Source organism: Paenibacillus sp. FSL K6-3182, assembly GCF_037976325.1.
GTDB lineage: Bacteria > Bacillota > Bacilli > Paenibacillales > Paenibacillaceae > Pristimantibacillus.
Map to the genome: position 1 here is coordinate 6,556,101 of NZ_CP150265.1, position 57,671 is coordinate 6,613,771.

At 45.5% G+C, this 57,671-nt stretch carries 43 protein-coding genes and 1 pseudogene (2 of these 44 cut by a window edge); 5 read left to right on the forward strand and 39 right to left on the reverse strand.

The features are described 5' to 3' along the window. The 6 genes in view from MHH56_RS28780 to MHH56_RS28805 are tightly spaced (at most 59 nt apart) and all read right to left on the reverse strand, a layout consistent with a single transcriptional unit that may run on beyond the window. Positions 1-112, reverse strand: partial view of an HAD-IA family hydrolase gene (locus MHH56_RS28780; RefSeq protein WP_339205044.1) — the 5' end (the start) only. Its footprint begins 524 nt before the window's first position; 112 of the gene's 636 nt are visible here — the first part of the coding sequence; the start codon lies at positions 110-112; the stop codon falls past the left edge of the window. Positions 113-127: 15 nt separating this feature from the next. Next, positions 128-1,042, reverse strand: a complete 915-nt coding sequence (locus MHH56_RS28785) for a PhzF family phenazine biosynthesis protein (RefSeq protein WP_339205045.1) — start codon at positions 1,040-1,042, stop codon at positions 128-130. 59 nt (positions 1,043-1,101) lie between these two features. Continuing rightward, entirely contained in the window at positions 1,102-1,977 is an 876-nt protein-coding gene (locus tag MHH56_RS28790) for a DUF72 domain-containing protein (RefSeq protein ID WP_339205047.1), read from the reverse strand. A gap of 31 nt (positions 1,978-2,008) precedes the next feature. Continuing rightward, on the reverse strand, positions 2,009-2,524 hold the full coding sequence (locus tag MHH56_RS28795) for a hypothetical protein (protein ID WP_339205049.1): 516 nt from the start codon (positions 2,522-2,524) through the stop codon (positions 2,009-2,011). Positions 2,525-2,530: 6 nt separating this feature from the next. Further along, positions 2,531-3,766 carry a 2,3-bisphosphoglycerate-independent phosphoglycerate mutase gene (gene apgM, locus MHH56_RS28800; protein ID WP_339205050.1) on the reverse strand — a complete coding sequence of 412 codons (1,236 nt, stop codon included), beginning with the start codon at positions 3,764-3,766 and terminating at the stop codon, positions 2,531-2,533. Positions 3,767-3,787: 21 nt separating this feature from the next. Beyond that, complete coding sequence (locus MHH56_RS28805; protein ID WP_339205052.1) at positions 3,788-5,275, reverse strand: DASS family sodium-coupled anion symporter; 1,488 nt, start codon at positions 5,273-5,275, stop codon at positions 3,788-3,790. A gap of 141 nt (positions 5,276-5,416) precedes the next feature. Between MHH56_RS28805 and MHH56_RS28810 the strand changes: the two genes are divergently transcribed. Both MHH56_RS28810 and MHH56_RS28815 read left to right on the forward strand, forming a co-directional pair. Continuing rightward, entirely contained in the window at positions 5,417-6,307 is an 891-nt protein-coding gene (locus MHH56_RS28810) for a LysR family transcriptional regulator (RefSeq protein WP_339205053.1), read from the forward strand. Between the two features lie 136 nt (positions 6,308-6,443). Continuing rightward, on the forward strand, positions 6,444-7,799 hold the full coding sequence (locus MHH56_RS28815) for a dipeptidase (RefSeq protein ID WP_339205054.1): 1,356 nt from the start codon (positions 6,444-6,446) through the stop codon (positions 7,797-7,799). Between the two features lie 402 nt (positions 7,800-8,201). Here MHH56_RS28815 and MHH56_RS28820 read toward each other — a convergent pair whose 3' ends face one another. From MHH56_RS28820 to MHH56_RS28850, 7 genes are all read right to left on the reverse strand, one after another. After that, positions 8,202-8,654: a disulfide oxidoreductase gene (locus MHH56_RS28820; protein ID WP_339205055.1), complete on the reverse strand. Its 453-nt coding sequence runs from the start codon at positions 8,652-8,654 to the stop codon at positions 8,202-8,204. A 1,603-nt stretch (positions 8,655-10,257) separates the two neighbouring features. Next, on the reverse strand, positions 10,258-11,910 hold the full coding sequence (locus tag MHH56_RS28825) for an extracellular solute-binding protein (protein ID WP_339205056.1): 1,653 nt from the start codon (positions 11,908-11,910) through the stop codon (positions 10,258-10,260). Between the two features lie 72 nt (positions 11,911-11,982). Further along, positions 11,983-12,885: a carbohydrate ABC transporter permease gene (locus tag MHH56_RS28830; protein WP_076267345.1), complete on the reverse strand. Its 903-nt coding sequence runs from the start codon at positions 12,883-12,885 to the stop codon at positions 11,983-11,985. A gap of 43 nt (positions 12,886-12,928) precedes the next feature. Further along, positions 12,929-13,792, reverse strand: a complete 864-nt coding sequence (locus MHH56_RS28835) for an ABC transporter permease subunit (RefSeq protein WP_339209762.1) — start codon at positions 13,790-13,792, stop codon at positions 12,929-12,931. A gap of 126 nt (positions 13,793-13,918) precedes the next feature. Further along, positions 13,919-14,803 (reverse strand): carbohydrate ABC transporter permease, encoded by an 885-nt coding sequence (locus MHH56_RS28840; protein ID WP_339205057.1) that lies wholly within the window; start codon positions 14,801-14,803, stop codon positions 13,919-13,921. A gap of 55 nt (positions 14,804-14,858) precedes the next feature. Continuing rightward, on the reverse strand, positions 14,859-15,731 hold the full coding sequence (locus MHH56_RS28845) for a sugar ABC transporter permease (protein WP_339205058.1): 873 nt from the start codon (positions 15,729-15,731) through the stop codon (positions 14,859-14,861). Between the two features lie 94 nt (positions 15,732-15,825). Further along, entirely contained in the window at positions 15,826-17,184 is a 1,359-nt protein-coding gene (locus tag MHH56_RS28850) for an extracellular solute-binding protein (RefSeq protein WP_339205059.1), read from the reverse strand. Between the two features lie 191 nt (positions 17,185-17,375). On the opposite strand from MHH56_RS28850, the gene MHH56_RS28855 reads away from it, so the two are divergent. Both MHH56_RS28855 and MHH56_RS28860 read left to right on the forward strand, forming a co-directional pair. Continuing rightward, positions 17,376-19,199, forward strand: a complete 1,824-nt coding sequence (locus MHH56_RS28855) for a sensor histidine kinase (protein WP_339205060.1) — start codon at positions 17,376-17,378, stop codon at positions 19,197-19,199. Next, positions 19,189-20,817, forward strand: a complete 1,629-nt coding sequence (locus MHH56_RS28860) for a response regulator (protein WP_339205061.1) — start codon at positions 19,189-19,191, stop codon at positions 20,815-20,817. The genes MHH56_RS28855 and MHH56_RS28860 overlap by 11 nt, the downstream gene beginning before the upstream one ends. Before the next feature lie 148 nt (positions 20,818-20,965). Here MHH56_RS28860 and gucD read toward each other — a convergent pair whose 3' ends face one another. The 18 genes from gucD to MHH56_RS28950 form a co-directional block, all read right to left on the reverse strand. After that, positions 20,966-22,423 carry an alpha-ketoglutaric semialdehyde dehydrogenase GucD gene (gene gucD, locus MHH56_RS28865; protein ID WP_339205062.1) on the reverse strand — a complete coding sequence of 486 codons (1,458 nt, stop codon included), beginning with the start codon at positions 22,421-22,423 and terminating at the stop codon, positions 20,966-20,968. A 33-nt stretch (positions 22,424-22,456) separates the two neighbouring features. Continuing rightward, a complete protein-coding gene (locus MHH56_RS28870; protein WP_339205063.1) occupies positions 22,457-23,389 on the reverse strand; it encodes a hypothetical protein in 933 nt (310 codons plus the stop codon). 49 nt (positions 23,390-23,438) lie between these two features. After that, a complete protein-coding gene (locus MHH56_RS28875; protein ID WP_339205064.1) occupies positions 23,439-25,160 on the reverse strand; it encodes a dihydroxy-acid dehydratase in 1,722 nt (573 codons plus the stop codon). A gap of 2 nt (positions 25,161-25,162) precedes the next feature. Continuing rightward, on the reverse strand, positions 25,163-26,140 hold the full coding sequence (locus MHH56_RS28880) for an aldose 1-epimerase (protein ID WP_339205065.1): 978 nt from the start codon (positions 26,138-26,140) through the stop codon (positions 25,163-25,165). A 14-nt stretch (positions 26,141-26,154) separates the two neighbouring features. Next, a complete protein-coding gene (locus MHH56_RS28885; protein ID WP_339205066.1) occupies positions 26,155-27,501 on the reverse strand; it encodes a hypothetical protein in 1,347 nt (448 codons plus the stop codon). Positions 27,502-27,550: 49 nt separating this feature from the next. After that, on the reverse strand, positions 27,551-28,330 hold the full coding sequence (locus tag MHH56_RS28890; protein WP_339205067.1) for an SDR family oxidoreductase: 780 nt from the start codon (positions 28,328-28,330) through the stop codon (positions 27,551-27,553). A gap of 36 nt (positions 28,331-28,366) precedes the next feature. After that, on the reverse strand, positions 28,367-29,197 hold the full coding sequence (locus tag MHH56_RS28895; protein WP_339205068.1) for a carbohydrate ABC transporter permease: 831 nt from the start codon (positions 29,195-29,197) through the stop codon (positions 28,367-28,369). Between the two features lie 9 nt (positions 29,198-29,206). Beyond that, positions 29,207-30,073, reverse strand: coding sequence for a sugar ABC transporter permease (locus tag MHH56_RS28900; RefSeq protein WP_083681827.1), 867 nt, complete (start codon positions 30,071-30,073; stop codon positions 29,207-29,209). 67 nt (positions 30,074-30,140) lie between these two features. Next, a complete protein-coding gene (locus MHH56_RS28905; RefSeq protein ID WP_076267358.1) occupies positions 30,141-31,466 on the reverse strand; it encodes an extracellular solute-binding protein in 1,326 nt (441 codons plus the stop codon). A gap of 152 nt (positions 31,467-31,618) precedes the next feature. Beyond that, positions 31,619-33,193, reverse strand: a complete 1,575-nt coding sequence (locus MHH56_RS28910) for a response regulator (protein WP_339205069.1) — start codon at positions 33,191-33,193, stop codon at positions 31,619-31,621. Continuing rightward, the gene (locus MHH56_RS28915) at positions 33,190-35,010 is read right to left on the reverse strand and encodes a histidine kinase (protein ID WP_339205070.1); all 1,821 of its coding nucleotides are present in this window, start codon (positions 35,008-35,010) and stop codon (positions 33,190-33,192) included. The genes MHH56_RS28910 and MHH56_RS28915 overlap by 4 nt, the downstream gene beginning before the upstream one ends. Before the next feature lie 380 nt (positions 35,011-35,390). Next, positions 35,391-37,271 carry a molecular chaperone HtpG gene (gene htpG / locus MHH56_RS28920; RefSeq protein ID WP_339205071.1) on the reverse strand — a complete coding sequence of 627 codons (1,881 nt, stop codon included), beginning with the start codon at positions 37,269-37,271 and terminating at the stop codon, positions 35,391-35,393. 265 nt (positions 37,272-37,536) lie between these two features. Continuing rightward, positions 37,537-38,595: a polysaccharide pyruvyl transferase family protein gene (locus MHH56_RS28925; RefSeq protein ID WP_339205072.1), complete on the reverse strand. Its 1,059-nt coding sequence runs from the start codon at positions 38,593-38,595 to the stop codon at positions 37,537-37,539. 16 nt (positions 38,596-38,611) lie between these two features. Then, complete coding sequence (locus MHH56_RS28930; RefSeq protein WP_339205074.1) at positions 38,612-39,733, reverse strand: glycosyltransferase; 1,122 nt, start codon at positions 39,731-39,733, stop codon at positions 38,612-38,614. A 6-nt stretch (positions 39,734-39,739) separates the two neighbouring features. Next, entirely contained in the window at positions 39,740-40,432 is a 693-nt protein-coding gene (locus MHH56_RS28935) for a glycosyltransferase family 2 protein (protein WP_339205075.1), read from the reverse strand. After that, positions 40,408-41,283, reverse strand: coding sequence for a glycosyltransferase (locus MHH56_RS28940; protein ID WP_339205077.1), 876 nt, complete (start codon positions 41,281-41,283; stop codon positions 40,408-40,410). Before MHH56_RS28940 ends, MHH56_RS28935 begins: the two co-directional genes overlap by 25 nt. Further along, positions 41,267-41,467, reverse strand: coding sequence for a hypothetical protein (locus tag MHH56_RS28945; RefSeq protein ID WP_339205079.1), 201 nt, complete (start codon positions 41,465-41,467; stop codon positions 41,267-41,269). Before MHH56_RS28945 ends, MHH56_RS28940 begins: the two co-directional genes overlap by 17 nt. Before the next feature lie 191 nt (positions 41,468-41,658). Continuing rightward, positions 41,659-49,218 (reverse strand): glycoside hydrolase family 3 N-terminal domain-containing protein, encoded by a 7,560-nt coding sequence (locus tag MHH56_RS28950; RefSeq protein WP_339205081.1) that lies wholly within the window; start codon positions 49,216-49,218, stop codon positions 41,659-41,661. 334 nt (positions 49,219-49,552) lie between these two features. Here MHH56_RS28950 and MHH56_RS28955 point away from each other — a divergent pair, with 334 nt between their 5' ends. After that, the gene (locus MHH56_RS28955) at positions 49,553-49,999 is read left to right on the forward strand and encodes a tellurite resistance TerB family protein (RefSeq protein WP_076267368.1); all 447 of its coding nucleotides are present in this window, start codon (positions 49,553-49,555) and stop codon (positions 49,997-49,999) included. Positions 50,000-50,078: 79 nt separating this feature from the next. Here MHH56_RS28955 and MHH56_RS28960 read toward each other — a convergent pair whose 3' ends face one another. The 8 genes and pseudogenes from MHH56_RS28960 to MHH56_RS28995 all read right to left on the reverse strand — a co-directional run. After that, on the reverse strand, positions 50,079-50,669 hold the full coding sequence (locus MHH56_RS28960) for a thymidine kinase (protein WP_339205085.1): 591 nt from the start codon (positions 50,667-50,669) through the stop codon (positions 50,079-50,081). 53 nt (positions 50,670-50,722) lie between these two features. Beyond that, positions 50,723-51,289, reverse strand: coding sequence for a hypothetical protein (locus tag MHH56_RS28965; RefSeq protein ID WP_339205087.1), 567 nt, complete (start codon positions 51,287-51,289; stop codon positions 50,723-50,725). A gap of 314 nt (positions 51,290-51,603) precedes the next feature. After that, positions 51,604-52,698 carry a toxic anion resistance protein gene (locus MHH56_RS28970; protein WP_339205088.1) on the reverse strand — a complete coding sequence of 365 codons (1,095 nt, stop codon included), beginning with the start codon at positions 52,696-52,698 and terminating at the stop codon, positions 51,604-51,606. A gap of 18 nt (positions 52,699-52,716) precedes the next feature. Then, positions 52,717-53,409 (reverse strand): hypothetical protein, encoded by a 693-nt coding sequence (locus MHH56_RS28975; protein ID WP_339205089.1) that lies wholly within the window; start codon positions 53,407-53,409, stop codon positions 52,717-52,719. A 169-nt stretch (positions 53,410-53,578) separates the two neighbouring features. Further along, positions 53,579-54,607, reverse strand: a complete 1,029-nt coding sequence (locus MHH56_RS28980) for an ATP-grasp domain-containing protein (RefSeq protein ID WP_076267373.1) — start codon at positions 54,605-54,607, stop codon at positions 53,579-53,581. A 48-nt stretch (positions 54,608-54,655) separates the two neighbouring features. Then, positions 54,656-55,453 carry an HAD family hydrolase gene (locus MHH56_RS28985; RefSeq protein WP_339205091.1) on the reverse strand — a complete coding sequence of 266 codons (798 nt, stop codon included), beginning with the start codon at positions 55,451-55,453 and terminating at the stop codon, positions 54,656-54,658. After that, the gene (locus tag MHH56_RS28990; RefSeq protein ID WP_339209763.1) at positions 55,450-56,640 is read right to left on the reverse strand and encodes a cysteine protease StiP family protein; all 1,191 of its coding nucleotides are present in this window, start codon (positions 56,638-56,640) and stop codon (positions 55,450-55,452) included. The genes MHH56_RS28985 and MHH56_RS28990 overlap by 4 nt, the downstream gene beginning before the upstream one ends. Beyond that, positions 56,629-57,671: pseudogene (locus MHH56_RS28995) on the reverse strand (phosphoribosyltransferase family protein); its annotated part runs 262 nt beyond the window's last position; the annotation flags it as partial. The pseudogene MHH56_RS28995 and the gene MHH56_RS28990, both read right to left, overlap by 12 nt.

The window sequence follows — 57,671 nt, forward strand, 5'->3', positions numbered from 1 at the left end:
GATTTACTTTTTTAAAATTATATTTTACTGCTAATTCGTTATAAACGATCATAATTTCCGACGTTGAATCTACTAGTGTGCCGTCAAAATCAAATATTATATGTTTATACATCTATTAAATGCACCCTCAATCTATCACTGCTGTTTTAGGTAGTTGTATCTCAAATTCATGAACATAAATAGCGTTGCCAGTAATCTCGATATCAAGCTGATCAACATTCCTCGTTACAGATACACCAACTCTGCCATTGCGGCCAATCTCTTGCCCTTGTTCAACGACAAGATGAATTGATTTTTCAGAATTTTTATCTATGTACTTCGCATAGTATGCTCCCATTACACCAGAAGCCGTACCTGTTACGGGATCTTCAATCGTTCCTGAAAATGGCGATGAGAAATGACGGGCATGCATCTGTGCATTTACATCGTATGTTTCTAAACAAAACGGATGGATGGACGCTCTTGGCATTTCTTTTAAAATATGTGGAAACAACGAATTGTTTGGCTTCATTTTACTGAAAGTGCTCAGGTTTTTTATAGGAATTAATAAGGTCCACGCACCGGTACTTCCATACACAGTGGGGAGCTCCGTCTCGATCTCACTTTCATCGATGCCCATAGAATGAGCCAGCTCCAATAAAGAACCATGGAATGGCTGAAATTGAGGAGAGGCTTGCCGCATCGTAATAAGAGGTTTACCATTTGCTTCAAAATCGATTTTTATCGGCAATACTCCTGCTTTTGTTTCAATCGTGAATGCTGAAGGATGATCCAGCAGCCCTTTCGTTTGCAGCGCGTAAATGGTTGCCATCGTTGCATGTCCACAAAGATTTATTTCATGGCCTGGCGTAAAATAACGAATTCGAAAATCAGCCATATCCGATTTCAGGGGAAATGCCGTCTCATTGAAGCCTACTTTTTCTGCGATGGTCAGCATCTGCTCTTCGGAGAGATCATCACCATTAAATACGACTCCTGCAGGGTTTCCCATGTTTGGAATATTGCTGAATGCGTCATAGTGATACACATTGATCGTTCTCATAAACAGTCCCCCCGCCTACTCAGCGTACTCAAATTTTATTAAAGTGTAGATTCGTCAATCTAAAATAAATCCAACTGCTCGACAATCGGGGGCGGCGGCTCATTCGGACTTTCGCCGTTCGGGCGAGTCAGTCCCAGTATCTCCATCATCCGCTTCGCGTTGTCTGCTGCGTCCCCTCCGGAATTGTTGTTAAAAATGACGTAAATATGCTCGCTCTGCTGCTCCAGCAGCCGCAGCTTATTCGCCCAATCTTGCAGCTCTTCCTCGCTATAGCGATATAAATAACGAACTTCGCGCCAATTCGGCGCACCGGCTTGATTCCAACCAGACACATTGCGTCCATGGAACCTCACAATAGTTGATTGTGCATCGGTTGCTGTGAGAACGATCGGTATGGAACCTATTCCTGCCTGCGGCTCATCACAAACACTGTGCGTCCACTGCTCCTGCCTCATAAAATCCAGCGTTTTCTCACAGTACTCCTGTGTAAACCAGCTTTGATGACGAAATTCCAGCGCGCAAGGAATGCCATTCATTCTTGCTTTCGTCTCCCGCAGAATTCGCACATTGGCTGCTGTACAATCAAACCACGGCGGATACTGGAACAAGGCTGCTGTCAATCGGCCTGTCTCCATCACGGGCTCCAGCATTTGCCGGAATGCACCGAACATTTCATTTGTCTCCGAAGCCGGCACGGTAGGCCCGCGCTGATGTCCGGTCATCCCTTGATAAGCTTTAACGACGAAGTGAAGGGATTCCGGCGTATCTGCCAGCCATTTGCTGAATCGCTCTTTAGATTGTATGGCATAAAAAGTGCTGTCTACCTCTACTACCGGAAAATGTTTTGCATATTGCCGCAGCTTGCTGCCCGCTTTGCTAACTGGAACATACAGCTGGTCATGATCGCCCCATCCTGCAAGGCCTATTGAAATCATATCTTCACCTCTTTTATACGTTCATTCAAATCTAATGATTTCTATTAAATGAATACAAATACTCACTTTTCACTTCCGCGATCATCGTTGCGAGCATTAATAGAATAAATGGTAAAAGCGAATAAAGCAAAATCTGACGGATTTGGATATTTAATCGTGCATGGATCGTACTCATTTCGGAATATACTGCAATTCCCCATTTATTTTCCGGAAAATAGGAATATCCCGCCAATAAAACCGCGATAGATTCCTTTTTCGTCATATAAAGGCTCATTGATAAATACGATGAGCTGCTTCGTACTGATTCATCTACGACCATAATCGAGTTAAAATAGTTGCTGCTTTTACGGATGAGATCAAGATAGCCCGCGTCTGCCGCATTAACCACTGAATAAAAAGCAGCAGCATTTTGAGGCTGCTGCGCATGGATATAAATAAAGAAAAAGAAAGCCACGTTTCGGAAACGTGGCTTAACCTTTATACCAGTAAATATTTGATTATAACTGTCGCTTCGCCTTGCTTTTGTGAATAAAATTGATCTTCTCATCCTACCCTAATTACCCTGCTTTTTCACTCGTCCAATTAATCCATGCAATGTTTGAATAAACCCATGTCCAGTTAGACGCCCTAATCCTCCATACGCACAATCTAATTCATTATATTGTTTGGTTCGATCTATTCGAATACTAGGTCCATTGATTAAAATAGGCACGGGATCGCCGGTATGCTCACCGATTTCACAAGGGGTAGAATGATCAGCCGCCACAGCCAAATATACATCTTCAGATATTCCCTGCGCTATAATCCCTACCATTTGATCAAACAATTCAATTGCTTTTGCTTTTTCAAACGGTTTATTATCATGCCCCTTAACGTCGGGTGCTTTTAGATGCACTAATACAAAATCATTTTCAGAAATTTCTTCAAGTGTCAGCTTAGCTTTTAGTACAATGTCCGTATCCATATTTCCTGTCATTCTACTATCTGTTACCGGTTTAAAGCCAGCCAATTTGGCAACGCCAAGGACGGTACTCTCTCCAGCAATACAGCTGCCCTTCATTTGAAGAGCATCGGTTATGGGATCAAGCTGAATCATCTGTCCAGCTCCTCGCGTGAGAATAAAATTAGCTGCTAATTCCCCTTGTTTCATACGCTCTACATTAATAGGATGATTGGATAAGATGACATGCGCTTTATGAAGAAACAAATTTAGAACCATCGCTGTTCGTTTGGACTCCGCCGAGGAATCAAGCGAGACTATAGTATGATATGGGCAGCCATCGTTTGGCGCTTTCGGATCTGAATCGCTGATTTGATCACTGAGCCCAGTTCCTCTTAATATAAGTACAGCACGATGCTCTGTAGCCGGTTTGAAATAAATGCTCACTCCCATTATTTCTAACCCGTTAATCGCGTCAGCAAGCTCTTCTGTTCCATTGCGTATCCTTCCTGCCCTGCGATCAACGACAATCCCGTTCTCATCCACTGCAGCAAAGTTGCACCTCAGCACGATATCGCCCGGAAGAACATCCATGTTAATTCCTAAAGCCTCAATTGGCCCGCGTCCCGGATAATGATGAGGTTGATAACCAAACAAAATTAGATGCCCCATATCAGTGCCTACTGGAATGCCAGGGCTAATCAAATCCATGATGCCTGTAACCCCCGCAGAAGCTAATCTATCTAGATTAGGTGTATCTGCATATTCCAATGGCGTTTTGTTTTCAAGCAAAGGATGTGGAAGATCTCCTATTCCATCTGCAATAGCTAATATAACTTTTCTGTTCAATATGGCTCCCTCCTGCTCTCTCTATATTCCGATTACTTTAAACCAAGTAAAGATTGCCAAGCTAATTACGCATGCTCCGACAAAACAAGTAACTACCGCATATTTCACTTGATCCAACACGGAGAAGTATCCTGTTCCAAAATAAATCGTATTTACCTTCGAATGCGGCGGAAGTGTAATGGTATAAGTCATGGTCATAGCTGCTGCTAATGCGAGAGGCACAGGGTCCATACCGAGCGTTTTTGCTAAAGCGATGAATGCTGGTATTAATATAGTGACCCTCACTGTTTTACTCGTAAATATAAGATGGCTGTACATGCTAAGGAATACGACAACGACATATACCCAAACATGATTCATGCTCTCCAATCCGAGCGCAGCGACTACTTTTCCAATAATCCATTCTGCGCCGCCGGATTTATCCAATGCATTACCTACTGCATAAGCACCTGCTGCAAAAATCATGAGCTCCCATTTGATGTTCGTTTCTTTCCAGGTCAACAAACCTACCCTTGGAAGCAAACAGAGAAGTGCTGCGAGTACAGCGGTCTGTTCTGTACTGAGTTCAAAGCCAAACCAAGCGTTATGGTAATCTCCTGTAGCCCATAATGCCACAGTAAGGAGGAATATCGTTACTGCCTTTTTCTCATCTAAAGAAAAGGAACCTAATTTTAGCAATTCATTTTTTAACGTCCCCCTCGCATGATCGAAGTGGGCTTCACTTTTGATGGAGAAGAGCTTTAAACCAATGAAGAACGTAATCATCATCGTAATAATTGCAGTTGGCATAGAGGCGAGAAGCCAATCCATATAACCAATATCGCCGCCCGCTTGTTCATTAATGAAACCAACAGCTATGATATTGCCAGAAGTAGCGGTCATAACACCCGAGGTAGCAAGCGCATCTGCTTGCACGCCTTGAAGCATCATTACTTTTCCAAGATTGCTCTCACCCGGCAGCGCTTTATACACCTCTAATAAAATCAAGCATATAGGCACCATGAGCGTAGCTCTTGCTGTAGTTGAAGGAACAAAAAAAGCTAAAATAAAATTAATAACGATTAATAAAAACAATGTCTTTTTTGGCGTTTTACCAAACTGCGTGACCATCCATAAGGATAAGCGTCTACCCAAATTTGATTTTATCATGGCGGAAGTGAGGATGAATGCGGAAACCATCAGCCAGATCACATCAAATCCTAACGTACCGAATGCCACTTCTTGATCTTCAACTGCTCCTACTAACGGAAGAAGCAAAATAGCGAGGATAGATGTTAAGTAAATAGGCAGCGGAGTCGTAATCCATAAAATCAATGCACCTGTAAATATTGCAATTGCTCTTTGGGCTTCTAAGCTCATGCCTTCCGGTGTAGGCATAAAGAACAAAAGCAGCCCCACAATAAGTGCAAGTGGAATACCAAATCTTTGCATTCCTTCTTCAAGCTTCCCTTTTTTCTTCATAGGCGGCTTTTTAGTCTCATTTTCTACATCTCGCGAGACTTCACTCATCTTGCATCCTCCTCAAACTAATAATGTTACCGTTTTCATTTTATAAAACCGGAAAATATAATACAATTTGATTAACTTTGAATAACCATAACGTTTTGTTATAGATTGATTTTAAATGATAAGTCGAAAGGTGTCGTGGAAATGAATATCAATAAACTTCAGACCTTTATTACGCTAACAGAATGCTTAAACTTTACAGAAGCAGCGGAAATTCTCTACTGCTCACAACCATCGGTAAGTATGCAAATTCAAAGTATAGAAGAAGAGCTTGGCGTTCCTCTATTTGATCGAATTGGCAAGAAGCTTTATTTGACGAAACAGGGAGAAAATTTCAAACCATACGCAGAGCAAATTATAAACCTGCTTCATACAGCCAAAGACCATATTAAGCAGCTGGAAGACTTATCATACGGAACTTTATCGTTTGGTGCGAGCAATTTTGTAGGCGTTTATTTGCTTCCTATGATCCTTAGAGGTTATACCAAAAAATTTCCGCAGATTAAAATAAACATGAACATTACAGCTTCAAATCACCTTGTTCATATGTTGGAATCCAACAAAGTAGAGTTTTTAATTATTTCTGATCGTATTGAAATCGATGAATCCCGTTTTCAGCGTAAAACCTTTTACGAGGATGAGCTTGTCTTAATTGTGAACCCCTTGCACCCGCTTGCCCATAAACAAGAGTGCACACTCGAAGATTTGGTCAACGAAACATTAATTATTAAACCCGATAAATCAGCAACACGCATTTACTTAGAGAAAAAATTTGCTGAGTACGGGCTTGAGTTTCCTACACAAATGGAAATTAGCAATTTAGAAGGAATTAAACAAGGGGTTATTCATGAGCTTGGGGTATCTATTGTTTCTAGCTTTGCTATCCAACAGGAGATCAAAAGCGGCTTATTGGTGAAGGTGAACATTAAAGGAGTAAAATTCAATAGAGGAATTAGTTATGTCTATCATAGGAATAAGCATCTTTCCCCTGCGGCCAAACAATTTATTTCTTTACTGGATACTAATTATTTATAAGCGCGGATAACAGATTGCTTTCCACTATTTTTGCAGCTTGCTGCCCGCAATACACGAATTAAATTTTGCAGCTGTTTTACTTATTCACTTGTAGACGTATACTTAGTCTATACCAAATGTAAGGAGCAACTATCCAATGAGCTATGAATCCTATTTTCAGAACCTAAGAGAACAACATTTGGATGAGCTGAAGCAGTTTTTGACGATCCCGAGTATTTCAGCTTTATCCACTCATAAAAATGACATGAACGAAGCAGCCAAATGGGTTGCAGCCAAATTAGAGAAGGCTGGTCTTGAGAATGTGGAGATCCATCCTACCGCTGGGCATCCCATCGTGTACGCCGAGCATATCCATGCACCAGGCAAACCGACAGTACTTATCTACGGCCATTATGATGTGCAGCCTGTAGATCCGCTTAACCTTTGGGAGACTCCTCCATTTGAGCCAACCATCCGCGATGGCAAATTATATGCTCGTGGTGCAACCGATGATAAAGGCCAGCTTTTCTTGCATGTAAAGGCGGTTGAGGCGCTTCTAAACCAAGAAAATGCGCTTCCAGTCAACGTTAAGTTTTGTATTGAAGGCGAGGAAGAAATTTCAAGCCCTAATCTGCCGGCCTTTATGGAGACGAATGCGGATAAGCTGAAGGCTGACGTCATTGTCATCTCAGATACATCGCTTCTTGAAAAAGGAAAACCAGCTATTTCTACTGGGCTGCGCGGACTGTGCTCCCTTGAAGTAACGATACTTACTGCCAATACCGATCTGCATTCGGGTTCATTCGGCGGCGGCGTTCCGAACGCCCTTCACGCCATGATTTCCTTGCTGAACTCGTTGCATGATGATCAAGGCAGAGTTTCAATCGAAGGTTTCTATGAAGGTGTGCCAGAGCTTTCCGCTTCTATGCGTGAAGAGTTCCTAAAGCAAAATCATAATGAAGAAGAATTAAGAAAAAATCTCGATCTTGACGCCTTGTACGGGGAAGAAGGATATTCCTTTGTTGAGCGAACAGGTGCAAGGCCAACTCTTGAACTAAATGGCGTTTATGGAGGGTTTCAAGGCGAAGGTTCGAAAACGGTCATTCCAAAAGAAGCTCACGCCAAAATCACTTGTCGTCTAGTTGGCGATCAGGACCCGGCTCAAATATTAGAGCGTATTGTAACTCATCTGGAATCGCATGTTCAGTCCGGTGCAAAGCTCATTATAAAACGCGGCGAAAAAGCTCGTGCCTTCGACATGGATCCATCCAATCCAATGCTCCAAAAGGCAGCCGATGCTTACGAAAAAGTATATGGCACTCGCGCGCTCTTCACGAAGGATGGCGGCTCGATTCCAATCGTCGAGACATTCTCCCGCGTATTAGGCGCTCCTGTCGTCATGATGGGCTTCGGGCTTCCAGACGAAAATCTGCATGCTCCTAATGAGCATTTCAACCTTGAGAACTTTGACAAGGGACTTCTGACGATTGTTGAGTTTTTGAAACAACTTTAAGCCGAGGCGTAAACGGAGCTGTTCTAAGCGTAGATTGATCTACGCTTGGAACAGCTCCTGCTTTTTTGATGGAGCTTAGGCAGAACGACGTCCTCCCCTTATCATCCATATAGATAACGAAACCAGTAGGTCTTAATTAAACCATTTGTTATGGATTAAAATTGTAACGAACTCCAGAATCTTTATTTTGAGAAAATTGACTCATGACACCCTATAAATCAACCTACAGTGCTAATACGGTTCGTTAAAATGAAAGAAAAGTAGTTTTCATCATAATAAGCATAATACAGTTCGTTAGAGAAATGATCTTGCGACGATATGCGCTTAGCTTTATAAACAATGGCAATAAAGGCAACTGTGCACTCAATTTTTTTGAGCTGCTCAGCTGCCTTTTTCTTAAAACTATGACTGTTTATTAAGCTTCTTCAAGCGAAGCAGCGCCGTCAAAATGATCAAAAACGCCACGAGAGCCAGCATTGGAATGGTAATAAATCCAAACCAGTTCAAATAGTCTCCCTGACAAGAAACGGGGCCGCATGCGGCAAGCGGAGAATCATGCGGCAGCTTTTGCAGCACCGTATGATAAAGCGAGAAGCCTCCACCAATTACAACTAAAGGCAGTGCGTACGATACGATGCCTTCATCTCCCTTAGAGTAGGCTATGCCTAGTATAAGTGCCAAAGGATACATGAATATTCGCTGGAACCAGCATAAGCTGCATGGTGCAAAATGCATAACCTCACTCAAATACAAGCTTCCCGCCGTCGCCAAAACTGCTGTAGCCCAAGCCACAAACAACCAAAATGATTTTTTCTTAGCCAAATCCTCTTCCACATCATTCGCCTCGGCTTCCATAGGTTCTATTACTTTTTTTCTATCTCCTATTCTCCCTCGATAGGGAGGGTAAAAACATGACTCGAAAGGGCTATTGCATATGAATTATATTTGTGAATTGTAAGCATCAATGCGTGCTTACAGCTTCATTTCGGCGTCGGCGAACGTGCAAACCACTGCTGTAAGAACCTATTTGCGCTTACAGCCACAAAAAGTAACCTCAGTTTGTCCGGTGTAAGAACGTATACGTGCTTACAGCTTCATTTCGGCGTTGGCGAACGTGCAAACCACTGCTGTAAGAACCTATGTGTGCTTACAGCCACAAAGTAACCTCAGTTTGTCCGGTGTAAGAACGCATACGTTCTTACAGCTTCATTCCGGCGTTGGTGAATGTGCGAAATACTGCTGTAATAACTTATTTGCGCTTACAGCCACAAAGTAACCTTAGTTTGTCCGCTGCAAGAACGTATGCGTGCTTACAGCTTCTTTTCGGCGTTGGAGAACGTGCGGACCACTGCTGTAGGAACCTATTTGCGCTTACAGCCACAAAGTAACCTCAGTTTGTCCGCTGTAAGAACGTATACGTTCTTACAGCTTCATTTCGGCGTCGGCGAACGTGCGAACCACAGATATAGGAACCTATTTGCGCTTACAGCCACAAAGTAACCTTAGTTGTCCAGTGTAAGAACGCATGCGTGCTTACAGCTTCTTTTCGGCGTCGGCGAACGTGCTAACCACTGCTGTAAGATCCTATGTGTGCTTACAGCTGCAAAGTAACCTCAGTTTGTCCGGTGTAAGAACATATACGTGCTTACAGCTTCTTTTCGGCGTAGACGAACGTGCGAAACACTGCTGTAAGAACCTATTTGCGCTTACAGCCACAAAGTAACCTCAGTTTGTCCGCTGTAAGAACGTATACGTGCTTATTGCTTCATTTTGGCGTTGGAGAACGTGCGAACCACTGCTGTAAGAACCTATGTGTGCTTACAGTCACAAAGTAACCTCAGTTTGTCCAGTTTAAGAACGTATGCGTGCTTACAGCTTCATTTCGGCGTTGGCGAACGTGCAAACCTCTGCTGTAAGAACCTATGTGTGCTTACAGCCACAAAGTAACCTCAGTTTGTCCGCTGTAAGAACGTATGCGTGCTTATTGCTTCATTTTGGCGTTGGAGAACGTGCGAACCACTGCTGTAGGAACCTATTTGCGCTTACAGCCACAAAGTAACCTCAGTTTGTCCGGTGTAAGAACATATACGTGCTTACAGCTTCTTTTCGGCGTCGGCGAACATGCGAACCACAGCTATAGGAACCTATTTGCGCTTACAGTCACAAAGTAACCTCAGTTTGTCCGCTGTAAGAACGTATACGTGCTTACAGCTTCTTTTCGGCATCGGCGAACGTGCGAACCACTGCTGTAAGAACCTATGTGTGCTTACAGTCACAAAGTAACCTCAGTTTGTCCAGTTTAAGAACGTATGCGTGCTTACAGCTTCATTTCGGCGTTGGCGAACGTACGAAATACTGTTGTAGAAACCCATTCGTGCTTACAACAACAAAAAGAAGGCCGCTCCTAGGTAGAATCCTACCTAGGAGCGGCCTTCCTGAGCTCGCTCATTTACAACAATTACTTGCCGTTAATCAAAGCAAGGTTTTCTTGCCATCTTGCAGTACGATACTCGTTTACTTTATCGAAGCCAAGCGAGGTTGTTGTCTTTTTCGCTTCCTCGATTAAGCTAAGCACCTCTGCATCGCTTTTCGCGAACAGAATTTTTCCGAAATACTCGTTAGCTGTTTCCGTCACTTGCTGATTAATAATTCCTTCATCCGTCTCTGGAGCCGGATCGATGTTGTTGAATTGCGTCATATTCATCGATGTTTTCCATGCAATGTTAAGCTGTGCCAACGAACCCCAGTTGCGTTGTTCTTCCGGCAGCGTTTGCTCGATCTTTTGCTTGCTCGTATCTACAAAGGTTGCATTTCCTGCCCATACATAGGCTTCCAGCTTATCTTTGTCCTTCTCTTCTTGCGGCGTGCTGAACCATTTGTCGTTCGGAATCGGTGCGCCATCCGCATCAAATTCATCCCAGTACAAGCCTTTTGGCCCGAAGAACATGATACGAGTGCCTTCCTCGCCCGTCATCCAATCCAAATACGCAAAAATACCTTCTGGATTTTTAGCGCTTGTTGTAATGACGTTAACGTTCCAGCCTAGTGCGTTATAACCGTTTGGATAAATTTTGTTTTTATCCAATCCTGATTTAGCAATTGGCCAAATAAATTCATAACCTGCATTTGGATCTTTTGCTTTTAATGCGTTATGGCCCTCGCGTCCCACATTAGTCGCATTGCCGCCAACAAATACAGCTACTCTGCCCGTTGCAAGCTTCTCTTTTACCTGATCATCCTTTTGAGTCATCGCATCCTGTGTCATAAGGCCTTCTCTAAACAGCTTGCTTGCGAACAGCATTGTTTCTTTCCAAGCTTCGTTGTTGTAGATCGTATCAAACTTATCCCCGTTAGGATATGCTTTCATGGAATGGAACGCACCGTTTGCACCCTCCTGGAAGCTAGGGAACATTACCTCAACGCCCGAGCCGTTGCCGCCTACCTCTAATGGAATCACGTCCGGATATTTATCTTTGACCTGCTTTAAGTAAGCATACAAATCATCGATTGTTTCAAGCTTCGGTGAGCCTAGGTCTGCGTAAATCTTCTTGTTCACAAACCAGCCGCCGTTGCCCGTAGGCGCTGCTGTATACCAGTTCGGGAATTGATAGATTTTGCCGTCGCTCGAGCGGAGCATGTTTAGCGTCTCTTCGCCCGCCCATTTCTTCAGGTTCGGATATTTGTCGATATAATCATCCAGCGGAACAAGTGCTCCAGCAGCTCTCAATCGTTCTACTTCAGGTCCTCGGTCCATCATAATTGCACCCGGAAGCTCCTTCGACGCAATCATCGTGCTCAGCTTTTGCGCTGCAGCGCCGCCGGATTGAATAGGCTCTACGGTTACTTTTAGATTATCTTGTACCCATTTACTATTCGGATTAGCACCCCACGGCTCCGTAGTCCACCAATCATAATGAACATAATAAGAAAAGTTTACCGGTGTTTCTCCCAAAACAAATCCATTGCTAGTCTCTGTTTTATTCGTGCCTTCCTTACCTGTATTGCCCGAATTGCTTGATTTTCCGCCGTCGTTACTGGAGCAGCCAGCTAGAAGCACAGTACCGGCAAGACCAGCGGTCATAAGCACAGTTAACAGCTTTTTTCCTTTCATGTTCGTAAACCTCCCAATTTTTAATATATATACTCATACCCAACACCAAAGCGCTAAGGTCGAATACCCACATTACTCCTTTAAGGAGCCGATCATTACGCCTTTTACGAAAAAACGCTGTACGAACGGATACACCAAAACGATAGGAATCGTCGCTACCATCATCGTAGCCATCGTTAAGGATTTGCTCGTCACACTCTGCATTCTGCTTAACGCATCTGAGGCAGCACCGCTTCCTTGTGAAGCGATCGAGAGCTGCTCGCTCATCGTGTTGGAGTTCATAATTTGCTGCAGTAAAGTTTGAATCGGATATAGCTTAGCGTCATTAATAAAAATCGTAGCTGTAAACCAGTCATTCCAGTGATAAACAGCCGTAAATAGTGAAAGCGTTGCCAAAACAGGCCCAGATAAAGGCAATACGATTTTGAAAAAGATCCCAAACGTACTGGCTCCATCGATCTTCGCAGATTCCTCTAGTCCATCAGGCAGCCCCATAAAGAAGGTACGGAATATAATCATATTCCACACGCTTACCGCTGTCGGAATGACCATAACCCAGAACGTATCCATTAAGCCAAGCTCGCGGTTCAGCAGGTAAAAGGGAATAAGTCCCCCGCTGAAATACATCGTAATAATCGCAAAGATCATATAATATTTTTTACCGATAACGCCTTTAACGGACAAGCCATAAGCGAAGATGGCCGTTAAGAAAATAGAGATCAACGTCCCGACAACGGTACGGGACACCGAGATTAGGAACGCATCAATAATCCGGTTATTTTGAAATACGATTCTATAATTATCAATCGTGAACACCCTTGGCCATAACGTTATTCCGCCTTTTGCCGTGTCGAGCCCTTCGTTAAAGGAGATCACCGCGGAGTTCCAGAACGGGTACAGCGTAGCGAGTCCAAGTAGCACTAGTAAAATATAAATCCAAACCTGCAATACTTTATCGCTGCTGCTCAGCTTCACTAGGCTTCACCACTTTTCTGAATATTGATAGAGGTTCGCTGAATTACCATAGGCTTGAACCTGCTCTCCTAGCCATGTAGTTTGCCATCGTCAGCAAGCCCACACTTATAATCGCTTTAAACAGACCAACTGCCGCCGCATATGAGAAGCGGTTATTAATAATACCTACCCGGTAAGCATACGTATCGATGACGTCCGCCACGTCTCGGAGCATTGCACTCCTGCCGAGCAAGAGCAAATCATCAAACCCTGCATTCAATAAACTTCCGATGTTCAGAATTAGAAAAATAATAATAACAGGAGTAATTGATGGAAGCGTTATCAAAAATATTTGTTTGAATTTGTTGGCACCATCAATAGAAGCCGCTTCATACAAGCTGGGATTCACGCCTGCGATAGCTGCTAGATAAACAATCGTTGCAAATCCGATTTCCTTCCACAAATTCGTCGTCACGATAATTCCCCAGAAATATTCGGGCAACGACAAGAAATTAATCGGCTTATCAATGAGTCCAAGCGCTTGCAGTGAAATATTTAAGCTGCCGTTATCCACGGACAATATGGAGATCGTAAAACCAGACACGATAACCCATGACAAGAAGTGAGGCAAATAACTGATCGTTTGAATGATTCTTTTAAAGGCCATGTTTCTTACTTCGTTTAGCATCAGAGCAAGCAGAATGGGAGCCGGAAAGTTAATGACCAGCTTAAGCAAGCTGATCACAATCGTATTCCGAATGACTCTATAAAAATCCGGCGAGTTAAAAAACATTTCGAAATGTTTAAAACCCGCCCATGTGCTGCCAAAAAAACCTTTAAATAAGCTGTAGTCCTGAAATGCCATCAAGACACCGTACATCGGAAAATAATTAAAAACGAGTATAAAGATCAGTGCTGGAAATATCATGAGCTGTACTTGCCATTGCGCCAGAAACCGCCGCCACAGCGGTTTCTCTCTTCGCGAGCTCTTTACTGCTGCATTTGCCGTAACAGGTGTTTGCACGCTACCTCAGCCTCCTTATACTCTCCTCATTTAACCCTTAACTGCACCAGCCGTAATTCCGCGTGACATTTGCTCTGTAAACAATAAATAGATAATAACTGTCGGCAAAGCGATGATGGTCATTACCGCGAACTGTGCGCCATAATTGGATGAGTACTGACCGGTAAACTTCATAATGGAAAATGGCAGCGTCTTGAAGGTTTCGGATGTTAGAAATGTATTGGCCATAATGAATTCATTCCACCAGCTGATGAAGTTCATAATACAAACCGTCGCAATGGCAGGTTTCGTCATCGGCATAATAATTCGGAAAATAACGCCATAGACCGAACAGCCGTCCATAACCGCCGACTCCTCTATGCTCTTCGGAATGGTTTCAAGAAAACCCGAAATAATGAGCAAGCTTATTGGCAGCGAAAAAGCAATGTAAGGTAGAATCAAGGACAAAGGATTATCAATGAGATTCAGCTTATCGAACAAAATAAAGTTCGGCAGCAAAGTCGCATGAATCGGTACGATCATACCGAGCATAATGAACGCCATCGCAGGACCGCGCAGCTTCCATTCCATCCGCGTGAACGCGTACCCGAGCATAAGCGCTAGAAATGCAGCAACCAAGATGGTTACGGTCGTAATAAAAACACTGTTTAATAGAAACTTTGGAACGCTCCCGTAATTGAATGCATTCACATAGTTATTCCATTCAAATGTTTTGGGCCACTTTAATATGCCGCTGCCAAAAAAATCTCCGCTCTTCAGAAAGGAATAATTGATGAGCCAAATGAGCGGAAAAATTTGCAGAAGCGCTACGACCCATAAAACGAGATGAAGAATGGCCTTTAATGCGGGCGATGCGGCGTCCTTCTTCTTGCCGTTTTTCGCTTGGCGATTGGTCTTAGCTGCAAGAGCTTCCACGGGCATGCCTCCTAAAATAATTCATATACCAAATGTCCATATACAAGGGTGAGTATTAAAACTCACCAACATCTTTTTTGAACGCTTTGTTCATCGCTACCGTAATAATGAGACAAATGATAACGAACACAACGGATATTGCGTTTCCATAGCCGTACAGCGACGAGGAAAACGCCGTTTTATAAAGGTAATTACCAATAAATTGCGTTGTATTGGCAGGTCCTCCGTTCGTCATGAGGAATACGGTTTCCATCTGCTTCAAGCAAGCCGTAACCGCGATGACGACTGCAACTCGAACCATTGGCGAGAGAAGTGGAATGATAACTCGCGTATACAGCTTTACTCTTCCAGCTCCATCAAGCTCTGCCGCCTCATATAGATCCTTTGGTATGCCTTGAAGCCCGGCGTAATAAAGCAGAAGCGCATAACCAAAGCCTTGCCACATGACCACAACGATAATGCACCAAATGGCAATATTTGAATCGCCCAACCAATCCTGTTTCCAGGTGCTTAGACCAACGCCTTCAAGCAATTTATTTAACATCCCAAAGTTCGGATGAAATACGCTTACCCACATTTTCGAAGTAACAACGATTGAAATAACTGCTGGTATAAAAAAGATAGCCCGAAACCATTTCTCTAGCTTTCCTGCATGCATCACAAATATGGAGAACAAAAGCGCAATCGGGTGTTGAATCAGAAGCGTAGCTGCAAGCAGCAGTAGGGCATTAAGCAATGAACGCCAAAAAACGCTGTCATGAAACAAAATCTTTTGGTAATTCTCGAGTCCAACGAACTCGTAAGCACCGATTCCTGTCCAATTCGTCGTACCGTAATATGCACTCATAATGATAGGAAAGCAAACCATGAAGAGAAACAGCATAAAACCCGGTGCGACTAGCCAAAAAATGGTGATGCGATTGCTCATCAGTTTGTGCATGGTTCTCCCCGCTCTCTCTTTGGTAGAAGGCGGGGCAGACCGAATGAATTCGGCTGCCCCATCAGCTAACTAACTCATTTGTTTACTTCAGAACACCAACAGCTGCGTCCATTTCTGTTAAGAACTGCTCAGGTGTAATTTGTTTTCCAAACAGCTTTTGGTGAGCTTCCATTACTTTTGTCTTGAATTCATCCGTACCGTTATCATGTACCGGTGTACCGCTGGAAGAAGTCATTGCGCTGAAAATGCCAACCAATTGTTTTTGAAGCGCTGTTTCGTTGCCTGTCAGGAATTGATCAAACTTCTGAGCCGGAGTGCCTGATCCTGTTTGCCATACTTGCTTCGCCCAGTTCTCAGGTTTGAAGAAATATTGCAAGAAAGCGACTGCTGCTTCAGGGTGCTTCGATGTTTTCGATACGGAGTAACCGCCGCCATACCATGCAGCTACATCTGTTGCTTTACCTTTATCAGAAGCCGGGTAAGAGATCGCTCCTACGTTATTGCGGAAATCTTCAGGGAAGTTCTCGTCTGTTGCAAGACCTGCTTCCCAGTTACCCATAACGAACATTGCCGCTTGGCCTTGCCCGAACAAGTTGCGGGAAGTGCCGTAATCTGCTGTCATGAAGCCGTCTGCAAGTGCTTTGTTCTCTGCCAGTGCAGCGATGTCTTGTGCTGCTGCAAGGAAGTCAGCGTCGCCTGAGAATTTAGCTTCACCCTTCAATACCGCATCCATTTTGTCAAAATTGCCTGTGTGGCGCTGTGCTGCATACTCAAACCAGATTGGCAGTGACCAGCCTTCCATTGCGTTCGTTGCAAGCGGGTTAATGCCTTTTGCTCTCAGCTGCTTGGATACTTCAAGCAATTCTGCCGTTGTTGTTGGAACCGTTAAGTTATTGTCGTCAAAAATTTTCTTGTTATAGTAGATAACCAAGAAATCTGTACCGCGCGGCAATCCGTATAGTTTGCCATCTTGGGAGAATCCATCTTTTGCACCTGGTACAAAGTTGCTGCTCTCAAAATCTGCTTCATTTAACTCAAGCAGCATGTTGTTATCAATCAAAGGTTTAATAAAAGAGGTTTGGCCCCACGCCTGGATAATGTCAGGTACTGCATCTGTTGATGCATATACTTTAATTTTCGCTTTATAAGGCTCATCTTGAAGCGCTTCTACTTCTATTTTCACATTTGGATTTTCTGCCATATAACTATCAATGATTGCTTGCTCGATTTTACCTGCTCCATTAGAGCGGTCAGCCAGCGCTGTGAAAAACTTAAGCGTTACCTGCTCCGGCTCCTTCTCTTTCGGCGCTTCCGTTTCTTTTGCTGCATTAGTTGGACTATTCGTCGCTTCGCTGCTTCCGTTTTTCCCATTATTGCCGGAGCATGCCGCTACTGTAAAAACCATCATTATTGCTACTAGCGAAATCCATATTTTTCTCATCGCTACCCCACCTTTTTTTATTTGAGCAGGCGTTCCCTGATCTGTCCCCATTATAACGTGTTATATCTGCGACAAAATATGAGCCAAATTTAAGAATAGATGCCTCATTTTTTGGATCATTCCCAAAATCAGCCTAACTGGATTTATTTCTTGGTATACTGAAGTCACAAATCTGAATGCTACAGGTGAACATGATGCGATCCTTTTTTACTCCCTTTCGACATATTACGCTGCAACGGAAACTGCTTACCTTAGTCATTCCCCTTCTGATTGCAACCGTTGGGATTACCGGGCTGTATTCTTATTACATTGCCTCGGGAGAAGTGGTAGATAAGCTTCATCAATCTCAAATGAACATGGCGATCAAGACAAAGGATCAACTCGACTATTTTGCCAAAAACACGTTAAGCTTCTCTAATTACTTGTTTCTAAATCCGACCGTTCAAAGCATGGTTATGAATGGCGACACGCAGCAGCGCCGTGATCAGGTGTTCAAAAATTTGCTGCCGCTTATGGTTACCGGTGAAACGATCCAATCGCTAGTGCTTTATCCCTCTACGAAGGATGATGTGCCCGCTCAACCGTTTGCGATTACACAGACCGGTATTGCAAGCGCTATCAGCCTTGAGCGTTTTATGAAAACCCGTTACTATGAGAGGCTCGCTAATACAGAATCAGGACAAATATGGGATATGTTTTACCCTTCGGATGGTATTCTGCTTGGTGACACCCATCATAAGATCGTTTTAGTGAAGCCGTACAAAAACTTTTACAACTATGTTCGAAGCGGCCTTTTAATTATAGGGATGGACGCAGATAAGCTAAGCAAATCCTTATATCATGACGATGAGGAAGCTACACAGTTTATAATGAATGATCAAGGCACCATACTCGCCTCAACTGATTTGCGCATGATTGGCAAGCCGATAACAATGCTGCCTGTGTTCGATCAGATGAATACAGCTACCATTAAACCCGCAGAAGGATTAGCGCTGCTTAAGGAAAATGAACATTATATCGTTTCAGATTCCTTATCGGATATTACCGGCTGGCGAACTGTCGTTATCCAAGATCGCAGCAAGCTGGTGCTCGAATTGAAGCATATCGGTTCCGTCACCTTCTCGATCATGGCGATCGTTACGCTCATCACGATTATTGTCTCTTGGGTCATTGCCCGCATTATTACGAATCCGATGAAAAAGCTGATGTTCTCCATGAGGGCGCTCCAAACGGGGGATTTTACGCAAAGGGTACACTTCAACGGTAACGATGAGATCGGCAGACTCGGCCATTTGTACAATACGATGGTTGGACGAATTAAAACCTTAATTGATGACGTATATGCTTCGCGTCTGAAGCAGAAGGAAGCCGAGCTGAAGGCGCTGCAATCGCAAATTAATCCACATTTTCTATACAACACTTTAAATATGATAAACTGGAGCGCCGTGCAGAAGGGGGATAAAGAAATATCCGAGATGGTCCTCTCACTCTCCCAAGTTTTCCGACTAAGCCTGAATAGCGGCAACGATTTTGTAGAGCTGAAGCATGAGATCGAGCTGGTACGAAACTATTTATTTTTGCAAAAGAAAAGATTTACGACGAGGTTTAATTTTGAGATTGATTTGGAGCCCTCGATTGAGCACTTTCGTATGCCTAAGCTGCTCCTGCAGCCGCTTGTCGAGAATGCGATTATCCATGCCATCGAGCCCTCAGGCGGAAATGGACATATTCACATCAAGGGTTATACAGAGGACTCGCTTATTATTCTAGAAGTCACCGATAACGGACCTGGCATGCCGGAGAAACAGGTATACCTTCTTAATCAACCAAGCGTAGAGGAGCCAATGCGTAACTTGCAAACGGATGACGCTCACTCTGGGATGGCACTGGCTAACATCAAGGAAAGGCTCGCTTTATTTTATGAACAGGCAGAATTCGAGATCGTAAGCAAGGAAGGCTTAGGCACAAGGGTGCAACTGCGAATTAAACAAGGAGGCAATGGAAATGGTGCTTAAAATGATCGTTGCAGAGGATGAGCAATCGTTCCGAGAAGGCATTCTTACACTTGTCGACTGGAAGCTGTATGGCATTGAGATTGCCGGAGAAGCGGAAAATGGCAAACAGGCTTTGGAAATGATTCATAACAATCCCCCTGATTTGCTGCTGACCGATATCCGTATGCCTTTTCTAAACGGTCTTGACCTTATTCGTGAAGCCAAAGCAGCCGGCCATGAATTTCATTCTGTGCTGCTCACCGGCTACAATGAGTTTGAATATGCCAAGGAAGCGATCAAGCTTGGCGTTTCGGACTACCTCTTAAAGCCTTGTATGCCGCATGATATTATTCGTGTAATTATGGACTTAAAGCAAAAAATTGAACAATCCGAAAACGAAGATAAAGCTTTAAATGCCCTTAACCGCAGCTGGAATCGCAACCTTCATCTGCTGAAAAATCAGATTTTATCGCAATGGGTTCAGCATCCGCTCATGCCTCTGGAGGATCGATCCAGCGTAATGAGTGAAGTGGACATGACGCTCTCGTGCGGACCCATTCAAGTCGGTCTGATCCGCATTGACTCCAACAAGGCGCAGAACGTTACCGCATCCAAACGTGATTTAGAGCTTATACGTTATGCGCTGCTGAATATTGCAGGTGAAACCCTTCGCCCCTTGTACGATGGCAAGCTTGAAGTGTTTCGCCATGGCGACGAGATGTTATGGATCGGAAATTATCCAGAAAACACGACCAACGAGGCGATTGAAGGTGCTATGAAGGAGCTCCAGCTTAATCTTGAAGCTTATCTGAAGCTCTCGATCAGCATATCAATCAGCTCTGCAGCTGCTTCGGTTGATTATGCGCATATCGGTTACCAGCAAGCGATTGAAGCGATGGAAGCCAGATTCTATCAAGGAAGAGGCGGCATATTTTTTCATGCCGAGACAGGTAAGCAAACCGCTGCCAAAAGCTCCATTCTAGACGATGCCTATTTGCATCGACTCGAGAAAGACCTGCTTCTCGCCTTGCAGAACGAGCATTATGAGCAGGCAGTTGATGCCATTGAAGCGAGCATGTCGCATATTCGGAACAATTCGAGCTATTCCAAAGCTGAGGTTCATCTGCGCTCCACAAGTCTTATTTTAGAGCTGCAAAAATTCGCCCAAGAGCGCAAAGTTGCCTCTATCGAATGGCAGGACAGCTTCGTGAACTGGATCGAGCAAATCCCTAACATGGAGACGCTTGATGACTGCTCCGTCGTTCTGCAAAAAATCGTGCAAAGCATCGTCGAGGCTGTATCGAACCAGAAGTCACTGCATCGTACCGTGCATGCTACCATTGAGCTGATTAAGCAAAAGTACAATACAAATCTCACACTAGAGCTTGCTGCCAAGGAAACCTTCGTCAGCAATTCCTATTTAAGCTCGCTGTTCAAGCAAGAGCTTGGCGTTAACTTTCTTGATTATTTGCATCAATATCGCGTAGAACAATCGAAGGAGCTGCTGCGCCAAAGCTATAAAATTTATGCGGTTTCCAAGCTGGTCGGCTATCAAGAGGAACGTCACTTTAGCTCAACTTTTAAGAAGTGGACCGGACTTACGCCTCGGCAATATCAAAAAAACTACAATGCGGGTTGACCCAAGCCCTTTGTCGCATAACAAAAAAACTACGACGGCAACTTATAGCAACCTTCTCCGCTACTATCGATTTCAAGCTGTCAAAGTTAAGTTGAAAAGTCCCAGTGAGCTCTTGCTTCACTGGGACTTTCTTGTTTTCCTATTTACATTAAGCTTTCAAAAAAACGGTTTTAATTGAGGTGAAAAATTCGATTGCCGCTTGCCCCTGCTCTCTCGAATGCGAGCTGGATTGCTTCATTCCGCCAAATGGTGCCTGCAGCTCTACACCTGCCGTTTCTGCATTTATGCGTACCAAGCCCGCATCCATATCAGAGATAAAGGTCAGAATATGGCTAATATTTTGAGTGTAAATAGAGGCACTCAGTCCATATTCCACGTCATTGGCCAGCGATAAAGCCTCCTTCAAGTCCACAAAAGGTATGAGCGCCAGTACCGGACCAAAAATTTCCTCCTTGGCAATCGTCATATCCACGGTTACCTTTTCGAAGACGGTCGGTTGCACGTAATAGCCATTCGTCAATTCCTCATCCTCCGGTATGCTTCCGCCATAGAGAAGGCTCGCCCCTTCCGCGATTCCCTTATTAATGTAGGAAAGAACGGTATCACGCTGCTTTTCATTGGCACAAGGCCCCATCCATGTGGTGGAATCCTTCCCATTTCCCAGCTTCAATTGTTTGACTTGATCCAGCAGCTTCGCCCGGAACGCTTCATAAATCGAGGCTTGCACGAGGACCCTGCTCGTAGCCGTACATTTTTGTCCCGTGGATTTCAAACCGCCGCTAATCGCTGCTTCTACGGCAAGATCGAGGTTAGCATCTTCAGCGACGATAAGCGGATTTTTTCCGCCCATCTCCAATTGATACTTGGCTCCACGCGAAAGAGCCGCTTGGCCAATCTGCTTCCCTACTTTATTGGACCCCGTAAAGGTAATACCTTGAATATTGGAATGATTGGCAATACCGCCTCCAATTAGAGCACCGTCACCTGTGACCATATTGACAACGCCAGGTGGAAAACCCGCTTCTTCAAAACAAGCTAAGAGCTTAGCTGCCGTAATCGACGTTTCAATGGCTGGCTTTATGACAATCGTATTGCCATAAATAAGCGCCGGCGCCATTTTCCACATCGGGATCGCAACCGGAAAATTCCACGGCGTTATGACACCTACGACACCTAGAGGCACTCGAGTTGTGAACATGATCGCCTCATGATCAGTTGAAGGAATAACGTCACCTGTCTTCCGCATGCCTTCCCCGGCATAATAACGAAGAATGGCAACTCCACGAGCCGTTTCACCTTTACATTCCGCAAGGGTCTTGCCCATCTCGCGCATCATGGTTCCAGCTATATCTTCCAGTCTTGCCTCCAAGAGGTTGGCTGCCTTGAACAGATAATCGCCCCGGGCCGCACCCGAGAGCTTCCGCCATGCTTCTTTGGCACGATTTGCGGCATTCACCGCAAGATCAAGATCCGCTTCATTTGAATCTTGCACATATCCGACGATCTCAGACGAATTGGCAGGATTAATGCTTTCCGTCAACCTTCCGGTTGCGGATACGCTCCATTTTCCATCAATAAAATTCAAATAAGTCTGCTCTATAGTCATTTCTCTATTCACTCCATCCCTTGGGTTATCGCATTAGTGCACTGAAGGAATTCCCAGCCCTTCGGCAAACTTGTCGGATTGAATGGCAGACGAATGATATCGATTGAGAACTTGAATGCCCAAATGAGCTCTGCGCACTTTCTCCCTGCACTGGGCGATAGCCAGCTCTTTGTTGTGAATCCCCGCCGGATACACGCTAGCTGCATTTCGAAGACCGAATTTCAGATAAACCGGCGAAGCGATTCTTACAATTTCCGGAATTTCATAGTTGCGGATAAAACCGCCCAAGTCATCCGGCGACTCAATATAGAGATCAATCGGAGCATCAACCACGGTTCGAATCGATGACAGCTGTGGAAGTGTAATATCGCCAGGCAAATTCAAGGTAGTGCCGCCAAGCTCCGTAAAAATCCGAGCATTTACCGGATTGGTCGGACTCATCAGCGCTGAAATTTTAACAACCAAATTGGCTGGCAGCTGTCCCTTGATTTTCGCTTGATTGATCAGCCATAATAAGCCTTCATCCGCCACAAGCACGCTTCGAATGCCTAATTCCGCCGCTCGGAATATTTCTTCCAAACCGTATAGCAACTGATCCATTCCGGCATGCCGCCCGCCAAGCAGCTTTCCGCTGCTGCTAAGAGACATGGCTCCGATATCAAAGCTCATGCGAGGCCCGACGAAGAGGCATACCTCCATCCCTTCCGCCATGCCCATTTGTACCATATCGCCAATTTCGGAATCGCTTAACAGCATAATTCCGCTGCCCTGAGAGACTCGGTTGACCTTTAGTCCAAATTGCTTGGCTTCTGCAATGACGCTCTCCATAATTGCAGGACCCTCTACCGAAGGGATTTCCACACGGTAATGGGCTCCATCTTCAAATCTTTTAGCACTTGTCGCGAGCTGATACTGCTCTTTGTCCGGCAGGCCCAGACTAGCCGCAAACGCTTGAGCTTTGTTCATCGTTGTTTCCCCCTCGAATCACTCCATGTATGTGAATGACTAACTCCCACTAACCTCTTCCGACGGTTGGTTCTATAAATTTTGCTTCCTCTTTGGAATTTGGACGCAGAAAAGCAAGGTCGCAGCCTTCGTCGGCTTGCAAAACATGATCCGCATGCAGCTTCATAAACCCTCGCTTATGGGGACGAACAGGCGACCAATCCTGCAAACGCTCGCGTATTTCCGCGTCCATAAGCTCTACACTAAGCGTACCGTGATCGAGGTCTACCACTATCCAATCTCCGCTTCGAATGGCAGCGATAGGCCCTCCAAGCTGGGCTTCCGGCGAAACATGCAAAATATTCGTACCAAAGCTTGTTCCACTCATTCGGGCGTCGCTGATTCGTACCATATCCCGAATTCCCTGCTTTAACAGCTTCTTCGGAATTGGCAGCGCTCCCCATTCGGGCATCCCTGCTCCCACCGGTCCACAGTTTCGCAGAACTAACACGGAGGTCTCATCCACCTCCAGCTGCTCGCTATCAATGGTTTCATACATCTCTTCATAGCTATCGAATACTATGGCTTGGCCTCTATGTTGATGATTGATTAAGGAACTAGCTGCTCGTTTCAGAATAGCTCCCGAAGGAGCCAAATTACCTGTTAGTACAGCAATGCCCGCTTCCACTTTATAAGGTTCGGCCAGAGAATAAATAACATCATTCCGGTAAGAGGGATAATCGCGATAACATTCTTCAAGCGTAGTTCCCAGTGCACTCAGACAGGTCGCATCGAGCTGGGGCAGCAGCCTGCTGATCACAGCGCCAAGTCCGCCTGCTTCAAAAAAGTCATCCATACTGTGCTCTCCACTTGGTTGAAGATTGACCAAAAGCGGAATTTCACTTGATCTTTCTTCATATCTCTTTAAGGGGATATGGATCCCGAGTCGCCCTGCAATCGCAGTTAAGTGGATAACGGCATTGGTAGAGCCGCCAAGCGCTGCCAGCAGCTTGATGGCATTATCAAATGCGGCTTCGGTCATTAGACGAGCCGGAGTCAACTCTTCCCTAACCATCGCAACAATTCGTTTGCCCGTTTCTTCGGCTGCCCATTTACGGCTGGCATGCGTGGCCGGAATCGTGGAAGTGCCCGGCAGCATCATGCCGAGAATCTCCGATAGGCATTTCATCGTAGAGGAGGTACCCATGACGGGACATCCTCCCTGCGTGCATGAAATGCATTTCTCCAGCTCGTTCCATTCCTCGTCTGTCAGAAGGCCCGCATTGTAATCATCCATCAGCTTCCAAAGATCCGTCCCATAATTCACTTTCTTCCCGCGAAAGGAACCCGATGCCCGGTGTCCGGCAGCAAGCTGCAGCGAAGGAATATTGCTGCTGGCTGCACCCATAAGCTGGGCGGGTGTTGTCTTATCGCATTCGCAAAGCAGCACTGCGCCGTCAATCGGCAATGCCCGAATGGATTCCTCAACGTCCATCGCCATCAAATTGCGATAAGGCAGATCCGAAGGCTTCATAAAATCAGCAGGCGTCGTGATCGTATGCATCTCAAGCGGGTATCCTCCAGCAAGCAGCACTCCACGTTTGACAAACTCGACTAATTCTTTATGGGGCGCATTGCAGCTATTCAAATCACTCCAAGAGTTGAAAATGCCAATAATCGGCTTGCCTACAAATGATTCCGGAACATGCCCGTTAGCCCTCATGGCCGACAGATGCTGGAATCGCGTTTCCTTTGACGGATGTTTAAACCATCGGTCACTGCGCAAAGACATGCTCAAATCACCTCTTCCATCCGAATTCGTGTTGTTGTTGTCACTTGCTCGCCAGGCTGAAGAACACGGAAGCCCGTCAGCTCCTGCGGTAGCTGCAAGTTTGGTGCATTCGTTATCCAGGTATAAGGCTCTGGGCACAAATAACCCTGCCGTGCATCATGGTTGTAGACTACCCAATGCTTAAAATGCTCGTCCGCGCTGTACACAACGCGAATGCCGGAATTCAGATCGGTTAGCACTGCCTCATTGGCTCCCGATTCTGCTGTCTGAAACGCATCGTCCAGCGCGTGCTCGACTAAGCTTTTCCCCTCGCGCAGCTCCTCCAAATAAGGAATATCCACTAGTTCGCCGGTTGGCAAAAAACGTTCGTCCAGCACCCACTGCTTATCCGCATTGAGAGAGAATCGACATTTCGCCAGATCTCCAGAGCGGTCGAACGGATAATTAAAGGTCGTATGATAGCCCAGTCCCCAAGGAAATGGCGCGGCATCCCGGCTGCTGATTGTCGCTTTAATCGTGAGCGTTGCCCGCTCCAAGATGTAACTCATTTGAACACTAAATGAATGTGGAAACCGAGCTAAAATCGCTTCATGCTCATCGGAATAAATGATCGTCTCCAGTACGATCCTCTCTCCCTCTGACTCTGCCCGTAAAAGCTTCCATGGCGCATCAAATAATAAGCCATGGGTATGATTGTGCTCAGCCGCATCATTAATATCAAACTGGTAGTCTCTGCCATGAAATGCGAACCTGCCATCGGCAATGCGATTGGGAGGAAAGAGGATCGGCAGGCCATACAAGATAGGATCTGCCTTATACGATTCCTGGTTTTCTGGAAATCGCAGCAATTCAAGATCTTTATTTTTTAATCGCAAAGATAGTAGGTTACTTCCCCAAGCCGGTACCAGCGTGAACGCCAGCTCCTCATTCTGTACCCTTATTGCCGTTTCCCCATAAAGCTCAAACTGTTCGATAGCCAATTCTGCCTGCCCCCTTAATTAAAGTGCTGTCTCATCGCAGCAAGGCTAGGCAGTTCAAGAATATCATCCAGCAGCGCACGAGCCTGTTTCTCGGAACGGGTCCACGGATCCATCATAATTAACTGAACAAGATCTTCAAGATTCCCGCTATCATAAGCCTGCAGCTCAATTTCCACCGGAGCGACACGGTCACGAAGCGCAAAGTTAATCAGAGGCTTAGGCAAGCCTTTGGTCTTAATGCCTTGAACGCCAATTCCACTGACGTAACAAGGAATTTCCACCTGAAAATCGAGCGGGATGCCCGGCACGTAGTTGCTGTCATTCAATATATTAAGGATCATCACTCTAGGCACATCACATGCTATCGCTTCAATAAACGGAATCATTGGTTCTGACGAATGCACTGGCGGGAAATGATCCATAACTGCTTCTGTCGTATTTTCGGAAACCTTCCGAATCCTCTCTACGCCAGCTGCACCTCCCGCGAAGTAAAGATCCCGCCACCAAGCCTGAGGGTCTTCCTTATAGAGTTGCTCCGTCTCTTGATCCGCATGGTGCCAAGCCGGCCAAGAGCCGCCACCCGGATTTCCCGTATCGCCAATGGGAAATACGCCGAACTTCTTATAGAGATCAAGCGCTTTGGGACCTAACCAGTCGCAGGTAGCGCAGTTCTCAATATAAGCAGCCGATTTTTCTTCGATCCAACGATCCAAAATAGGAAATGCATTTTCCCCTTTGTACCGGAACTCGGTCAGCCAAATAAAGTGATTCACGCCTGGAATCTCATACGTAATATGATTCGGGTCGAGTCCGATCACCTCAGCCACAGCTTTTACCCCGTTAGAACCATGGCAAAAGCCTGCCAGCTTGGCCTGTGGATACTTGCGCTGCAAGTAGGTTACGCCCGCCATGACTGGGTTGGACACGAGCATATACCAAGCGTCCGGACAAATTTCCAAAATATCCAGCATAACCGATTCCATCAGGCGCAGCTGATCGAAATTAATCCAGAAACCTTCGTCATGCATCACATGCAGGCTCCCGCCAAACCGATAACCGTGCTTCTGGGCAATATCCCATCCGTCCTTCAAGCGCTGATGGCCTCCGACTAGCGCAGCAAGCACGACGAAGTCGGCTCCACTTAGCGATTCTCTCCGGTCCGTCGTCTTCTCCAGCACCAGATGGATATTAGCTTCTTTGGCGTAGCGTTCGCAAAGGGAATATGCGCTTTCCAATCTCTGCTCATCTATATCCATAAAGCTGACGACACTGCCTTCAAGAGAAGGCGTCAAGCAGATGTCCTTGATTAGACTGAGGGAGAACATGGCAGATCCTGCTCCGATAATACTAATTTTAGCCATAGGTATAACCTCCATATGAGAGTGAATGATTTTGAATGAGGGCTTGTTATCAAATCGCAGCCGATGCTGCTCCGTCAATGCTTAAATTAGAGCCGCTAACGACAACAGATTCGTCGGAGGCTAGGAATAACACGGCGTACGCAACCTCGCGCGTCGTTGCCATTCTTCCGAGCGGCTGCTGCTGTTTAATGATCGCGTACAATTTATCCATTCCGCCCATGCTTTCGGCGAGACGGACGTTCATATCGGTCTCCACCCAGCCTGGCGAAATCGAATTGCAGCGGATGCCCTTCTCGGCATAGGAGACGGCAATCTCTTTGGTCAAACCAATAATGCCTGCCTTGGAAGCAGAATAAGCGGTATAGCCAGGCTCCGTTAAAGAGGCCATGACAGAAGATGTATTAATGATAGAGCCACCATTTCTCTTGAGCATCTCAGGGATCGCCTTTTTGCACATTAAGAACATCGACTTTAAGTTAACCTGCAGCACTTCATCCCAAGTTTCTTCCTCATAATCCAAAATATCGCCAACAGGCATAATGCCCGCATTGTTAAAAACGATATCAAGCCCGCCGTAAGCGTTGACCGCTCTTGCCACCGCATCTTCAGCTGTCTTCATCAGGCCTACGCTGCCGCATACGATCTCGCAGCTTCCGCCCATTTGGCGAATTTCGGCTGCCACCTCATTTAACTTCTCCTCGTTGATGTCGACCAGGATAAGACTCGCGTCTTCTTCGGCAAAGAGCAGTGCCGCTCCCTTACCTATTCCTGCTGCCGCTCCTGTAATAATCGCTACTTTTGAAAAGAGGCGTCCTTGCTTCGTACTCATGTGATGACATCCTTTCCTATCCTCATTCGATATCGTTTATTTAACAGCTCCGATAACCAGCCCTTTACGAATATAGCTTTGAAAAATAATATAAATCGCAATGGGCGGCAGTGAAGCAAGCAACAGCCCTGACAATAACAGCGGGTAGTCTGAGCTGAACCGATTGAGCACAGTCGCCACCGCAACGGTTACAGTCTTTAAGCCATCCGATTGCAAATAGATCAGGGGGGTTAACAAATCGTTCCACCAGTTCGTCGCATTAAAGATCGATACCGTGACCACGCCCGGCAAGCTCATGGGCAAAATCACTTTGAACATCGCCTGATGATATTTGGCACCGTCTATTTTTATCGCTTCGAGCACTTCGTCGGGCATGGCTCTCATTAGTGAAGTGAGTAAGAAGACCGTGCTCGGAATAGCCGAGACAGACCAGATGGTCACCACGGATATGATATGGTCAGTCCAGCCGATCTTTGACATCAACAAATAGTTTGGAATGATAAAAGTAATACCCGGTATGGTCATCGTAGCGATCATAATAATATAAAACCCGTTGCGGTATTTGAATTTTAGTTTGGCAAAAGCATAGGCTGCCGGAATTGACAAGGCTAGGGAAGCAACTAAGCTAAGTCCCACGTAGACGAGCGTATTGCCAAACAACCGAACGAGAGAGAAGCGATAAATGAGTGCGATGAAGTTATCAAAATACCAGGTTTTTGGAAGACCCATCGGATGTTTGATATATTCTATCGTCGGCTTCATACTGCTGATAGCCATGTAGAACAACGGATACATCGCCATGAAGGCAATGACAGCGAGCACGATAAAGATCAGAAATCTAACCATTCTTCTAGAGGCTGTTTTCATAATGTCCTCCTATTGCTCCAAGCGCTTGGATATTTTCAACTGAATCCAGGTAATGAACATAACAATGAAGAACAAGAAAACCGACAGCGCGCTCGCATAGCCCATATTTCCGCTTCGGAAAGCTTGAATATAAATCATATAATCGATTGGTGTTGTCTCGTAACCGGGCCCGCCACCAGTGATCGAATAAACAAGGCCAAACAGCCCGACAAAAACGTAAATAACATTGACGATCGTAAAGTAAAATATCGCTGGATATAACGACGGTATGACGATGTACATTAATCGCTGACGCCAATTGGCTCCGTCTATTTTGGCCGCATCAAACAATTCATTGGAGATCGAAGATAGCCCCGATAAAAAAATGAGCGTTCCTTGGCCTAGCGTCTGCCAGTAAAAACATAGAATCAAGATCATAAATTCGGTCGGCACCGTATTCAGCCAATCCGTCGTAAACGCGCCAAGTCCGGCATTTTCCAGAAGCGTATTCACGATCCCTTTGTTCGTAAACATGGACTTTGCCAAAAAACCGATAACGACCGAGGAGAGGATAGCCGGCAAGTAATACACCGAACGAAACAAGCGCCACCCCGGAACCTCCTCATGCAGCAGAACCGATACCGTTAGCGAAATGAACAAGATCCCGGGAACCGATAATAAAAAGATTAAGTTGTTACGCAGCATAAGCGGCAAATCGCCATTACTAAGGATCGTCTTAAAATTATCCCAGCCAACAAACGTAGAAGTGACCCCATCCCATTCCGTAAAGCTATGAAAAAACGTGTTAAACATGGGATAACCTACGAATACAGCTAGTAACAGAAAAGCCGGCAGCAAGGAGAACAAACCTACCCATCGTTCTTGCTTGAGACCCATCCTTCTATTCCTCCTTGCCTTTTGGTAGAAGCGACCTCCTTTCCTATGAAGGCCGCTCCTTAACCGCCTATTTATTTTTTAGAAGCGAATCACGTTTCTGGTCGATTTTTTTCATAAATTCCTCTGCCGTCATCTTCCCGCTGGAAACCAGGGATTGCAGCGACATCATCTCACTTGTCAGCTCCGCTGGGTAAACATTGTCCGGCCAGAAAATAGTGCTAGGTTCATTGGCCATATCCTGCATCGTTTTCACTAGCGGATCGGATACGTACTCGTTCACATCCACATCGTTGACGACTGTAATGCGTGCTTCGCCCGACTTAATTTTGTTGATTTGCTCTTCCTTGCTCATCAGGAATTTGACGAAATCAGCCGTTTCTTTCTTGTGCTCCGAGTAGTTCGTCACCACAAACGCAGCGCCCACCCCGCCAGGACCGCCATCGTGGATTTTGACATCCTCGCTGAAGTCTGGAATTTTCATAAAGCCGACCTTGTCGCCCATCTCCTTGCTGAAGTTCAAGATGTCCGCATTTGCTCCAACCGTCATGCCGAGCTGCTCTTGAATAAACAGTTGTCGAACTGAATCATCGGCAATGACCAAGTTTTTCTCGAACAGCTCGCGCCAGCCCTTCATCACATTCACCAGCTTTGGATCGGAGAAATTGGTTGTCCCTTTGACCAAGCTGTCGAGGCCCGGAATATCCACCGTTTGAGCAATCCAATAGTCCGGTACATGAAGGAAGCTGTCTTTAAACAAACCAAGCGGCGTAATATCCTTCGTCTTCACTTTCTCCAGCATAGCTACAAACTCTTGAAAATTTTTCGGGCGCTGGGCAATGGGATCGATTCCGGCATCCGCAAAAATTTTCTTGTTATACGCTAGAAGAAAAGTTCCGTCTGTCCCAAATGGAACGCCATAGGCTTTGCCATCGGCCGTAAAGTCTTCCGTTGTTGCGCTCCATCCAACGATTCTGGATCTTTCTTCACCTGAAAAGTAACTATCCATCGGCTCTAAAAATTGTTTAAACCGAAGCATATAGGAACCTGACCAGAGTACCGTTAAATCAGGACCGTTCTTGGCAATGCTGGCCGTTTGGAATTTAGCAAACAGCTCATCTCCGGAAGGAACATCCTGCACATCAATCTTCACATTGGGATGGGCCTTCTCATACCTTGCAACGGCCTGAGAAATGTAGAAGTCTTCTTTTTTCTTCGCTTTGTTATTTTCATCAATGGTCGCAAACCCTGAATTCCAGAAAACAATATTGACCTTTTCCTGTCCTTCCCCACCTGTAGAAGCGCTTTCATTTTCATTCTTGGAACATGCAGAAAGCGACATTGTAACCAGCATCATTAAAGCTATACTTAAAACAGACCATCTTCTCATCCTCATGGAAACCTTCCTTCTTTCATTAGTTGATGTCTTGCTTCCTAGTATAGAAGCTTTCCATAAGCAGATGAATCTCCTAAGCCAACCATTTGATTTATCACTTTATATCCGAAGAGGATACCATTTATCATTTTTCAAGCCGCAGTTAACATCTTTTAATTCTTTTCAGCATCTGCATAGTGTGAGGGTGCAATCCCCTTAATTTTCTTAAACATGCGGGTAAACGAGCTTAGGTTTAAGTAGCCCAGCTTGTCCGAAACCTCAGTTAAGGTCATTCCGCTGCGGATCATCGTTTCGGCCTGCTCCACCTTGGCTGTCAAAACAGCGGTGCTGAAAGAAATCCCTTTCTCTTCCTTATATATTCTGCTGAGATATACAGGGCTTACTTTAAGATGCATCGCGATGGCATTTAAACTAATTTCATCAAACCTGTGCTCTTGAATAAACATTTCGGTGGCTTCAACAAACTTCTTTCTTTCATGGCCGTTCTTCTCTTTGAATGCCGGTTCCTGCAGCACATGGATAGCGTTGTATAACAAATGCACCGCTTGCGTTAATGAAACGCAGTCCAGCAGCTCAGATCTTTGGAAATAAGTCTCCGATGGACGCCGTCCCGACATTTCGCAGATTTGCTTCAGCTGGAATAAAATATCCTCCAGTACATTGTGCAGCAGGTTTGGTTTGGGATATGGCGGGCCGACGACCTGCTTGAGGTTTGCCAGCAGATCTCCTGCCTGCTCGTATTGAAAGCTGGACAGTTTGTTCATTATCGCCTTTTTCCAAATAAAGACGGCATCGGAAAGCGTTGCTTCAGGCAGCTCGCCCTGAAACAGGTGGTCATTTTCACAAAAATATTTGAGGCTTAGCAGGTCGCTGGCAAAACGATCATACACGGTCCACTCCCGCCAGTCTGTAAACCTTTTACTCACAGCAATGGATAGAGTATGGCCCAAATACTGCGAAACCGAGTCGATCAACTGCTTCGGGTCGATATCCGAGCTATTCGTGCTGCTCACCAATACATGCCATCGGTTATCATTTATGTTTTCCACAAACCCAATTAGCCTGCTGCGGTAAAGTTCAACAGCCATATGGTCAATCGAATGGCCTATTTTAACGATTTCTTGGGAAGTTAATTTGGATTCATCCTGAGAAGGATCTAATGCCACAACCCATGCCTCATATTCTCCCTTTTGCAGAAAATATTTATACTCTCCCAGCTTCTCGGCAAACGCTTCTGTCTCTTCACTGTTATACAAGCCGTGCAGCCAGTCTCTTAATAAGCTGGCTTTACGAACGAATCTTGAACCCGCTTCCGGCGTCCCTTCTTCCTGAAAATGATGCTCCAGCAGCTTGGCTTTCATCTTCGCTGTCAGCTGCTTCAAAATAAGCTGAAGCTCTTCAATTTCCATCGTTGATTTTACGATGAAATCATGAACGCCCAGGCGCAGCGATTTGCGAACCGTTTCGAAATCTTGATTGCAGGTTAAAATAACAAATTCCCCGTCCGGATTTAAGGGCTTTACCTTCTCAATAAAATCAAGCCCATTCATTCTGGGAAGCAAAATATCCACAAGTGCGATGTCCGGCAGAAATCTCTCGTACAGCTCAACAGCTTCAACTCCGTCTCTGGCTTCGCAGACGACCTCCAGCCCCATTTCAGACCAAGGAATTAATGATTTGATCCCCATTCTAACTAGCATATCGTCTTCAATAATCATCACTTTCATTCCGAATCTCCTCCATTATGATCGATATAGGGAAAGGTAAGTGTTACGTTCGTCCCTTTACCCACTACACTTCGAATTTCGATGCCATACCTCTCGCCATACTCCAGCTGCAAGCGACGATGCACATTTTTAAGCCCGATCCCCGAGGTTCGTTCCTCATCCTCGTACTCATTGGAATCCGTTATCAGCATACCGGCAATGGAGCCTTCTTCAATTCCGACTCCGTTATCTATAACCTCCACCCGTACCTGCTCCCCTTCCATCGCGCAAGTAATCGTCAGCTGTGGCGTAATTCCATCAAGATTAGTAAATCCATGCATGATTGCATTCTCGACAATCGGCTGCAGCGTCAGCTTCAATATTTTTGCACCCTGCACCTCATGCGGCACATCCCATATCGTTTCAATTTTGATGAACATCCGTTTTTCCTGAAACGCAATATAGCTTCTGACATAATCCATTTCCTCGCCGACCGTGCTCCATATGGTTCGTGATTTGCTTAGTGTATAGTTCAGCATGCTGCTTAAATTAACAAGAGTCTGGGCAATCATCTTCTCGCCCTTCATTTCCGCCATCCAACGGATCGAATTAATCGAATTATGCAGGAAATGAGGCTTGATCTGGGACAGCAAGAGATTGAGCTCCAGGCTCGACTTTTCCCGTTCATCCGTTTTAATTCGCTCAATCTGTTCATTAATCCGGCTTAGCATTTGCTGAATGCCCGAGAATAAAATTTCAATTTCCTCCAAGCCTTTGTATTGGAAGTTTCCAATGACATCCTGCCCCTGCCCAGCATCATTAAAGCGTATTTTCCGAACCATCCTCGATAAATTCAGTACAGGTATCATCGCTTTTCTTGTGAATATATACAGGATAAGTGAAATCAAAAGAATGGACGACACGGTTACCGTGAGCGTATGGCTCCACAATTGCTTAGTGGGACTTGCCAAAAGCTCTTCCGGCGTTAACGCAATTAAATACCATCTTAAGAAGGGAATGTTTTGGATGGAGCAAAAGTAGCTTTGGCCGTTCCACTGAATCAGAAAGCTTTCATATCCCCCACCGTCCACCTTCGCCTTCGATATCGCCTGTCTGGAGAGCTCCTTCAGGCGGTCGTCATCATCTTCGCTAGAAATAAGCAATTCGCCGTCTTCCTGACTTATGAATGCAAGGGTTGAGTTGTTCAGTTGAATTTTGCGCAGCAGCCGCTGAAATAAGCTCTCGTTGACCTCTACGTTCAAGAGGCCTAGTGCCGAATTGCCATGTACAATATTTTTAGTGAAATAAAATGCGTTCTGCCCCTCCGAGAGGTCGTGAAAGTTGGGGCCCACATTGCGATACATGACGTTATTATCATAAGGTATCCTCTCGGAAGGCCAATTAAACTGCTGCACCACTTGCTTTAACCGTTCAACTTCTGTGTCATGCAAAACGCTATTGCTGAATACTTCCCCTTGATCGTTAATAATTTGTACGTATAAGGGCACCCTTAACCGATAGGCAGCAGTGAACGACTTCAGCCGGTCTCTGACCGCCTGTTCATTTATGGAAGCATTATTATCTCGACTTAACAGCCTCTGTAATTCCTGATCCTGCGACAAGGTGCGAATATAATCCTCGATATGGTTCACATAAAAGTCCAAGCTGATGGAGAGCGACTCCATATTGCTCGAAACCGATTTGTCGTACAACGTTTCCACTTGCTTAACTGCTCCTTTGCCCAACATATAACCTTGGATAAGAACCGGAACAATAATAATACACATGAGCAGCAATATAAGCGTAATTAAGTTTAGCCGGCGTTTTATCCGTATCATCTATAAACCCTCCTCTGCGGCTTCACATTTATTCATACAATAAATATTGTTTATTTATTTGTTTCTGCATTCTTATTCAATTATTTCTTATCTTGTAGTGCTATTATATCCGGAATAATAATCAATACCATGATTTATTATATTTTGCGCAAGCACAATACTCGCCTTGAGTAATTTTATCGGTAGCTATCTCAACTATATCAAAGCCAGGGGCTATGCTCCCTCTATCCAACATCGCGCAGCACCAATTCTAGAATCAGCTTCGTCTCTCGACATTTTGAGCTTTCGATCCGCATCCATAATTGTTCTGTCGTAGAAAAAAAAGCCCGTACGGGAATGACCCCGTACGGGCTTTTTACACTTGCTTGTCGCTTGCTCTATTAAACCATTACTTTGCAAATATCGTTCGTAAACGCAACTGGATCTTGAATTGGCAAACCTTCGATGAGAAGCGCTTGGTTGTAAAGCAGGCTTGTATAAAGAGCCAGCTTCACTTTATCCTGCCCAGCAGCATCCTTCAACGATTGGAATATTTCATGGTTCACGTTAATTTCGAGCACCTTGTCTGCTTTTACTTCTTGGTTGTTCGGCATCGCATTCAATATTTTTTCCATTTCAATCGTTACTTCACCTTCTGTGGATAAGCACACAGGGTGTGTTTTAAGGCGTTTCGAAGCTTTTACGCTTTTTACTTTATCGTTAAGAATTTCTTTCATCTGCTCGAAAAGCTCTTTATTGGCATCCTGCTCTTCGGCCGTTTCCTTGTCCTTCTCGTCCTCTTCAATACCAAGATCGCCGCTTGATACCGACTTGAATTCTTTATCCTTATACTTCGCAACCATCTTGATGGCAAATTCATCAATATCGTCCGTGAAGTACAGGATTTCAAAGCCTTTATCCGTTACCAGCTCGGTTTGCGGAAGTCTATCAATCCGCTCAATCGATTCACCGGAAGCATAATAAATGTACTTTTGATCCTCGCTCATTCTTGACACATACTCGTCCAGTGTAACTAGCTTCTTCTCTTTCGAGGAGTGGAACATAAGCAGGTCTTGAAGCACTTCTTTGTTAACGCCGTAATCGTTGTATACGCCGAATTTCAGCTGTCTGCCGAATGCTTTGTAGAACGACTCATACTTCTCTCTGTCATCCTTCAATATGCCAAGGAGCGCGCTTTTGATCTTGCTGTTGATGTTCTTCGCAATCAGCTTCAGCTGACGGTCATGCTGCAGCATTTCACGTGAAATGTTGAGCGATAGATCCTCCGAATCAACCATACCTTTAACGAAGCTGAAATAGTCCGGCAGCAGGTCTGAGCATTTATCCATAATTAGAACGCCATTTGAATAAAGCTCCAGCCCCTTCTCATATTCCTTCGTATAATAATCGAAAGGTGTGCTCTCTGGAATATACAAAATCGCATTGTACACAACAGCGCCATCCGCACTAATATGAAGATGCTTGATCGGTTTGTCGAAGCCGTAACGTTTTTCAAAATAAAACTGATCATAATCTTCCGATGTCAGCTCATTTTTATTTTTACGCCAAATCGGCACCATGCTGTTAACGGTTTGTTCTTCTTGATATTCCTCAAACTCGTTTTCTGCATCTGCTTTAGGCCGTTGGCCCTTCACATCCATCTTAATTGGGTAGCGAATGAAATCAGAATATTTTTTGATGATCGACTTCAAACGGTACTCTTCCAAGTACTCATCGTATTGATCATCTTCGGTATTTTCCTTAATATTAAGTACAATTTCCGTACCAACGGAATCCTTCTCGCATGACTCAATCGTGTAGCCGTCGGCGCCAGTTGATTCCCATTTGAACGCCTCATCGCTGCCAAGAGCTTTGGTCACAACGGTAACCACATCCGCCACCATAAATGCAGAGTAGAAGCCTACGCCGAATTGGCCGATAATGTTATGTCCATCCTTAAGCTCATTTTCCTTCTTAAAGGCAAAAGAGCCGCTCTTCGCAATAACGCCAAGGTTATTCTCCAGCTCTTCCTTCGTCATGCCAATCCCTGTATCGGTGATCGTTAATGTTCGGTTTGCCTTGTCGGCAACGACTTTAACATAATAATCCTCTTTGTTAAATACCATTTGGTCATCAGTTAGCGCTCTGTAATATAGCTTGTCGATCGCATCGCTGGCATTCGAGATAAGCTCTCTCAAAAAGATCTCGCGCTGCGTATAAATGGAATTAATCATCATTTCCAGCAATCGTTTCGATTCTGCTTTGAACTGTTTTTTGGACATGGATAGATCCCCTTTCCATTCATCAATAATTAGTAAGCCTAAAGGTAACGCAACAGGAAGGCTTGTTCAACGTTTATTAAACCGCTACCTTATATTTTAGCACTCAAACTCTTTGAGTGCCAATCCTTCTTTTTATATATCATAAACTATTTTTCGATGTCAACCTTCTTCCTATAATATCCATCCTTTGTCTATTAAAAAAAGAGCTGCCCCGAAAGTTAATAAACCTTCGGGCAGCTCCTATTACGCTGTTGCAGCTATTTCCTTAAAACAGATCTTCTTGAAATGGCTGTTTCAGCAGCTCGCGATAACGGCTCTGATGCGAATAAAACTTTTCGCGAATCATATCCGTTTCTTTTTCAATTTTGGCTACTCTGTCCAGAATGTTTTCGCCAAGTGCCGTATCGCCGGTAGAGAGCACATAATCCTGAAGATCCACCGAGCAGCCAAAGTCTATGCATTTGAATCGATATCCAAGGCTTACGAACGGCACCCCTGCCGCTGCTGATAAGTAACTAGCATGCAATTTGAAATTGATCGTCAGCGCATAGGACTTAAGCTTCTCCATCAAATCCTCATGATGGTACAGCTCCAAATCAAGATCCACATTTGTCTGGTTTCCCAGCTTCGCATATAGACGCTTGCAAGCTTCTCTATCAGGACCCCAAACGGAGAAAATATTGACGCGATAACCCTGCGAGATTAATATACGCAGCGCCTCTACCAATTGCTGCTCTACCTTTTCCTCGTTGCCGCCGAATATTCGATTATAAGCTGTTCCCCAGTTCACACCAATCGTTCTGCTAGCCTGCTTATTCTTGCGAGGCGACGGTGCAGGCAGCAGAAATGCCGGGTCACCGCTTATGATCGCCTGATCCATTCGGACGCCAGAATCCTCGAGAAACTGATAGGACAATGGACCTCGGACGCCGCAATATTTTGACATCTTCACTAGCTCAGCTAATTTCTCATTCGTTGCTAGGTTCTCACCGGTGTAGGCCAAATGGGCTGCGACCTTCCCCGAGGCATCAAATACAGGAAACTCCTGTCTGTCATGACCGCTGCCCCAAATCATTACTTTTTTATGGTTCCGTGCCGCTTGGTAAGCAACATCGATATAACCTGGAATGAGCAGCGAGCCGCCGCCGAGCACGACAACATCATACGGACCCGAGTTCCGAATATCTACGCCCGGTATTGACGGAATGACATCATATTTTTTCTCAGGCAGATACGCTCTGCACAGGTCGCGAAACAACAGCCACATTAACTCATCACCAACATTGTTAAACCCTAACCAGCCTACATACAAAATTCTTTTCATTGCGTACCGCCCTTCATTAAATCTCTCCAATTGCTGAACGATACACGCTCATCATTTGATCAATGGATTGATCGATATGAAACTCACGTTCCACCCACCGTCTTCCCTCTATTCCATTAGCGCGCAGCCCCTCCAGCCTGCGGCATCCATCTGCAATCTCGCTTGCAAACAAATAACGGGAATAAGTGGCAGACGAACCGTGGTCTCCAAAATAGTTAAGCCAAGCCTGCTCATAATTACTCGGCTCTACCCAGCCAAAATAGCCATGGTTGCCAATGGCAAGCACTGGCTTCTCGCAAGCCATTGCCTCCAGCGCAACGCGTCCCGTACCGACAACGATATCTGAAGCATTGTAATACTCTCGCATTTGAGATTGTTTTCCAACCATATGAATGAACCGTCTTCCGATTTCCACCTGAATGAATTCCGCAAGTTCTGAAATTGCATTATATTTAGGGCCATCCCCGACAACGACAAGCTCAAGCTTATCCCACCCATAACGATAAAGATCCTTCATCGCCCGCAGCAGGACATCACATGCTGTTGCCTTTCCCCAAGCCAAGCGGCTAGCATACATAAGTACAATTGCATCTTCAGAAATACCTAAGTCTGAGCGAAGCTTTGCGCCGCTGGATGGATAAAACTCCGCTAGATCGATGCCATTCGGGACAACGATAGACGGAAAGCCAAGCCGCGTGATGTAGCTTTGAAGAGGAGCACTTACACATATGACCGATTCCGAGTAAACAAGCAGCGATTTTAGAGCAGTCTGCGGATAATAGGTGCCATGAACGGTAAATATAGACGGAATTCCTAATAGATTAGCTGCCTTTGCCGTAAACAAACCTGATGGAGTCTGATGCACATGAACGCAATCTACTTTCTCGCTTCGCATAATTTCCAGCAGCCAAACGATTCGCTCCGTTTGAACTGACACTCCAGCTGGCTGGAATTCAAACAAATATACATGGCACCCGGCATCCTCAAACCGAAACCGCATAGGGCCGTCCGCGGCAATTATACTCACTCTTTGACCTATTTTTATTAGTGCTTTTGCTAGACTTAATACATGTGTTTCCGTACCACCGGCATCCATACTGTCCAGAGCCATTAAGACGGATAACGGCGAGCCTGCCATTTCACCTCACTCCTTTTTCGCATAAAAAGCCAATGAACGTTGGCTCGCATGCAGACGATAGTAATAAAGAATTTCAGGAATATTTTCAATACGAGCTTTGTTATTCAAAAATTTAACGATGAACTCATAATCCTCCGCCCCGACAATTCGTCGGCTCAATCCGCCAATTTGGTCAAAAGCATCGCCGCGAAACATGATCGTCCCATGGCAAACACAGTGACCGCCGCTGCGGTAAACATCATGAATATCATCACCGAAACGCAGCCATTTTTCCTGAACATACTGCCTCTTCTCGGCCTCATCAAAGCTAGCGTAGCTCGTTCCTACCAGCGCAACCTCTGCATGGCTTTGGAGATACGCTACTTGTTTCTCTAAACGCTGCGGATGAGAGAAATCGTCCGCATCCTGTACCGCGATATATTGTCCGCTAGCGTGGAAGAAACCCGTCGTAACGGCTCCAGAAAACCCAATATTTCTAGGAAGTCTAACGAGTACTATTGATTCTGTACCCGCTACTCCGTTCGCTTCGCACCAAGCCTCGATAACATCCAGCGACCTATCGGTCGATGCGTCATCTACAATGATGATTTCTTTATTCAAATATGTTTGACTCATCAAGCTGTCCAAACATTCAATGAGATATGCTGCACGATTATAATTTGCAATAACGATACTTACTTTTCCAAATTCCCGCTGCACCCTATCTCTCCTTTCTTGCCCTCTCTCCTATGAATGGCATGTAGAGCCTCAAAATGATCCCCTATTATTTGCATCGTTGCAATGGAATGGTCTCCTCCGGCATTGCTGTGTTTGCTCGGACGATAACGATTTAAGCGATCAACTTCTACGCAGTGAACAGGCTTGACGGTTAACCCACCGAGCAGTCCCAGCGCATAAGCCTTCGGCGGACATAATAAATTGGACCATTGAATAACATTAAGCGCCCGCCTATTCAGCGCGAATGGAACATGTACGAGTGAAGCATTCGCCAGATCCTCGCGGCCAACTGCCATATTCAGTGCTATTTTCAGCGTTGTCACGGCACTCCAAGGCATGCGCATGCTGAGGTGGTAATCCAGCTTATTAACAGCCAGATCACATTCGCTTAGCAGCGCATTAGGAAAAGGAGCAAGCTCCTTCCAAGGGATATGAAAATCACCATCCACAAACAGCAGCGCATCGCCAGTGGCTGCATATGCGCCAATAGCTCTGCCAACATCCGTTCCGAGCGACTCCTGAAAAACGATAACCGAAACGCCAAGCTCTCTAGCAATACTCTCAGTACGATCATTACAGCCATTAACAACTACGATAATTTCAGCTGGCGACAGCAATATAGCCTCTTGAATGACACGCCCTATTGTCCGCTCCTCGTTTTGAACGGGTATAATCACTGACAAGCGCTGGTGAACCCCGCGCCGATTGCCTGCTTGGGAGAAATCTCTTCCTTTTCGTAAAGGAGGCAGTACATCCTTATCCGCGATCAATCGCTCGACATAGTCACGCCTTCTTCCGTCATCCGTACAGCCATTCCTATAAAATCCGGACATATTCGATGACCCGCAAACGTATCAACACATCTTCCGTCCCACCGTATCCAGGTACACTCAAGGTTCGAACCACAACGTATGAGAAGCCTACCGTCAGCAGCACACCTGCAACCACATCCCCATTAGAGAGAATAACTTCTACATCTCTCCCTAGGTACGTGCGCAGCTTAAAATAAAATGACACCTAATCAACTCCTACCGTTTGATACCCTCATCCTATTCGCTAGATTAATAGTGAGAACGGCATACGACTATTTTGAAAAAATTTTCATAGAATAGGCAAAAAAAAAGAGAAGCCCTCTTTCCCACTTTATCAGTGAGTTCGAAGGCTTCTTCCTTGTCATTCAATGAGCCACATCGCTCATCCCAATCTTATTACTTGTTGTAAATGGCATACATAATAACTGCTGCTTCCGCACGGGTTGTATAACCAAGCGGGTTAAGCTTAGCGCCATCGCCCTTCACAATGCCGTTCGCTACGAGAAGAGCAGCACTGTCCGTTGCATAAGCTGCTAGCTGCTTCAAATCGGTGAACGATTTCAATTGCTCCGAGCTTCCTGCTTGCAGCTTTTTGCCAGAAATATTTAACGCTCTTGCTGTCATCGCGATCATTTCTTGCCTTGTAATGGAGGCATTCGGATCAAACGTACCGTCCGCACGGCCAGTTACTACGCCAAGCTTCTTCGCAATGGCAACCGCATCATAATAATAAGAACCTTTTGCCACATCGGTAAATTGACTATCATACGCAGCATTAAGACCTAAAGTTTTCACGAGCAGGGTAATAAAATCTGCCCGCTTCACATTTTGAGCTGGAGCGTATGCTTTATCCGATATGCCGTTGATGACGCCTTTTGCCGACATAACCTTAATCGCTTGTTGCGCCCAAGGATATTTGCCAAGATCGTCAAACGTTTTGCTTACGAATACTACGCCATACGTACTGAAATGATTTACTGTGAAAAGCACAGCACCTTGCGATTTATCATACTTGCCGCTTGGCACTGCAATCACTTTACCTGCTGCGTCGAAATACCACACTGTAATTTGCTCGCTGCTCGCCAGCTCATCAGCTGTTGGAGTATAACTAAGCGATACGTTTACAGCAGCTTCTGGATTGCTCCATTCCACTTTAACGCCGTCAACGTAGAGATTCAGCTCAACCGCAGGACGGCTGCCGATGGCTGCTCTCGCTTCTTCGCTAAGCTTTGTTTTATCGATGTTCGCAATCACAATGGACACGTTTTTCCCATCCGAAGGCAGTGATTTCAACATATGGCTTGGTACAACAATCGTACCCGTACCTGTCTGAATTTCATACTGTACCGACAGCTTAGCCTCGCTAATAGTCCCTTTAGGCAATTGCACCTCGTAGCCATTAGCTCCATTTACACTCGGTACTTTAATTATAATGGTTTGAACGGTACCATTATTTCCTTCTACTGATTTCAAAGCTTCGTCGATAAGCGTTTGGCTTATCGCAGTTTTACCAAGTCCGCTAGCCGTGTCCATGACCGGAGTTGGTGCCGGTATTGTGCCCTTTCCACTCGGAGGCGTCGTAGGAGCTGGCGTTACAGCTGGCCCCGTCGGTGACGTCGGTGTTGGTGTTGGCTCCGTTGGTGTCGTCGGCGTTGGTGTTGGCGTTGGTGTCGTCGGCGTTGGTGTTGGCGTTGGTGTTGGCTCTTCCCCTGGCGTAATAATATACGTAAATGGTGCAACAAAGCTGTCCTTCATTCCTGCTTTAATCACGATCGTGCGGAGCACTGTCAGCTCCGAGAGCTTAAGCTCTCCTTTGTACAATTGCCCGTTTGTACTGCTAGGCAGCGATCCATCTGTTGTATAGTAAATGGCAGCCCCTTCTGTAGCAGTCGTTAAAGCAACCGTTTTGGTTCCTTTGTAGGCTCCAGCTTTCAGCGAAGCAGTCGGAAGCGCTGTGGTACCTGTAATTTGCGTAACCGCTTCAGTCTGCTCAAGCGTGATCCAATCCAGGTTTGCCCCATCATTATTGCTAGTAAATTGAATCGTTTGTATGCCTTCTGCAAGCTCTACAATGCCAGAAGCCTCCGCATATTTATCCCATCCACCACTTGCTCCTAGCGGCGTAGTAGACAACTTTTGCCCATTCACGGACAACGTTCCACTCACGCCTGCTTGCGGCGTTGCATAACGGTAGGTCACTTTGTAGAAGCTCGATTTTGCGATATTAACGTCAAAATAAAGCGAGCCTGCTGCCGCGATAAAACCTACGTTTTTGAATAACAGCGTTTGTCCGTCCATATTGCTTTGAACAGCAGCCGCATCCGCATGGGTGTAGCTTTCCGCTTCAATTTTCATAGCACCGCTTTGATCCATTACCTGTACAACATACGGCTCAAATTTAATCCCTCTAAGCTCGTAGCCGGATGCTCCAGCCAGAATACGAAGCTTTTGGTCACCTTCAATGAGATCAATGACAATTCGCATTTCAACGACCTGGTTGTAAAGGTTTGGTACGTTAATCGTTTTCCGAACAGCGCCATCTTGCGCCTCCAGCACGATGCCATTCACAGCTTGGCCGCCAGATGTAGCCTTAAAGGTTGCAACATAGGAACCAGTAGCTGGCACGTGCACCAAATAATCGGCATAATCGCCCGCATCAATTTGAGTTAGCCTGCTCGCGCTTCCTGTTCCAGACACTGCGAATCCTTTTAATCGATTGAAATGATCCAATGAATCAAGGGACAAAAGATTTACTGGCTCCTTCACATTTTCGGTTCCAAGCAGCACTGCCTTAGCGTTTAACGCCGTACCTCCTGTTGAATCATCGTAGGCTTGCAGTGGAACGTTAACCTGCAGATCTAGTTCATTATAGTAAACGGTTCCGCTCCAGTTCAGCGTAAGCTTCACTCGATTAGGGCTGAGAAGCTCCGCCGAGCGCAGTGATACGCCTCCTTGCGAGGTCGCCGCTCCCGACACGGTTATCGCTCCAAGCTGGCTCTGTACGAATGTACCGCCAGCAAGGGTAACGATTAGCTCCTTGCCATTTACGTCATAAGCAATCTGAGTCTCTGACAAGGATAACGACTCCGCATCATCAATAGCCTTAATGATAACTTTAGAGCTCATCGTCTTACCGGTACTTCCAGAAGCAGCTTCATATGTGCTGGCTGTTACCGTAACGGTACGATCAGAGTCATAGTCTCTAGTCGCCCCTCCTCCTAAGGTAAGCTTAGCCATATGGTCATCAACACGATAAACGCTGTCTACAACCGTTCCCGCATACCCTTCGATGGACCAATTGGAGGAAGTCAGCTCCTCTTTATACGTGTCATTAAGCAGCTGGACAAAAATATGGCTTCCAGCCTCTGCACCTTCTGTTACGGCTGAAGCATCTGCGATAATAGCAGGCCCAACCGCAATGGCATTCAAGTTGAAGCCTTGATCAACGATTCGAACTCTTAACGTATGAACACCTTCAGTCAGAGCAACTGTATCTGAAGCCATTGCCCAAGCATCCCAGCTCTCGCTGTTTGGAAGCTCAGTCGTTTTCAGTACATTTCCTCCTAGTGAAAGCTCTGCTTTCGCTCCGTCATAGGTCGTCGAATATTGATACGTAATACCGTAGTTTCCATCCGCCGGAACCTGCACCTCATATTCCATCCAATCATTCGGATCGGCATAGCTGACCGCTGATCCGTTTACGAGTACATTAAAGGCAGATGTGAATTTACTCGCCTCTATAGATGCGGGAAGTGAAATTGCTGCCTTATCCGCCTTCGTGAACGCAATACTTCTAACATTGAAGTCGTTTTTACTCACTTTCATCGTTAATTTATGCGCACCCTCTGGAAGCATAACGCGCTCGCGGCGATTAGCGAAGTACTCCCACTGGTACGTCGTCTGATTGATCGGCAGTGACACAAGCGGCTGGCCATCCAGTTCAAAGCTAACCAGACCATCCGTTTGAAAGCCAGCAATCGCCAGATCGAGTTCATACTCGCCTGCTTCTGCCACATTTACAACATAATCGAACGAAGCTGTTCCATTTGGTGCAAAAGAACCTAAGTATCCGTTCGGATTAATCTGGAACTCGCCTTCTGCTGAAGCAAAGCGCGTAGCGTCAATCGTTGCTGGAACGTTTGTTATTTGCGTACGATTCCAGCGATAGGTTGCTGCTGATTTGGCTGGAATGACCACTTCAATTTGAAGTCCATCAACTATCATTTTAAATGGCTGCGGGTCACTCGTTTGGTTGATGACAACCGTTACAATTTCTTTGCCGTCTGGGCTTGCAAACGCAACGTTGGTTACTGTCGCAGCCGAGCCGTAATTGCTATCGATTCGCACATAACCAGGCTTCACGAATTTTGTAAACTGCCCCATCAAATAATATTCCGGCAGCAGCCAGTAGTGATCTGGATTCGAGGAATCCTGTACAACTGGGGTCGGATCAGGAATGCCTACCCATTGATGGGATGAAATATCGCTGTCCAGCATCGTAACCCAGCTGTTATAGCTTTTGGCATAGTTGCGGAAATATTGTGCGATGCGGTCAGCGCCCGTTGTACCCCATACCGCACGCTCCGTTAAATACACGCTTTTCTGCGGGAACAGCTTTTGAAGCTCCGTCATCATGGACAGCTCGCCGCCATAATCGTGGAACGCCGTTCCTTCTATGGCGTCATAAGCTCCTTCAACGGAATTGCCAAGAATTTGCGCTGGATAAGCCATCGTATCGCCAGGATTGTGGTCGAACATCCATAGCTTTACACTTTTGATTTTTGCATTGCTATTCTGATCTAGCTTCGCCCGCAGCAGCTTGGCTAGACGTGACGCTTGCTGCCATGACATCGCTGTACTTGGATAATCAATTTCGAGCAGCGGCTCATTTTGCAGCGTCATGCCTTCAAAGTAGATGCCATGCTCAGCGTAAGCCTCTAAAAATTTCACATAATAATCTGCAAGCACAGGAAGATATTCTTCCTTCACTTGACCTCTTACCATGCTGCCCGTTGTTTTCATCCAGCCTGGAGGGCTCCAAGGCGATGCAAAAAATTGAACATCGGGATTAATCGCTTGTATTTTCTTAACGGTTGGAATGATGCCAAAATCAATATCCTTCTGAATGGAAAATTTCTTAAGCTCAACGTCCGTTTCACCTGCAGGCAAATCATCGTACGAATAAAACTTTTGCGCTGTAAAATCGGAGGTTCCGATCGTTAGGCGAATCAAGCTCATGCCGATGCCGTTATCCTTGTCGATCAATTGGCGAAGCAGCTCTGTCTGCTTCTCCGGAGACATTTTCACAAGATTATGAATCGTCGCTTCTTCCATGGACGAACCGATTCCCAGCATCGTTTGATACTTTTTATCCGGATTTATCGTAATCGTTGTCGCTTTGCTGTTATCTGGAATGGTAAAATCTAAATTCGTCTGCTGCTCCAGCTTCTTATCGCCAGCTTGAGAACGATCTGCATAATACCATTTGCGGTCACCCGCATCACGTTCACTGGAGATCCATGCCTCAACAGCTCCGCTAATAAGGGCTGGCTGTTCGCCGCCTCCATTACCTGGATCAGTGCCACCACCACCGCCGCCAGCTGGAACATCGCCTGTACGCGTAAACTCTACCCAGTTAAAATTAATGTCTCCGGCAATAAACTCAAGCCTCAGCTTTTGAATGCCAGCTTGGCTTAGCACGATATTATCGACGCTGGCCGTTTGCCAGCTTTGCCAGCCTCCTGTGGAGCCTACGTTCAACGTACCAAGCGTCGCTCCCGCTTCGCTCTTAATCTTAATCCCCGTTGCACCGCCGTTGCCAGCATAGCGGAAATCGGCTTTATAGGTACCGGGTTCGCTCACTTTCACCCTATAATCCAGCCATGCGCCGCCGGACGTCCATCCAATATTTTTGCCGCCGCCAATGTCCTGCGTGTCCTCTGTATTCAATCCGCTGCTCTTCGCATCGAACGCTTCCGCCTCGACCTTGCCCGGGATAGGCAGTGAAGGCTTCTCTGGTTCTACAGGTTTGCTCGGCAGATCAGGCGTAGCCTGCCCGCTCGTCAAGCCGTATCCGATAGGAAACAGCAAATTCGGACTGGCATCGGTCATAATTGGATAATTATTCGTTACATAAAATGGCCATTTAATCGGGTTTTTCCCTTTAAACGGTTTGCCCCCAATCAGTACATCAGCCACGCCTTGACCTTCCGTACCTGGAAGCCATGCTGCGACAAGCGCATCCCAGTCACCCAGTTGATCCGCTATCGTAAGCGGGCGTCCTGATACAAGAACAACAACGAGTGGAATGTTCGGATCAGCTGCACGAATATTTGCAATCGTTGCGAGATCCTCTTCGTCGAGATTTAGGCTCGTACGATCTCCATTCGTTTCTGCATAAGGCGTTTCGCCTACAACAGCAATAGCTACGTCATAACCAGCAGCGCCGCGGCCATGCTTGTTGTACGTTACCGTCTTCGCGGCTCCTGCAACCTCTTTAAGCCCTTCATAGATTGTCGTTCCGGTCGTAATCGCCCCGGATGCTCCCTGCCAAGTAATCGACCAGCCGCCAGATTGGTTACCGATATCGTTTGCATTTTTACCTGCTACGAAGATTTTGTCCATATTCTTCAGCTGAGACATAATCGGTGAACCGTTCACCTCATCGTTCTTCAGAAGAACGAGCGACTCCGCCGCTGCTTGACGCGCAAGCGCACGATGCTCAGATGCACCGAAATAGCCTGCCAAATCCGTATCTGTCTTTGGATTCTCAAATAGACCAGATGAAATTTTCACCTTCAAAATACGGAGGACTGCATCATTAATACGCTCTTCCGTAATGCTGCCATCCTTAACAAGACTAATTAAATGCTCAAGGCTGGCTCTCCAGTCACCCGTCAGCATGAACATATCTACACCTGCATTAACGGATGCTTTCAGCTGATCTTTCAAGCCGCTGACTGCTTTGCCGTCTTGATCACGCGTGATTTGCTGAATCGCGTTATAATCCGAAATAACAAAACCTTTAAATCCAAGCTCACCCTTCAGCACATCCGTAAGAAGCCGCTTATTCGCATGCATCTTAAGGCCTTGAATGCTATGGTAAGATGCCATTACCGTTTGTACACCTGCATCAACGGCAGCTTTGTACATCTCTAAATCACTTGCAATGAGCTGATCCTCTGTGTACTTCGTTATATTCCCTTGGTTAACGCCGTTATCCGTATAGCCTTCACCTAAAAAATGCTTCGCAGCGCCAACGACATGTTTCGTCTGACTGCGCTCCGCAGCTGTTTCTCCTTGCAGCCCTTGAATGTATGCTGCACCCAGTACCTTGGATATCGCTTGATTGCCGCTGTATCCTTCATAGGTCCGACCCCATCGAATATCCTGCGGGGCTGCAATCGTCGGCGCAAAATCCCAATTTGCTCCGGTTGCGCGTATTTCCTTTGCTGTCGCGGCGCCGATTTTTTTCACCAGCTCAGCATTATTCGCTGCACCCAAACCGATATTATGCGGGAACAAGGTTGCTCCCTTCACATTGTTATGTCCGTGTACTCCATCCACGCCATACAGCAGCGGAATCCCAAGACGCGTAGAAAGCGCGCCATCCTGATAGCCGTCTATAAGCGTCTGCCAATTTTCACGCGTGCTGTCCTGCTGCTTGCCGTTCGGGAACGAACCGCCGCCGCTAAGCACCGAGCCGATAAAATATTGCCTTACTTCCTCAGGTGTAATATTCGACTTCTCTGGCTGTATCATTTGTCCTGCGCGCTCTTCTAGTGTCATCCGGGCAAGCAGATCCGCCGCCCTTGCATCAACGCTTTTAGATGGGTCCAAGTACGTCGGCAATCCCCCATTTGACTGCGCCAAAGGCGCTGCTCCTACTGAAAGCAAGCTCGTCATTAGCGATATGACCAGCAGCATCGCCGTCATCATCGACATTTTTCTTTTCAAACCAAACCCTCCCCATAACTATAATTGTCGTCTCACGGCATATCCCTTCTTAATTGAAATGGACAGCTGTAGACGAGATTACTTACAAGTATAAAATTGAAAACGATTTCATAATATGAGTCATTTTTAAGATGATGTGCGTTGTTTTTTGTATAATATAATCGATTTCAAAAATACATCGTCTCTCCTTCTATAGTTCATCCTATTTCCTTTTCATTCAACGATCTAATCTAACAGCATAAACAGACAATTTACCGCAAAATTTGCTAAATGACCCCAATTAAATCTACAATAGAATAATAAGATTTAAATTCACTCTAGGAGGCTGAGCTAAATGAGCTCTTTCAAATCATGGCTGCAAACAAGTAAGCAAGGACTAACCGATCAGGTTAAAAAATTTAAAAATAAAGAATTCCTAGATGCGGTAGTAGCTGGCTGTGCGATTGTAGCAGCAGCAGACGGTTCCGTAGACTCCAATGAAAAACAAAAAATGGCCGGCTACATAGGCCGCAGCGAAGAATTAAAAGTTTTTGATATGAGTGATGTGATTAACCGTTTCAATCACTTTGTAGGCAATATGGAGTTTGACGCGATGATTGGCAAGCAAGAGGCGCTTAAAGCGATTGCCAAATTCCGCAGCAAACCAGATGTTGCTCGTGTAATCGTTGGTGTGTGCAGCGCAATCGGAGCAGCAGACGGCGATTTCGATATGAAGGAACAAGCTGCTGTGCGTGACATCTGCAATACCCTTGGACTTAATCCAAGTGAATTCAGTCTTTAATAGCAAACCAAACAAAAGAACCTCCAAAGCCACTGCAACAGTGGATCTGGAGGTTCTTTTGTACTATTATTACCTCTGCTTACGCATTGCGAAAAGCTTCATTATAGCAGCGTCTGCATACAGGCTTATAATCCTCGTTGCCGCCAATCTGGATTTGCGCACCTGCATTCATCGGCTGTCCGTCATTATAGCGTATAACCATCGTTGCTTTCCGATCACAGAACCAGCAAATGGTTTTAATCTCTTCAATTTTATCCGCCTGCACGAGCAGGTTATAGCTGCCCTCAAATAATTGATTTTGAAAATCGTTTTTGAGTCCAAACGCCATTACCGGGATGTTAAGCTCATCCACGACTTGTGTAAGCTCCAAAATATGATGTTTCTTCAAAAACTGCGCTTCATCTACGAGTACGCAATAAATTTTGGATGGTGCAGCTCCTGCAACGAAGCTTTTCACACTTTCAAAAAGGTTGGTATCCTCTTGAACCGGAATGGACTCCCGCTCGAACCCTACACGAGAACCTACACGATCCACTCCGCCTCTTGCGCTTACCGATGGTGAATAAATAAGAACCTGCTTGCCTTGCTCTTCATAATTGTGAGCCACTTTAATGATTTCGAAAGATTTACCGCTGTTCATTGTTCCATATTTGTAATAAAGCTGTGCCAACCTAATCTCCTCCAGAACCATTCAGTGCTTCTATTATACAGGAAGTGACTCCGTTATTGTATCGCTTGGAGCCTTGTTTTCGCTTCCCCATATGTTTTGACAATTTGTTGAATTTTCTGGAATTCCGGGTCGGTTGGACCTAGATCAGCCATGAACATTCGGTGCAATATTTGATTATAAAGATTTTGACGCGATTCAATCATTTGTACCTCGAGCCGAATAAGATCCTCTAGGTCATTTTCTTCAATTAACTGTTCGATATTGATTTCTTCTGGCTTGGAAGAACGCTCTTCGTCAAAGATCAGGTCCGAACCGCGCCCTATACGAGGAAGCGCTTCGTACTCCACCTCTGTCTCCTGCTGCTGTCCAAGCGGAATGGATGTATTCAGCTCGGAAAGAAGAATGCCTTCTTTCGCCAACATCACTTGAAAAGGTTTATGCTGGATCAAATCTGCTATGACAAGCCTGCTCATATCTTTATTGCGAATCAAAGAGGAATCAAAAGGATGAAGGACCCATTGCTGGTCTCGATTGAACAGATTAAAAGTAAACCACTCACCGCCATAGATGAACCGTACATTAATATTTGACTCCGAAATAATTTCATAGGTAAACTCCAATTGGAACACCTCCGATCAGCCAGTATAATTCATCCTATTATACCAAATCAGAGGTGAACACAAACAGCGATGCTTAAAAATCTTTCAAAATATCCTCCGCCCGTTCAAAGCTGGCAACAACAATTAAGACGACAATGAGTGCAGCTATGGCAATTTCGCCAATCATAGCATGATCACCTCGTTTTTTCTTTAAGACTATGCTGTTTCTTTATGCTTTATGAGCCATTACTTATAGGACATCCGTCATTTCTTCTCAAAAAACGCAAAAAAACGAGCCCTTGGAGAGCTCGTCCTGCTAATTATTTTTTTTTGATTTACTCCAAAAATCCTTTGGCTGCTGAAGAAGGAAGCTCCGCTTGGCTAGCTCCAGAACCCGCTTGAATGCCTAAGCGTTGTCCAACCTTTTGATTAATTTGCGTCATTTTTTCCGTTTGCTGGGATACCGTTTGAATAATTTGTCGATTGGAGTTCTCGTACTTGTCCATCGCGGAGAAGAGATCCGACATTGCCCGCTCCACAAGCTCCATGCTCATAGCCGGCTTCGTTAATGCTTGATTAGCTCGCTCGCTCGTTTCATTCAAAAGACGCGCGTTCTCAGCAAATTGATTGCCTAACATTTCATTCGTTGAATTGACTGCTTCTATTGCCTTCATCTGGTCATCAATCGCACTGGCAATCAAGACCGAAACCGACATGAGATGCTGGGTTTTATCAATCGAGCTGTCCAGCGCATCCATCAGCTTATCATTTGTATCATTAATAATATCCGTTGCGGCAATCGCTTGCTGATAAAGCATAATCATTTCCGTATACGTTTGAAGCTTCGTTACAACCTTGCGAAGCCCGCGCTCCAAATAGGTTTTCCGGTGCTCGTTCTCAGGCTTAGCAATTTCCTCTTCGAACATCTTTTTGAGACGATTGCCATATTCGACAAGCAGCTGCAGGTCATATACATTGTCTAGACTGCTGCGCTTCAAATTTCTCATGTGAATGACGTTCTCTTCCAAGTTGTCGCGGCCGTCTCTGAGCGATTTGACGATAACCTGTACATTAGATTTTGCAGATTGATATTTATAAATATAAGCCTTCATCGGTGCTTTCCGAAGCAGCTTCTGCACGAGCGAGAGCTGCTTGCTTTTGCTCAAATCCTCAACCTCGCTGCGAAGCTTAAGCATGTTGTTTGCTACCTCAGACCGTTTGCCTGACATGAGATCCGACAGCGGTCTTTCGAGCATCGTAAGCGTCTGGCTTGAGCGCTCAAGCGTCTTCTGGCCTTTTTTCGTAATCTCATCCATTAGTGTATCCAGATGCATAGCATCGGTTGTCGCTACCTTCTGCATCGTGTTTTGCACTTCTTGCTCCAGCTTCTGAATATCTTCATTTTTTAATTGTACGAGTTGTTGCGCCATTGTTCATTTCCCCCTTCATTAGTCAGTAAGTCGATAACGCTGCTGAATTAACTCAGCCTTTGTATGAAGCTCCATAAGATCCTTTTGCTCCAGCGTCTTCGTATAAAAAGTAAGCTTGGAATCTACATCCTTAATGCCATCAAGCAAAAGCCGCCTATTCTGGCGTTTCGCTTCGCCGCTGAGCCGAAGAAACGGATTAATGGTCGAATTTAAATCCTTTCGCACCAATCGCAAAATATTGTGATTAATGCTTGAGTCTCCTAACGCCATTAAATCCGGAATTAGTCGGTTTAACCGCGACAGCAATGCGAGCGTCTTCTGAACAATTTCATCGTCTAAATTATTTTTCTCGCCTTCGAGTAAAATCATATCTTCAATGATTCCGATGTATTCTAATGCAGAAGCAAGCTCAGGATCTAGAACCTGCGGCGGAATGACAGCTGCAGGAGCTGGCTTTGAGGCCAAAGATGCTTGAGCAGTTGAAGCTGCATTGGGTTGTTGTATGGGCGGGTTTTGCGTATTTTGCTGCAGCTCTGGCTCGCGTGTTGGCTGATTAATTTCTTTCCTTGGACGCTGCTTCCATGATAATGCGATTAACAAACCGAACACGGGAACCGCCATAGCTATATATGGGGAGGTAATCCCATTAACAACTAATGTGACTGCATAAACGCCAATCGCGATGGCTGCGTTTTTTTTCAATGCATTCATTGCTGCACCTCCATATGAGCTTTCTGAACCTAATCTTTATGCTCGTCTTCTTCCTACAATTATCTCGTTATTGGTACATAGAAGTCAATTTTTAAAAATAAAAAAAGGATGTTGTGCCAAATTAATGAGCACAATATGAAAAAAAAGGGGCTCTCGCCCCTTTCTTCGGTTATTCTACTCTGTTCATTTCCATGATCAAAGGCTGCTCTACATAACCCGCTTGTATACCGAACTTCGGATCAGGCGGATCAATCGTTTTTCCTTGCAGCGCTTGAACGGCCAAATATGGCATATTTACGCCAGACAAGCAGGTAATATAAAGGCCGCCAGACATTCGCGGGTTGATCTCCAGCAATTTCGGTATGCCATTGTTGTAACGCACCTGAATATTAAAGGCATAAGGAATGCGAAGGCTTGTCGCAATACGATCTGCAATCGCCAGCAGCTCCGGCGTATCCTCCAATAGATAAGTCCTGCCCGTTGATTTGCGGCGAGGAATAGCTGTAATGAGTTCACCCTCAGCAGATGCCACACAATCGATACTATACTCCGTACCGTCGAGCAACTCCATCACCATTAGCGTGTCAAAATGCTCCGTTAATGACAACGTTTCATAAGCTTGCTCAAACGTTGTAGAAAGGGTTACATAGCCATAAAGGTCTCGCAGCGGGTCCCGTTCATTATCAATAATCCGGAAACCCATGCCGCCTTCTGACTTCGTTGGCTTAAAGCACACCTTATGACCAGCAGCTGTGAGTTCCTCGTAAGCTTGCTTAAACTGTTCAGCTGTATTTACGACACGGTAGTCTGGAATCGTCACGAGATCTTTTCCTTGCAGCGCCTCGTAAAATTTATCCTTCTCAATCATGGAGTCCAGCAATTCGATATCACGGCATACCATGACCTTCGTTCCGATCTCATCAAACAAATGAACATATCTTGATATTTCCTCCATATGCAAACGAGGAATGAAAATATCAATTTGGTTTCTTTTGCAGAAATCTACACAGAAATCTACGTATTCGCGTCCAAAAACAGCAGGCTCTGTTCCGATATGATCGGATGCAAGCAAGGACATATGATTAATATCCGGGTGCGTGCCAAAAAACTCAAACGACTCGCCGTCTGGATTGTTCCGAATCATATTAATGTAATGGTAAGCTACTGAAAACCAACGATTCATATAAACTCGTGTCATGTATAAAAACCTTCTTCCATCTGATTAGATATATTTTTGCGATTGCATTTATAATCTTCGTGCATGCTCTAAGATGGAGTCTAGCAGTTCTTCCGAGGCAAGCGCGCCTCTTGCTTGTGTAAATTGAATATGTGGATGTGCCGAATAGGATCGTCCAAGTTCACCATGTACAGGCGATATGGCATAATCAGCTGCTAACAGCAGACTCTCGTCGAGCAGGCTGTCGCCGGCTGCATATACGAAATTTGAAGCGAGCTTCTCTTTCACATACTGGATGGCCGCTCCCTTGCTTACCCTCTCGGGAACCAAATATATTTTACGGCCTTGAAGTGAGTAGCTCCAGCCAAGCGAAGCAAGCTTCGGCTTAAGCTCCTCCAACGTTTCATGCGGCAGCTGATCTCTCTCTACCTTAATGGAATAAAATAGCTCATCACAAAGATCAGTCGACTTCACCCAGTGGGTAGAAGCAATTTCCGCAAACAGGCTCGCAATTTCCGTATGCTCAGCACAATGCTCCCTCACAGCTTCACGAACGAAGCTATGCCACTCCTGATCAATTTCTCCGTTACGGAGAACGGTACCGCCGTTGCTGACGATCACATATTCCGGACTGAACTGTTCTCTTATCGCGAAGATGCGGTTGTATTGCTCCGGAATTCGCGTCGTCACAGGAACAAATCGCATAATGCTGACAAGCTCATGCAGCTTCTGAATCGCCGGTTTAGTCATATAAGAAATATATCTTTCCTCATAACGCTCAACGGGTACCATTTCTTCAAGCTCTATCTCGCCCTTGGATCTTACGGAATAAATTAACGTTTGGTCCAAATCGCTCGCAAAGATCATTCCGTCTCCCCCTTCAAAGCCTTAATAATACCGCAGCAGGAATAGGTCATGTTTGGATATTCCTCCACAGGTACACCACGGTCCTTAGCCAGCAGCAGTATATGCTTCAAGTTAGGATTATCAAGACGATCAACGAGGATTTTCCAAGGGACTCTGCGCAGAAGAACACGAGTCGTTTCACCTACGCCAGGCTTGATGAAATTAATATCGGAGATTGCAAAATCAGTTTGGATACGAGCAATATCCTGCATCCCTTGCCAAGTCATTTCATTTTCCGCAGGATTTGCTTCCATTTGAAGAGCTTCCGCTTTGGAGTCATCAGCTGTCTGATCAAAATAAGCAGAAATCGTGTCCACAAATAATTGAGACAGATCAGAGCTCTCCCACTCCTTATAATACTTTGCACCATGGAAGTCATCGGCGCCAATAAGATCGCTGCGCAATACAGTCCGGCTGACTAAACCTGACACCGTCGAATTAAGGCAAGCGCTTGGAATGAGGAAATCCTCTCTTGTCCCGAACGTACTTGCACAATAGCCGGGGTCTGCGAGCACCGCAAGCTCATCATTCAATTCAATGCCGTATTTTTGCTTCATCTGGCTGCAAGCTGCTATGAGCACCTTGGCAATTGCACCTTTGCCCGTCCAGCCATCTACAAATTGCACGCGTTTATGCGGATGGTTCTGATTGATATACAGCAGTGCATTCTCATCAATGCCTTTGCCTCTAATAATTGAAAGGCTATAATGCGGAACCTCAATACCATACATGTGCTTGATATATCGCTTAATTAATACGCCAATTGGCGTACCGCCTCGCGCTAAGGATGCAAGCACAACATCAAATCCATTTTTTTGAATGATTCGCTCGGAAACCGTTCCTACCGCTCTTGCGATTCGAATGGCCGAATCACTGAGCGTATTTTGAAACAATTGTATATACTCATCAGTGGGCTGATATTCAATCGGCAAGCTTTCCGAATAGTGGCCGCCTGTTTGCATGGCCGCTTCCCGGTCCTCCGTTCGCTGCTCTAACGAAATATCGCTAAGGTCTTTTAGCAGAAATGTAACATCCTCCTGCTTATAGCTCCCGATAGGAGCCGGATCGGCAAGCCTTTTCCGACTGAAATACACGATATGAACACGCTGGACTCCTAAGGAGAGAAGAACCTTATTAAGCTCCTCCATTTGCGCTCCTGCAACCTCGCGCTCCATAAACAAAAACATCTCATCATAATAGCCATTCGGTATGTTGTACATAAAATTCATGACGTCAGCATGCTCAGGGGAAATAAAGGGATAAGCTGTATTCACCGCATACTGTGAACTGGAATCCGGATGAATGGGGCTTCTTGTACTCGATTGATACCATACATCATCGCCTAGTTCTGCTGCTACGCGCATAGGAATGAACATAAATTCGCCGGTTCCCATGCAAAGCACCTTGCTGCCCGTTCTATGTTCTCGGAGGAACGCAGCCGCCTGTCCTACTTCTGCGTCAAGTACCAAGCTTTCTTCAGCCGTCAATCCGAAGCGGCCAGTATGCTTCAGGTAGGAAACTTCTCGATTCAAAGAGGGAAGGCTAGAAAACCGATTGCCCACATAGAGAACATTAATGGCAGGCTCTGACTCGTTTACTTGCAACTCTGCTGTTTTGTCAGCATTTTGAATAGGGGTACCCTTAACAGATATCCGCCCCGCTACAAGCGATAAGCAGTTTACCGATATGCCAAGCTCTTGCTCCAGCTCATCAAAACGTTCAATATCCTCGTTTGAACGCCAATCAAGTAAACTAGCAACAATATATGTTTTCTTCCCATACCTTGCATTCAAGTCGTGAATTATATTAATGGCCGTTTTCCCGGTCGTCATCTCATCATCGACCAGCACAATCGTTTCTGCATTCTCGAATACAGCTGGATTGTCAGCATAGCAGCGATGTGTAGTCGCATGGGAATGCTCTTCCTCAAAATCGATGCAGGACGCCATATAGTCGATTTTTTCCCGCGTGGTGTGCAAGAAAGACGCATTACCCTCGAACATATCGAACATGCTGTGTCCAAGCGCTGTTGCCGTTTCCGCAAAACCGATGAACAGCGTTTTTTCATCTATAATCATTTTGTTTTGCTTCATCTGTTCATAGATTTCACCTGCTGCCTCAGGAGATTTAAAGGCATGCAGCAGCTGCTCCATCTGGATAGGAAGCTTCTCGCCTTTAA

Coding starts and splice junctions, on each gene's coding strand:
- MHH56_RS28905 (WP_076267358.1), bottom strand. CDS start 31,466: ATGAGGATGAGAAGATGGTCTGTTTTAAGTATAGCTTTAATGATGCTG.
- MHH56_RS28835 (WP_339209762.1), bottom strand. CDS start 13,792: ATGATATTTCCAGCACTGATCTTTATACTCGTTTTTAATTATTTTCCG.
- MHH56_RS28785 (WP_339205045.1), bottom strand. CDS start 1,042: ATGAGAACGATCAATGTGTATCACTATGACGCATTCAGCAATATTCCA.
- MHH56_RS28970 (WP_339205088.1), bottom strand. CDS start 52,698: ATGGCGCAACAACTCGTACAATTAAAAAATGAAGATATTCAGAAGCTG.
- MHH56_RS28845 (WP_339205058.1), bottom strand. CDS start 15,731: ATGAGCAATCGCATCACCATTTTTTGGCTAGTCGCACCGGGTTTTATG.
- MHH56_RS28940 (WP_339205077.1), bottom strand. CDS start 41,283: ATGTCCGGATTTTATAGGAATGGCTGTACGGATGACGGAAGAAGGCGT.
- MHH56_RS28930 (WP_339205074.1), bottom strand. CDS start 39,733: ATGGCAGGCTCGCCGTTATCCGTCTTAATGGCTCTGGACAGTATGGAT.
- MHH56_RS28990 (WP_339209763.1), bottom strand. CDS start 56,640: ATGGAGGAGCTTAATAAGGTTCTTCTCTCCTTAGGAGTCCAGCGTGTT.
- MHH56_RS28900 (WP_083681827.1), bottom strand. CDS start 30,073: ATGGGTCTCAAGCAAGAACGATGGGTAGGTTTGTTCTCCTTGCTGCCG.
- MHH56_RS28915 (WP_339205070.1), bottom strand. CDS start 35,010: ATGATACGGATAAAACGCCGGCTAAACTTAATTACGCTTATATTGCTG.
- MHH56_RS28790 (WP_339205047.1), bottom strand. CDS start 1,977: ATGATTTCAATAGGCCTTGCAGGATGGGGCGATCATGACCAGCTGTAT.
- MHH56_RS28925 (WP_339205072.1), bottom strand. CDS start 38,595: ATGAAAAGAATTTTGTATGTAGGCTGGTTAGGGTTTAACAATGTTGGT.
- MHH56_RS28985 (WP_339205091.1), bottom strand. CDS start 55,453: ATGATCTTTGCGAGCGATTTGGACCAAACGTTAATTTATTCCGTAAGA.
- gucD (WP_339205062.1), bottom strand. CDS start 22,423: ATGACTATAGAGCAGACTTATTTGAATTTTATTGATGGAAAATGGAGC.
- MHH56_RS28815 (WP_339205054.1), top strand. CDS start 6,444: ATGAGCTATGAATCCTATTTTCAGAACCTAAGAGAACAACATTTGGAT.
- MHH56_RS28850 (WP_339205059.1), bottom strand. CDS start 17,184: ATGAGAAAAATATGGATTTCGCTAGTAGCAATAATGATGGTTTTTACA.
- MHH56_RS28825 (WP_339205056.1), bottom strand. CDS start 11,910: ATGAAAGGAAAAAAGCTGTTAACTGTGCTTATGACCGCTGGTCTTGCC.
- MHH56_RS28910 (WP_339205069.1), bottom strand. CDS start 33,193: ATGAAAGTGATGATTATTGAAGACGATATGCTAGTTAGAATGGGGATC.
- MHH56_RS28955 (WP_076267368.1), top strand. CDS start 49,553: ATGAGCTCTTTCAAATCATGGCTGCAAACAAGTAAGCAAGGACTAACC.
- MHH56_RS28860 (WP_339205061.1), top strand. CDS start 19,189: ATGGTGCTTAAAATGATCGTTGCAGAGGATGAGCAATCGTTCCGAGAA.
- MHH56_RS28870 (WP_339205063.1), bottom strand. CDS start 23,389: ATGAACAAAGCTCAAGCGTTTGCGGCTAGTCTGGGCCTGCCGGACAAA.
- MHH56_RS28890 (WP_339205067.1), bottom strand. CDS start 28,330: ATGAGTACGAAGCAAGGACGCCTCTTTTCAAAAGTAGCGATTATTACA.
- htpG (WP_339205071.1), bottom strand. CDS start 37,271: ATGTCCAAAAAACAGTTCAAAGCAGAATCGAAACGATTGCTGGAAATG.
- MHH56_RS28885 (WP_339205066.1), bottom strand. CDS start 27,501: ATGGCTAAAATTAGTATTATCGGAGCAGGATCTGCCATGTTCTCCCTC.
- MHH56_RS28980 (WP_076267373.1), bottom strand. CDS start 54,607: ATGACACGAGTTTATATGAATCGTTGGTTTTCAGTAGCTTACCATTAC.
- MHH56_RS28875 (WP_339205064.1), bottom strand. CDS start 25,160: ATGTCTTTGCGCAGTGACCGATGGTTTAAACATCCGTCAAAGGAAACG.
- MHH56_RS28820 (WP_339205055.1), bottom strand. CDS start 8,654: ATGGAAGCCGAGGCGAATGATGTGGAAGAGGATTTGGCTAAGAAAAAA.
- MHH56_RS28810 (WP_339205053.1), top strand. CDS start 5,417: ATGAATATCAATAAACTTCAGACCTTTATTACGCTAACAGAATGCTTA.
- MHH56_RS28895 (WP_339205068.1), bottom strand. CDS start 29,197: ATGAAAACAGCCTCTAGAAGAATGGTTAGATTTCTGATCTTTATCGTG.
- MHH56_RS28855 (WP_339205060.1), top strand. CDS start 17,376: ATGATGCGATCCTTTTTTACTCCCTTTCGACATATTACGCTGCAACGG.
- MHH56_RS28805 (WP_339205052.1), bottom strand. CDS start 5,275: ATGAGTGAAGTCTCGCGAGATGTAGAAAATGAGACTAAAAAGCCGCCT.
- MHH56_RS28795 (WP_339205049.1), bottom strand. CDS start 2,524: ATGAGAAGATCAATTTTATTCACAAAAGCAAGGCGAAGCGACAGTTAT.
- MHH56_RS28975 (WP_339205089.1), bottom strand. CDS start 53,409: ATGAATGCATTGAAAAAAAACGCAGCCATCGCGATTGGCGTTTATGCA.